The 57671-nt window shown below is 42.8% G+C and carries 51 protein-coding genes (2 of these 51 cut by a window edge); 24 read left to right on the forward strand and 27 right to left on the reverse strand.

What is annotated here, in order from left to right:
• The 3 genes in view from EQO05_RS07760 to dapB are tightly spaced (at most 41 nt apart) and all read left to right on the forward strand, a layout consistent with a single transcriptional unit that may run on beyond the window.
• Positions 1 to 100, forward strand: the 3' portion of a protein-coding gene (locus tag EQO05_RS07760; RefSeq protein ID WP_128505448.1) for a 30S ribosomal protein S17e. Its footprint begins 95 nt before the window's first position; the window shows 100 of its 195 coding nt (coding positions 96-195); its start codon lies off the left edge, out of view; it ends in the stop codon at positions 98 to 100.
• Positions 101 to 141: 41 nt separating this feature from the next.
• The gene (gene dapA / locus EQO05_RS07765; RefSeq protein WP_128505320.1) at positions 142 to 1017 is read left to right on the forward strand and encodes a 4-hydroxy-tetrahydrodipicolinate synthase; all 876 of its coding nucleotides are present in this window, start codon (positions 142 to 144) and stop codon (positions 1015 to 1017) included.
• A complete protein-coding gene (dapB, locus tag EQO05_RS07770) occupies positions 1014 to 1805 on the forward strand; it encodes a 4-hydroxy-tetrahydrodipicolinate reductase (protein WP_128505322.1) in 792 nt (263 codons plus the stop codon). The genes dapA and dapB overlap by 4 nt, the downstream gene beginning before the upstream one ends.
• A 198-nt stretch (positions 1806 to 2003) precedes the next feature.
• On the opposite strand, the gene EQO05_RS07775 is transcribed toward dapB, so the two are convergent.
• Positions 2004 to 2423, reverse strand: a complete 420-nt coding sequence (locus tag EQO05_RS07775; RefSeq protein WP_128505324.1) for a hypothetical protein — start codon at positions 2421 to 2423, stop codon at positions 2004 to 2006.
• 245 nt (positions 2424 to 2668) lie between these two features.
• On the opposite strand from EQO05_RS07775, the gene EQO05_RS07780 reads away from it, so the two are divergent.
• The 5 genes from EQO05_RS07780 to EQO05_RS07800 all read left to right on the forward strand — a co-directional run bounded on the left by EQO05_RS07780 (position 2669) and on the right by EQO05_RS07800 (position 5972).
• On the forward strand, positions 2669 to 3118 hold the full coding sequence (locus tag EQO05_RS07780) for a hypothetical protein (RefSeq protein ID WP_128505326.1): 450 nt from the start codon (positions 2669 to 2671) through the stop codon (positions 3116 to 3118).
• 21 nt (positions 3119 to 3139) lie between these two features.
• Entirely contained in the window at positions 3140 to 3859 is a 720-nt protein-coding gene (locus EQO05_RS07785; protein WP_240664475.1) for a DUF1673 domain-containing protein, read from the forward strand.
• 5 nt (positions 3860 to 3864) lie between these two features.
• Positions 3865 to 4464: a DUF1673 family protein gene (locus EQO05_RS07790; protein ID WP_240664477.1), complete on the forward strand. Its 600-nt coding sequence runs from the start codon at positions 3865 to 3867 to the stop codon at positions 4462 to 4464.
• Positions 4461 to 5054, forward strand: a complete 594-nt coding sequence (locus EQO05_RS07795; RefSeq protein WP_128505328.1) for a DUF1673 domain-containing protein — start codon at positions 4461 to 4463, stop codon at positions 5052 to 5054. Before EQO05_RS07790 ends, EQO05_RS07795 begins: the two co-directional genes overlap by 4 nt.
• 168 nt (positions 5055 to 5222) lie before the next feature.
• Complete coding sequence (locus tag EQO05_RS07800; RefSeq protein WP_128505330.1) at positions 5223 to 5972, forward strand: DUF1673 family protein; 750 nt, start codon at positions 5223 to 5225, stop codon at positions 5970 to 5972.
• A gap of 73 nt (positions 5973 to 6045) precedes the next feature.
• On the opposite strand, the gene EQO05_RS07805 is transcribed toward EQO05_RS07800, so the two are convergent.
• From EQO05_RS07805 to EQO05_RS07820, 4 genes are all read right to left on the reverse strand, one after another.
• On the reverse strand, positions 6046 to 6519 hold the full coding sequence (locus EQO05_RS07805) for a DUF5788 family protein (RefSeq protein ID WP_128505331.1): 474 nt from the start codon (positions 6517 to 6519) through the stop codon (positions 6046 to 6048).
• A 298-nt stretch (positions 6520 to 6817) separates the two neighbouring features.
• On the reverse strand, positions 6818 to 7288 hold the full coding sequence (gene pyrI / locus EQO05_RS07810) for an aspartate carbamoyltransferase regulatory subunit (RefSeq protein WP_128505333.1): 471 nt from the start codon (positions 7286 to 7288) through the stop codon (positions 6818 to 6820).
• On the reverse strand, positions 7285 to 8211 hold the full coding sequence (gene pyrB, locus EQO05_RS07815; protein ID WP_128505335.1) for an aspartate carbamoyltransferase: 927 nt from the start codon (positions 8209 to 8211) through the stop codon (positions 7285 to 7287). Before pyrB ends, pyrI begins: the two co-directional genes overlap by 4 nt.
• A gap of 101 nt (positions 8212 to 8312) precedes the next feature.
• Entirely contained in the window at positions 8313 to 8789 is a 477-nt protein-coding gene (locus EQO05_RS07820) for a DUF5788 family protein (protein ID WP_128505337.1), read from the reverse strand.
• A gap of 412 nt (positions 8790 to 9201) precedes the next feature.
• On the opposite strand from EQO05_RS07820, the gene hxlA reads away from it, so the two are divergent.
• Complete coding sequence (hxlA, locus tag EQO05_RS07825) at positions 9202 to 10443, forward strand: 3-hexulose-6-phosphate synthase (protein ID WP_240664491.1); 1242 nt, start codon at positions 9202 to 9204, stop codon at positions 10441 to 10443.
• 125 nt (positions 10444 to 10568) lie between these two features.
• Here hxlA and recQ read toward each other — a convergent pair whose 3' ends face one another.
• Entirely contained in the window at positions 10569 to 13181 is a 2613-nt protein-coding gene (gene recQ, locus EQO05_RS07830; RefSeq protein WP_164888505.1) for a DNA helicase RecQ, read from the reverse strand.
• 746 nt (positions 13182 to 13927) lie between these two features.
• The gene (locus tag EQO05_RS15505) at positions 13928 to 14074 is read right to left on the reverse strand and encodes a hypothetical protein (RefSeq protein WP_164888503.1); all 147 of its coding nucleotides are present in this window, start codon (positions 14072 to 14074) and stop codon (positions 13928 to 13930) included.
• 511 nt (positions 14075 to 14585) lie between these two features.
• Here EQO05_RS15505 and guaA point away from each other — a divergent pair.
• The gene (gene guaA, locus EQO05_RS07835; RefSeq protein WP_128505341.1) at positions 14586 to 15503 is read left to right on the forward strand and encodes a glutamine-hydrolyzing GMP synthase; all 918 of its coding nucleotides are present in this window, start codon (positions 14586 to 14588) and stop codon (positions 15501 to 15503) included.
• A 122-nt stretch (positions 15504 to 15625) separates the two neighbouring features.
• Positions 15626 to 16666 (forward strand): archaeosine biosynthesis radical SAM protein RaSEA, encoded by a 1041-nt coding sequence (locus EQO05_RS07840; protein WP_128505342.1) that lies wholly within the window; start codon positions 15626 to 15628, stop codon positions 16664 to 16666.
• Between the two features lie 341 nt (positions 16667 to 17007).
• Here the strand turns inward: EQO05_RS07840 and argB are convergent, their stop codons facing one another.
• The gene (argB, locus tag EQO05_RS07845) at positions 17008 to 17907 is read right to left on the reverse strand and encodes an acetylglutamate kinase (RefSeq protein ID WP_128505344.1); all 900 of its coding nucleotides are present in this window, start codon (positions 17905 to 17907) and stop codon (positions 17008 to 17010) included.
• Positions 17908 to 18142: 235 nt separating this feature from the next.
• Complete coding sequence (locus tag EQO05_RS07850) at positions 18143 to 18427, reverse strand: non-histone chromosomal MC1 family protein (protein WP_128505345.1); 285 nt, start codon at positions 18425 to 18427, stop codon at positions 18143 to 18145.
• 404 nt (positions 18428 to 18831) lie between these two features.
• Here EQO05_RS07850 and mptA point away from each other — a divergent pair, with 404 nt between their 5' ends.
• Both mptA and EQO05_RS07860 read left to right on the forward strand, forming a co-directional pair.
• Complete coding sequence (mptA, locus tag EQO05_RS07855) at positions 18832 to 19791, forward strand: GTP cyclohydrolase MptA (RefSeq protein WP_128505347.1); 960 nt, start codon at positions 18832 to 18834, stop codon at positions 19789 to 19791.
• A 284-nt stretch (positions 19792 to 20075) separates the two neighbouring features.
• Positions 20076 to 20402 (forward strand): DUF2098 domain-containing protein, encoded by a 327-nt coding sequence (locus tag EQO05_RS07860; RefSeq protein WP_128505349.1) that lies wholly within the window; start codon positions 20076 to 20078, stop codon positions 20400 to 20402.
• Positions 20403 to 20534: 132 nt separating this feature from the next.
• On the opposite strand, the gene EQO05_RS07865 is transcribed toward EQO05_RS07860, so the two are convergent.
• Positions 20535 to 21968, reverse strand: coding sequence for a methanogenesis marker 14 protein (locus tag EQO05_RS07865; protein WP_128505351.1), 1434 nt, complete (start codon positions 21966 to 21968; stop codon positions 20535 to 20537).
• Between the two features lie 747 nt (positions 21969 to 22715).
• Here EQO05_RS07865 and EQO05_RS07870 point away from each other — a divergent pair.
• The 4 genes from EQO05_RS07870 (at position 22716) to gatB (ending at position 27417) form a co-directional block, all read left to right on the forward strand.
• A complete protein-coding gene (locus tag EQO05_RS07870; protein WP_128505353.1) occupies positions 22716 to 23879 on the forward strand; it encodes a Coenzyme F420 hydrogenase/dehydrogenase, beta subunit C-terminal domain in 1164 nt (387 codons plus the stop codon).
• Positions 23880 to 24207: 328 nt separating this feature from the next.
• Positions 24208 to 24489: an Asp-tRNA(Asn)/Glu-tRNA(Gln) amidotransferase subunit GatC gene (gatC, locus tag EQO05_RS07875; protein WP_128505355.1), complete on the forward strand. Its 282-nt coding sequence runs from the start codon at positions 24208 to 24210 to the stop codon at positions 24487 to 24489.
• Positions 24490 to 24501: 12 nt separating this feature from the next.
• Complete coding sequence (gene gatA, locus EQO05_RS07880; RefSeq protein WP_128505357.1) at positions 24502 to 25929, forward strand: Asp-tRNA(Asn)/Glu-tRNA(Gln) amidotransferase subunit GatA; 1428 nt, start codon at positions 24502 to 24504, stop codon at positions 25927 to 25929.
• On the forward strand, positions 25930 to 27417 hold the full coding sequence (gene gatB / locus EQO05_RS07885; RefSeq protein WP_128505359.1) for an Asp-tRNA(Asn)/Glu-tRNA(Gln) amidotransferase subunit GatB: 1488 nt from the start codon (positions 25930 to 25932) through the stop codon (positions 27415 to 27417). It begins immediately after the preceding gene.
• 217 nt (positions 27418 to 27634) lie between these two features.
• Here the strand turns inward: gatB and EQO05_RS07890 are convergent, their stop codons facing one another.
• Positions 27635 to 28453: a nitrilase-related carbon-nitrogen hydrolase gene (locus EQO05_RS07890; protein ID WP_205793741.1), complete on the reverse strand. Its 819-nt coding sequence runs from the start codon at positions 28451 to 28453 to the stop codon at positions 27635 to 27637.
• 92 nt (positions 28454 to 28545) lie between these two features.
• On the opposite strand from EQO05_RS07890, the gene EQO05_RS15510 reads away from it, so the two are divergent.
• Complete coding sequence (locus tag EQO05_RS15510; protein ID WP_164888504.1) at positions 28546 to 28710, forward strand: hypothetical protein; 165 nt, start codon at positions 28546 to 28548, stop codon at positions 28708 to 28710.
• Between the two features lie 195 nt (positions 28711 to 28905).
• Here EQO05_RS15510 and EQO05_RS16105 read toward each other — a convergent pair whose 3' ends face one another.
• Both EQO05_RS16105 and EQO05_RS07895 read right to left on the reverse strand, forming a co-directional pair.
• On the reverse strand, positions 28906 to 29040 hold the full coding sequence (locus tag EQO05_RS16105; protein WP_255420842.1) for a hypothetical protein: 135 nt from the start codon (positions 29038 to 29040) through the stop codon (positions 28906 to 28908).
• Between the two features lie 494 nt (positions 29041 to 29534).
• Entirely contained in the window at positions 29535 to 30620 is a 1086-nt protein-coding gene (locus tag EQO05_RS07895; RefSeq protein WP_128505362.1) for a hypothetical protein, read from the reverse strand.
• Between the two features lie 54 nt (positions 30621 to 30674).
• Here EQO05_RS07895 and EQO05_RS07900 point away from each other — a divergent pair, with 54 nt between their 5' ends.
• The 5 genes from EQO05_RS07900 to EQO05_RS07920 all read left to right on the forward strand — a co-directional run bounded on the left by EQO05_RS07900 (position 30675) and on the right by EQO05_RS07920 (position 36083).
• On the forward strand, positions 30675 to 31232 hold the full coding sequence (locus tag EQO05_RS07900; protein ID WP_240664479.1) for a dihydrofolate reductase family protein: 558 nt from the start codon (positions 30675 to 30677) through the stop codon (positions 31230 to 31232).
• A 450-nt stretch (positions 31233 to 31682) separates the two neighbouring features.
• Positions 31683 to 32546, forward strand: coding sequence for a zinc metalloprotease HtpX (gene htpX, locus EQO05_RS07905; protein ID WP_128505364.1), 864 nt, complete (start codon positions 31683 to 31685; stop codon positions 32544 to 32546).
• A gap of 250 nt (positions 32547 to 32796) precedes the next feature.
• Positions 32797 to 33450 carry a thymidylate synthase gene (locus EQO05_RS07910; RefSeq protein WP_128505366.1) on the forward strand — a complete coding sequence of 218 codons (654 nt, stop codon included), beginning with the start codon at positions 32797 to 32799 and terminating at the stop codon, positions 33448 to 33450.
• A 130-nt stretch (positions 33451 to 33580) separates the two neighbouring features.
• Entirely contained in the window at positions 33581 to 34873 is a 1293-nt protein-coding gene (gene aroA, locus EQO05_RS07915) for a 3-phosphoshikimate 1-carboxyvinyltransferase (protein WP_128505367.1), read from the forward strand.
• A 229-nt stretch (positions 34874 to 35102) separates the two neighbouring features.
• Entirely contained in the window at positions 35103 to 36083 is a 981-nt protein-coding gene (locus tag EQO05_RS07920; RefSeq protein WP_128505369.1) for a 50S ribosomal protein L11 methyltransferase, read from the forward strand.
• 482 nt (positions 36084 to 36565) lie between these two features.
• Here EQO05_RS07920 and mcrA read toward each other — a convergent pair whose 3' ends face one another.
• The 5 genes from mcrA to mcrB are packed head-to-tail and all read right to left on the reverse strand — an operon-like array spanning position 36566 to position 41508.
• Positions 36566 to 38278 carry a coenzyme-B sulfoethylthiotransferase subunit alpha gene (gene mcrA, locus EQO05_RS07925; protein ID WP_128505371.1) on the reverse strand — a complete coding sequence of 571 codons (1713 nt, stop codon included), beginning with the start codon at positions 38276 to 38278 and terminating at the stop codon, positions 36566 to 36568.
• A gap of 10 nt (positions 38279 to 38288) precedes the next feature.
• On the reverse strand, positions 38289 to 39035 hold the full coding sequence (mcrG, locus tag EQO05_RS07930; protein ID WP_128505373.1) for a coenzyme-B sulfoethylthiotransferase subunit gamma: 747 nt from the start codon (positions 39033 to 39035) through the stop codon (positions 38289 to 38291).
• 1 nt (position 39036) lies between these two features.
• Complete coding sequence (gene mcrC, locus EQO05_RS07935; protein ID WP_128505374.1) at positions 39037 to 39657, reverse strand: methyl-coenzyme M reductase I operon protein C; 621 nt, start codon at positions 39655 to 39657, stop codon at positions 39037 to 39039.
• Positions 39658 to 39663: 6 nt separating this feature from the next.
• On the reverse strand, positions 39664 to 40179 hold the full coding sequence (gene mcrD / locus EQO05_RS07940; RefSeq protein WP_128505376.1) for a methyl-coenzyme M reductase operon protein D: 516 nt from the start codon (positions 40177 to 40179) through the stop codon (positions 39664 to 39666).
• 24 nt (positions 40180 to 40203) lie between these two features.
• Entirely contained in the window at positions 40204 to 41508 is a 1305-nt protein-coding gene (mcrB, locus tag EQO05_RS07945; protein ID WP_128505378.1) for a coenzyme-B sulfoethylthiotransferase subunit beta, read from the reverse strand.
• A 418-nt stretch (positions 41509 to 41926) separates the two neighbouring features.
• Between mcrB and mmp10 the strand changes: the two genes are divergently transcribed.
• The gene (gene mmp10 / locus EQO05_RS07950; protein WP_128505380.1) at positions 41927 to 43186 is read left to right on the forward strand and encodes a methyl coenzyme M reductase-arginine methyltransferase Mmp10; all 1260 of its coding nucleotides are present in this window, start codon (positions 41927 to 41929) and stop codon (positions 43184 to 43186) included.
• A 343-nt stretch (positions 43187 to 43529) separates the two neighbouring features.
• Here mmp10 and EQO05_RS07955 read toward each other — a convergent pair whose 3' ends face one another.
• From EQO05_RS07955 to hsp20 (EQO05_RS07995), 9 genes are all read right to left on the reverse strand, one after another.
• Entirely contained in the window at positions 43530 to 46970 is a 3441-nt protein-coding gene (locus EQO05_RS07955) for a DNA polymerase II large subunit (RefSeq protein WP_128505382.1), read from the reverse strand.
• Between the two features lie 33 nt (positions 46971 to 47003).
• Positions 47004 to 47237, reverse strand: a complete 234-nt coding sequence (locus EQO05_RS07960; RefSeq protein WP_128505384.1) for a hypothetical protein — start codon at positions 47235 to 47237, stop codon at positions 47004 to 47006.
• Positions 47238 to 47287: 50 nt separating this feature from the next.
• The gene (locus tag EQO05_RS07965; protein WP_128505386.1) at positions 47288 to 48379 is read right to left on the reverse strand and encodes an L-threonylcarbamoyladenylate synthase; all 1092 of its coding nucleotides are present in this window, start codon (positions 48377 to 48379) and stop codon (positions 47288 to 47290) included.
• Positions 48380 to 48426: 47 nt separating this feature from the next.
• The gene (gene rbcL / locus EQO05_RS07970) at positions 48427 to 49713 is read right to left on the reverse strand and encodes a type III ribulose-bisphosphate carboxylase (RefSeq protein ID WP_128505388.1); all 1287 of its coding nucleotides are present in this window, start codon (positions 49711 to 49713) and stop codon (positions 48427 to 48429) included.
• A gap of 780 nt (positions 49714 to 50493) precedes the next feature.
• Positions 50494 to 51606: a DUF1646 family protein gene (locus tag EQO05_RS07975; RefSeq protein ID WP_128505390.1), complete on the reverse strand. Its 1113-nt coding sequence runs from the start codon at positions 51604 to 51606 to the stop codon at positions 50494 to 50496.
• A gap of 679 nt (positions 51607 to 52285) precedes the next feature.
• The gene (locus EQO05_RS07980; protein WP_128505392.1) at positions 52286 to 53398 is read right to left on the reverse strand and encodes a DUF1646 family protein; all 1113 of its coding nucleotides are present in this window, start codon (positions 53396 to 53398) and stop codon (positions 52286 to 52288) included.
• A 1033-nt stretch (positions 53399 to 54431) separates the two neighbouring features.
• On the reverse strand, positions 54432 to 55544 hold the full coding sequence (locus EQO05_RS07985; protein ID WP_128505393.1) for a DUF1646 family protein: 1113 nt from the start codon (positions 55542 to 55544) through the stop codon (positions 54432 to 54434).
• Positions 55545 to 56885: 1341 nt separating this feature from the next.
• Positions 56886 to 57383, reverse strand: a complete 498-nt coding sequence (gene hsp20, locus EQO05_RS07990) for an archaeal heat shock protein Hsp20 (protein WP_128505395.1) — start codon at positions 57381 to 57383, stop codon at positions 56886 to 56888.
• A gap of 54 nt (positions 57384 to 57437) precedes the next feature.
• Positions 57438 to 57671 carry the end of an archaeal heat shock protein Hsp20 gene (gene hsp20 / locus EQO05_RS07995; protein WP_128505397.1) on the reverse strand. The gene runs 294 nt beyond the window's last position, so the window shows 234 of its 528 coding nt (coding positions 295-528); its start codon lies beyond the right edge, outside the window — the gene reads right to left on this strand; the stop codon is at positions 57438 to 57440.

Here is a 57671-nt window from a genome sequence, read left to right on the forward strand (position 1 = left end):
GACGCTTGTAACAAAATACACAACCATTGAAAGCAAAGTAATAAGAAACAGAGTTGCAGGGTATGTTACAAGAAAAGTTGCACGCATGAAAGTATACTGAGTAGAGGATTTACTTCCGGGACACAGGTGGGGATATCTGACATGTTTGAAGGAGCAATGCCTGCCCTGATAACTCCTTTCACGAAGGATGACAGGATTGACAGGGAAGGCCTACGAAGGAATATTGAATTTGTTGAAGAGGGAGGAGTTGCAGGAATTGTGCCCTGTGGCACTACCGGAGAATCCGCAACTCTTTCCGCATCTGAGCATCAAGAAGTAATAGATATTGCGGTAGAGTACTCAAAAGTTCCTGTGATTGCAGGAACAGGCTCAAACAATACAGGAGAAGCTCTCCTGTTTACAGAACACGCTGCAGATGCGGGTGTTGATGGTGTGCTTCTTATTTCTCCCTATTATAACAAGCCAAATCCTGCAGGCCTGCTTGCACACTTCAAGAAAATTGCAGAATCAGTAGATATTCCCATGATTCTTTATAATGTCCCCTCTCGTACAGGGCAGGACATGCCAGTAGAGGTCATTGTTGAACTTGCAAAAGTTGAAAATATCGTGGGAATTAAGGAAGCCAGCGGAAACGTTGGCAAAGTTTCCCAGATTCTGGAAAGTACTGTAGATGAGGATTTTGTGGTTCTTTCAGGTGAGGATAGTTTGACTCTTCCGATTCTTTCTGTAGGAGGTCAAGGAGTCATTTCTGTTGCTGCAAATATAGTACCTGATAGGATGTCAAGAATGGTAAATGCAGCTCTTTCCGGAGACTACGAAACAGCGCGAAAGATCCATTTTGAGATTGCCCCTCTGATTCGTGCCCTTTTTCTGGAAACGAACCCGATCCCAGTTAAAAAAGCTGCAGAACTTGCAGGCCTTGCAAGCGGGCACCTGAGACTTCCACTCGCACCCCTTAGCGAGACAAACGCCAATAAGATCGTAGATGAACTCAGGAAACTGGAGGTTATGGAATGATTAATGCAGCAGTACTCGGAGCCTGTGGTAGGATGGGCTCTTTAATCATAGAAAATATTACCACCTCTCCGGATATGCAGCTTGTTGCTGCTTTTGATATCAATAATTTTGGAAAGGATGTGGGAGAATTTGCCCATACCGGGAACCTGGGAGTTCAGATCTCGGACGTTAAGGATCTTGAAGCTGTCCTGGAAAAAAGCAAGGCTGATGTTCTTATTGACTTCACGGCTGCCGGCGCAACCGTAGTTAACGCTCCAATCGCAGCCAGAACCGGAGTAAATCTAATAATAGGTACTACAGGACTAACTCCAGAGCAGCGATCAGTAATTGATGACGCTATCCAGAAAGGCCAGGTAAGTGCCGTTATCTCGCCAAATTACTCAGTAGGCGTTAACGTCTTTTTCAAGATAATCAGAGAAGCTGCAAAATACCTTGCAGACTATGACATCGAAATTATAGAAGCTCACCATAACCAGAAAAAAGATGCCCCAAGCGGAACAGCACTTAGGGCAGCTGATGTTATAAGTGAGGCTCTGGGTGGAAAGGAGTACGTCTACGGCAGAGAAGGTATTGCCCCACGCGGAAAAGAAATCGGAATCCATGGAGTCCGTGCCGGAGATATCACAGGTGACCACACTGTCCTTTTCGCAGGCAATTCCGAGAGGATTGAGGTAAGGCACATGGCTCACTCCCGCCAGATCTTTGCCAAAGGTGCAGTGCGTGCAGCCGAATGGGTCTGCAAGCAAAACCCTGGAATTTATTCCATGGATGATGTGCTCGGTTTATAAAACAACATTTAAACAGGCACTTTGAGAAGCTTTAGAATACAGGTATGGGTGCTGAATTTCCGGATCAGACCCATCTGCATTTCCAATCTAAGACAAAATTATTTACTTTCTTTTTTCTAGTCATGTTTAACTTGACCCAGATCAGACTTATCTTTAGAACATTAATAATGAAGATAGGATCGCTCAATTAAGGTAGGATCACTCACGGCTGAAGATTAGTCCTGAACTCAAGTTTTCAATCCTGTCCCCAATAACGACATTTCCCTGTATTCCCAGCTTTTTTCCCCTGTACCAATTTCCATGAATACGGAGCCTATCCCCTGCTGAGATGAGGCAGAGACCGTGATAAAGCACAACTACGATTTTTCCTTCGTATTCAATCGAGAAGATACTTTCATATTTGCTTCCGATGCCTCCAAAGACGATAATAAAAGGTATACCAAGAAAAAAGGATGGACGTTCATAGATTCTGGAATCAACACATGCTTTGACTTCATCTCCAAACTCCTCAGTATCTTTTTTCATTTTTCCCTCTTCATTTTTGGTTTTTGAATCCTCAGAAAGATATATAACATCAATAACGTCAGGATTAGTTTCAAAATCACCTTCTTTTCGCATAAAAAGCCTCACTGGTCCTGCAGTTTAAGTTTATGTTTCTTAAATTAATTTAAGACTTAACTCTTAAAAAATATTAATTTATTGGGCAATTTTTAATGCTTCTATATATTTTTTACGGACAGGTCATTAAATTATTCCTGGGAAACATTTATAATTTTTTAAAAAGAAGATCTTTTTAAAACAAATAGTTCTAAAAAACTTTCGGAGCAGAAACCTATAAATAGTCAACATTTAGATGTTTACTTATGTTCCTTCCGGCAGGCGAAAAACAGTTTGAATTCTGGGTTCTGCGCCGAAATGGGCTTCCGAATATCAATATTGCAAAGCGTTTCGGAGTCTCCAGGCAGGCAGTCTCGCGAGCCCTTCTTAGTATGGACAAGCGCATTGAAGAAGTCCTGTTTGAAATGGCCAGAGCAAACAGGATCGAAGTCGAAAAATTGGACCCAAAGAAAGGGATACTCTTCGGAAAATCGATACCCTTCAAAGCCAACGCAATAATTTTTGTCTCGGTAAAACATGGAATGCAGGTCTGGTATGAACACGAAGGAGAATGCAGGTCTTGCGAGAGGTACAGAGAATGTATCGAACTTCTCTGGGACTTTGCAGATGAAATGCAGCTCAAACTCCATAGCACGAATGATCCCACAAAAGTAGCTGATGAGCTCTTTAAGAAATTAAAAGAATCGATCGAATAGGCCTGACTAAAGGCAGGTACAATGGGGGAAATGGTAGCAGTGAACATAGTCATAAAGAGTATAAGGAAACTGATGGGATGGTGCCCGAATGTAAAAGCGCTTGAAACCCAACATTCCATCTGCTCTGAATATTTGGAAGCGAATAGTCAATCAAGGGGGAAAGATGCCGAAAATTCACCGATTTCATCTCCCAGCTGGTGGAACAAACGACATAATAGGGTATTAATAATGTCCTCCGGGCTTACCCTCTTTTCCATATATTTGATTATATTTCAGGGAGTCCGTCCCATGGATAAAGGTTTCATGTTTGGGTTAATTATCGGAACTATTTTTAATCTGCTCTTTTGTATCTGGAGCTGGCATTATCTGGATAACATAAAGAACTCAAGCAGAAAAATAAAAATAATAACTGTATCATCAAAATGGAGAGTTATAAATCAAATACTATCCTTGGCATTACTGTATCTCTTATTTTCACAATTTAATTGGGGATTCATTTTGTTTTTAATCTCTGCTTTTTCTTTGATAGTTTTGTTGTACTACTTTAAGTTTGATTTATCGCCTCTAATGTTACTTCTTTACTTCGGTTCGCGCAACATGGCACTTATATCTGGACTTTGTTTGACAGCTTATCTGTATTATTTTACAGATATATACTGGGAAAAGAAGAATAAAAAAACCGTGCTTATTTACGGGCGTAACATGCCAGAGATCCACATTGTAAATATGGGGATGGAGTAACGACTATGATCATGAAATACATCAAAAAGCTAATGGGATGGTGCCCGAACACCAAAACATATGAAGCTGAAGCCAGAAGACATTTTAGCCTTGGAAATTTTGATTCCGATATTCCAGACAGAGCAAGGGGAGAAAACGGAGATTTAAAGAACTCTGGATGGCTCCAGAGAGAAAGCAATCAAATTCTTCTATTTGCTATTTTTTTAACATTTGTTCATCTCCTTATATACAATCACATGGGCCTTCTCCCATCCCTTTTCTCATCATTACCTCCCCTATTTTATTTTGTATTTTACTGGAATAAGCGGATTCAACGGTTCAACGACATTGCAAGAAAACCTATTGTCCGTTATGTCTCTAAAGTATCATATCTTTGGGTTTTGATAATCATGATTTTTATTGCTCTGCTTCTGTTGCTCAGTTATATGATAAGGCAATCCTGGCACTCAGTCTTATTCGGACTTTCAATTCTTTTGTTCTTTACATGGGGTTTCTATATTCAGTTAATTTACTGGGAAAGGAGAAATCACATGAAAATTTATGTAAAACATGAAAATAGCCTCGAGAAGATGTATGCTGTTGGGGAAAAAGAGGGAGAACTATGAGCCTTAAAGTCGAAACCATAAAAAGACTGATGAGCTGGTGCCCAAATGCAAAAGCACATGAGGCAAGACAACCTATTAACTTTGAAAGTTTTGAATCTGGTATTTCGAGTAGATCAAGTGGAGATGACGAAAAACAGAAAAATCCTGGATGGTTTCGGAAAACAAGTATCCGAACTTTTTTAATTACCACATTTTTTACACTCACATATCTCCCAATAATTAAGCAATTAGGTGTAAACCTGATTTTTCTACTTGCCGGATCTTTAGTTTCTTTGTTTTTCATTATATTTGACTGGAATGCTCAAATGCAAAGATATGATATTCTGATAAAACAACCAGTAATCGATTATTCAGGTAAGAAAAACCTGTATTATATACTCGCATATACGTTCATGATTGTGATTTTCTACTTTAAAGGTCAAGAACTCGCTATGCAAGCAATATTTTCACTATTGGGAGGTTCTCTGGTTGCTATGTGGCTTAGTTATTTCCAGCTAATATATTGGGAGAAAAAGAACCACAAAACTATTTATTATGGCAAAAAGCATGGGACCTGGAAATCTTCGTATCTCATTATGGAGAAAAAATAAATGCCTACTAAAGCTGCTACTTTTGAACAAATCAAAAGTTCATGTGTTGGTGCCCAGCCTGTAAGAAAATGGTACGATATAAGTTGGACTCTTACTACTCATAATTAGACGAAATCTCGGCTGCCGAGATAAAATCACTCATTGTAAGGCATTGTGAGGGTGCATGAAATGGTTTTTGAGGAACACTTCAAAAAGCTGTTGGGCTGGTGCCCAATGAAAGGTTATCTTAAGAAAGATGGGCAGGAAGGCTGCTTCCCTGAATTTAAATTAGAAAATAGGAATATTCAGTTAGTACCATCATCCCTGGGTCTGCACGAAAGTGGAATTCTTAAGGTGAGGGCTAGTCTCTTTGACGGGAGATGGATATTATGGATATTAATAATCACTTTTTTCACAATAATAGTCTCATTATTTTTCTGGACATATAGTCCTGAAGGCTCTTATTTAGTCATTTTTTCAGGCCTTATTATGTTCCTTATGCCTCTCATGATATTTCTTAACCATCCAAATACTGCTTCAGTAATGCCCGGAAAAATCATGATTAAGAAACCTATGCGTAAGTTAGTTGTGATCAAAAAAGAGGAGATTAAACAAATCTCAGTAAAAAGGATAGGGAATCGTTTCGGTTGCTGGCTGATACGCCTAGTTTGCGTAATCTGGATACCATTTTACTTTAAAAAAGAGATAATGACAACTTTGTACGATCTGAAAATGTCATTTCCAGACTACATCGAACTCAGTCAATTTCTGAGACAGCTTGCATTACTAACAATGTTCTTTATAATGTTTTACAACAACGAACTCATGGCGCCTTATCAGCAGGCTCTTGAAGTAACCACAAACTCAAACCTGAGAATCTGGTTGTATACCGAAGAACCTGAAAAACTTACCACGATCCTCAGAAACGAGAGTGAATAAGAAAAGAGATAGAAAGGGAAAAGAAATTGTAATTCTCTGGAGACTTAATTATCTGGAAAATACAATTAAACTCTTATTTCAAACTTTTAATAAGCTCCTGCCAGCGTTTTTCTTCAATAAGCTTCTGGGCATTTAGCATCCTTTTAAACTCATCAACACTCTTCTCGCCGCCCTTTCCTTCAAGCCTGTCCTTTAATTCCATTGCAGCTCTTAAAAGCCCGGTAGCTTCTTCGTATAAAGCCTCAGCCTCAGTCGTTGTAAGTTCTTCGGTTTCCAGCAGTTCCTCATCTGCTTCTGCCTTTGCTTTGAGTTTCGGAATAAGAGCCCTTACTTTGGCAACTTCATTCGGATCAGCGAATCCTCTTTCTTCAAGTTCCCGGACCAGCTCTCCTAATTTATACCCCTCTCCGTCTATCTCTATGTTCTCAGGGATCTTCTTCCCTGCCCAGGCAAAATCGCTTCTGAGACTCCAGAGCAGTTTATTCCGTTCCTGAGTACTGATGTATTCTGTGTCTGCTTCTTTTGTATTTTTCTCGTCCGGCAGCATGAATTCTTTCCCCGATTCAGGCGTACTTAATTATTTCTCTGCCCCAATTCATATCTCTTTCTATACATGCCTGAAGAAACTGCCTGAGCACACATTTAAAGAACCTGGCGCATTGACTGTACTATAACTGGCAATACTAATATTCGAAAAGCTTTATGCAATAACCATGATGCAATAACATATAAAAAGATGCAAAAGGTTGCCGCTTGTTGTATGAGATAACGAATACAATCAGAGGAGCAAGCAGGTGGATAAAAATCTACAGCCTGAATATGATGTAAAAGGCAAGCAGTGATATTCACAGCAAATTTTCGGCTATATTTTCCGAGATCAAATGTTCACAGTACAGGCAGTGCAGAGTCACCCCTTCTTCTTCGGACTGGATCACGGAAAATTTGGATTTTATGGGTTCATTGCTATTGGAAATACAGTTTGAATTGGTGCAGCGCACAACGCCTTCAACGTAGGAAGGAAGTACAACATTATTCTTCTGGACTACTTCAAAATCCCTTATAATATTGATGGTTGCCTTCGGAGAGATCAGAGCAATTCTGTTAAGCTCTTCAACACTGAGTTCTTTCCCCTCGATTTTCACAACATCTTTTTTGCCTCTGGCACCAGGCGCATTCATAACAAAACTGATAGTAGCTCGGAAGTCGCTGGAAATTCCAAGTATGCGCAGAACATTCAAGGCCTGCCCTGACTTTATATGGTCAATTACTGTTCCTTTTTCAATTGCCTCGACTTTGAGGTTTCGTTTTTCCTTCATTCAATCACCCCAATGGCAAGAGCAAGAAGTGCCATCCGCGTTGGAATCCCATAAAAAGCCTGCTCGAAATAGCTAGCATATTGTGTTGAATCTACTTCAGGGGAAATTTCGTTGACTCTCGGTAGAGGATGAAGAATTTTGAGGTTTGGATCAGCACTTCTCAGCAGGTCACCCGTAACCTTCAACCTGTTTTTAACCTTTTCATACTCCTCAGGATCAGGGAAACGTTCCCTTTGAACCCTTGTCATATAGAGAACCTCAACGTCTCCAATTGTTTTCTCAAGAGAGTCAGTCTCTTTTATACTGAGACCTCTCTTTTGAAGATCCCTGACAATCTCCAGAGGCATCCTCAGTTCAGGAGGCGAAACGAAAGTCATTTCAGCACCGTAAAGGGATAGAGCATAGCAGAGGGAATGGACTGTTCTTCCATACTTCAGGTCTCCTGCCAGAGCAATCTTCAGTCCCTCGAGATGGCTCTCCCTGCGAATAGTGTAAAGGTCAAGGAACGTCTGTGTAGGATGGTTGACAGATCCGTCTCCACCGTTGATTATAGGGACACCTGCAAATTCGGCAGCCATTCGTGCCGATCCGTCAAGAGGATGGCGCAATACTATAAGGTCTGCATAGTTGCTAATGACACGGATAGTATCGGCAAGATTTTCTCCTTTCATTACTGAACTTGCCTCCACGGAACCCAGGTTAAGAATCTTCCCTCCAAGTCTCTGCACAGCAGCCTCAAAAGACAGCCTTGTCCTAGTACTTGGTTCAAAAAAAAGAAGTGCTATAATTTTTCCATCCAGCAGCTTGGATCTCTCTTCGCCTCTGGCTACAGGCTCAAGCTTTTCCGCGGTATCCAGAACATAATCGATTTCTTCCCGCGAGAAATCTTTCATTGAGATGACGTGTCTGTTCTTAAATGACATCCTGTTTTCATAAAATGATTACCAGAGATATAACCTTTGCTACAGAAACTTCTAAGAGTACTGAAATGATAAATCTTACCTTCCCTCTCGGCTCTATCATTTTATTTTGACACCTTTTTGAGAAACTCAAGCCAGAGCTTTGCATCTTTAATTCTCTGATTAATAAACTTTTCCTGAAAACGTCGTGTATTCTCTTTAAGAGCTCCACTCTCGATTTCCTTAAGATCTGTTATTGCACGCAATAAACCCGCAGTTTCGTGATAGAGATTTCTTGCTTCTTCCGAAGTAAGGGGCTTTTCTTCCAGTTCCTTTTCATCCTTCTTTTCCTTTGCTGAGAGAATTTCGATACATTTATCTATCCTTAATTTTTCAGCGGGACTGAGTTCATCTTTTTGAATCAGTTCCCACACGTAGTTATGCAGAGGGTAGGTCTCTCCCTCAAACTCCACATAATCCGGAATGTGCTGGCCCACCCAGAAGAGGCGACAATGTAGAGCCGAAAGTAGCTCTTTGCGTTCCTTATCATTTATACGTTTTTCTGGGATTGTTTTCTCGTCTGTTTTGTGATTTTCATCCACTATTTATCCCCCAGATATTGTATATGCATCAAATTTCATATAATGACTATCTTTACTAATTCTTTTCTTTAAATCTCAGATATAGATAACAGCAATAACATAAAAACAGTCACAAATAAAAAGAAATATAGGTAATGAAAAACTCACACATAAAAATAAAATGATCAGAATCAAATTAGAAGAATAAAATCAAGAGAATGACATCAAGAGAATAGAATTAAGAAATCAAACTAAAGAAATCAAATAGATATAAAAACTGTAAATTTAACAGAGTAAACCTGGAGTAAAACCCAGAAATAAAAGCATAGATGATAGCTGATATAGAAATGCTTAAAAATCCTAATTTCTTCAATTTCCCTTTTGAGGTGATACCATAACTCCCATAATTCAGGTTGCACTTGATCTTCTGGAACTGGACCGCTCGGTAGAGATTGCAAAAGAAGCAATAGCAGGAGGTGCGGACTGGATCGAAATCGGAACCCCCCTGATCAAAAGTGAAGGAATGGATGCAATCCGTACCATGAGAAAAGCTTACCCAGATAGGACAATTCTGGCAGATATGAAAACCGTGGATACGGGAGCAATGGAGGTCGAGATGGCAGCAAAAGCTGGCGCCGATGTCGTAATTGTCCTTGGAACCGCAGATGATTCTACATTACTTGATGCGCTCCGTTCTGCCCACAAATACGGAGTCAGGCTGATGGCAGACCTTATTTCGGCTCCTGATCCTGTAAAAAGAGCGGTCGAACTTGAAGCTCTGGGCGTTGATTATGTGAACGTACACATAGGAATAGACCAGCAGATGATAGGGAAAGATCCTATATTGCTTTTGAGAGAAATTTCGCAGAGAATCAGTATGCAGCTTGCAGTCGCCGGAGGGCTTGATGCAAGCAGTGCAGTCCAGGCTGTCAAAGCAGGAGCCAGAATTGTAATTGTCGGAGGAAACATAACCCGTTCTGACAACGTAACTGAAGCCGCCAGAAAAATCCGGCAGAGCGTAGACTCCCCGGATGCTGTGGAAATCCGCAATGTCGGAACTGTAGACCAGGAGATCAGGGCAATCTTAAAGGAAGTATCCACCTCAAACATTTCCGATGCCATGCACAGAAAGGGAGCAATGAAAGGCATTCGCCCTCTGGTAAGAGGGAAAATGGTAGGGACCGCAGTTACCGTGCAGGCTTTTCCAGGAGACTGGGCAAAAACCGTGGAAGCAATTGATATTGCAAAAGAAGGGGACGTAATTGTTATTTATAATGAAAGTAAGGATATCGCCTGCTGGGGAGGACTTGCAACCCTGAGTGCTTTAAACAAAGGAATTGCGGGAGTAGTTATTGAGGGTGCTGCAAGGGATATTGACGAAATCGAAAAGATGGGACTTCCGATTTATACTAGCAATGCTGTTCCTAATGCCGGCGATCCCAAAGGTTTCGGAGAAATAAATGCTGAAATAACCTGTGGTGGGCAGACTGTCAAGCCAGGCGACTATATAATAGGCGATGAAAGCGGAGTTGTAGTTATCCCCTCGGAAAGAGCTTACGAGCTGGCAAGAAGAGCAAAAGAAGTCAACAAAACTGAGAAAAGGCTCTTCGATGAAATTAAGAGAGGTGGGACCCTATCTGAGATAATGGAACTCAAGAAGTGGGAAAAACATTGAATGGCCTCATTTCTCGGATTCGGGCTAAGAAAGAAGATAAAAAGAGAATGAGATAAAAAGAGTGAAGTAAAAAACCAGAAAAACATAAAATCGAAGAAAAATAGTGGAATTCGCAGGAAGGGGTTTTACTTACCGCCTTCAGACCGGGAAAAGCAGACTCTGGACAGAAGTAAAGCCCTGATAAATTTTATTTCTTCTTCCTGGCAGTTCTCGTCTAACGTGGCCCGAAGCAAAGAGTCAAGTTCAATTTCAAGGGTTTTGAGTGCATTATTCACCTGTTGCTGCCTATCCGGGGGCAGGACTCCTCCAATACCCCTGACATTTCCGGAAAGCGCGAGCTGTTCAAGTTGCCTGAAGACAGCCCTTGTCTTCATGCCCTGGATTTCAGCAATCTCGTCAACCCCTAATCCCTTCTTAAAAAGATAAAGAGTTCTTTCCAGCGAATTTTTTTCATCGGGATCGGATTCAACAGATGCTGTTTTGATCGCATCTACAGTTCCTGATTCAGGCGGAATTCCTGATGAATTTATTTCTCCGGAGCCACCTGCCGAAGAATCTCTTCCTGACCAGTCCTGGATACTCGTGTCCAGATACCTTGCCCTTTTCGCCGGAAAATTGAAAGCTTCCAAACTCTTCATATTGTCAGAATCCAGGTCCAGTATGCTAACGCCTGGAATTTCAATTTCATCTCCGCAGTTCTCATCGCTCTGAGTGATTTCTTCTGAGGCAATTACCACTTTTTCAGGACTTCTACAGGCAATTTCCGAATTTTCTGGTTTTCCGGCAGGTATCAAGTTGTAGTCCCTGCAATAGTTTTCAATTTCTTTGAGAAAAATATCCCCATATTTTCTCAGTTTATGCTCTCCAACTCCTGTAATGGAATGAAACTCTTCAGAGCTGCGTGGAAATTTTGTAGCCATTTCCTTAAGGGTGGTATCAGAAAAAATGATGTAAGGAGGAAGATTTTTCTTTAGAGCTATTTCCTTTCTCAGAGCTTTTAACCTCTCAAAAAGAATGGGATCAGGTTCCTTTCCGCATTTTACGGTTTTTCTGGTTTCTGTATTTTTTAGAATGTCAGCCGCAACTGAGAATTTTTCTGAAAATGCTCCTTCTGAAGCTCCTTCTACAGGTAAACACAGATCATCTGCTCTTCTATCATTTATACCGGCAATTATTGAAGGCTTCAAGTTTCCTTCAGCTTCAGGTGCAAATCCTTCAGGGCAGACAAGCTCTACCAGTTCCGTTCCCGCCAATATCTTTCTGCTCATGGCGTTCAACTTCAAAACAGGATACTGTGCTCCACTCACGTTCAGAAGTCCGGTATTTATCATTTCGGAAGCTAAGGATCTCCATTGTTCCTTGGTAAATTCCCGGCCAGTGCCATGACTTTTTAACTTTTCGTGGCGGTTTTGACGGATTTTTTTATTTTTTGAGCCGGTGAGCACATCAATAACATAGTTAGTGCCAAAGCGCTGGTTCAGTTCCTGGACGCAGGATACCAATTTCTTTGCAGCTTCAGTCCCGTCGAAAGTACCTTTCGGAGTAAGGCAGCAGTCACAGTTACCGCAGGGCTCCGAAAGTTCCTCACCAAAGTATTCCATCAAGGTCTGGCGCCTGCATTTATTTCCCTCACAATAAGCTACCATTTGCCTTAACTGCACAAGAGAAACGTCTTTCTCCTTTTCATTTGTCTTCTGTGAAATGAAATACTCAATTTTGAAACGGTCTCCCCTGCTGAAAAATAGAATGCATTCGCAGGGGCTGCCATCCCTTCCCCCTCTGCCGGTCTCCTGATAGTAGCTCTCAAGATTCCTGGGAAGGTCATAGTGTATTACGAAGCGTACATTGGATTTATCAATCCCCATCCCAAAAGCAATAGTAGCTACTATGATATCCACGTCATCTTTGATGAACATTTCCTGGTTTCGGGCTCTGTCAGCATCCGAAAGGCCCGCATGGTATGGAAGAGCCCTGAAACCCGCAAGATTCAGTTTTTTTGTCAGGGCTTCAACACTGTTTCTGCTCTGGCAGTAGATAATTCCAGCTTCACCTCTATGCCTGCGCAGGTGGTCTGTGATTTCGGAAAAAGTCTCCTTCTTTGGCCTGACCTCATAATAAAGGTTTTTTCGGTCAAAACTGGCTACATACGGACCTTTTTCCGGGGCAATATTAAGGTTGAGTTGCGTTACGATATCTTCCCGAACTCTTTCTGTGGCTGTTGCCGTAAGCGCGATAACTGGAATATCAGGGAAGCCGGTCTTCGGATCCCTCAAAATTTTCAATTTCCTGTATTCAGGGCGGAAGTCGTGTCCCCACTCGGAGATGCAGTGAGCTTCGTCAATTGCAAAGAGGCTAACCTTCCCTTTCTTTAAAAAGGCAAAAGTTCCTGGCATCATTAGCCTTTCGGGAGCAATGTAAAGAATTTTCAATCTGTTTTCGAGAAAAGCTGTTTTCACATCCCGGATTTCTCTGGCACTCTGGGTACTGTTCATGCAGGCTGCAGCAATCCCATTTGCTTCAAGCCCATCAACCTGGTCTTTCATCAGGGAAATCAACGGAGAAACAACAATCGTAACCCCTTTCATAAGAAGAGCAGGTAGCTGATAGCATATCGACTTGCCCCCGCCAGTAGGCATGAGTACGAAAGCATCTTTCCTTTCCAGAACATCCCTGATAATCTCTTCCTGTAGAGGGCGAAAAGAAGTATATCCGAAATACTGATGCAGGGCTGAATACATTCTTGCAGACAGAGAAGGCACGGGCTCAAGCTCGCGTTTACTCGCCCTCAAGAAATCATATTCAGTGCTCGTTTTCGAATCCCCCTGACTGTAGAATTAATTCGTGCCAGAATATAAAGCCCGTAATCTCCGGGAAATCAGGTATAGCTATACGTTTATGCACAACCACACCCTTAATAAGTGATATTTTTATAATAGTCCCTTTCAATATTTATAATAGGCTATTCTCATGTCAGTGACAGGTCATTTCAGGCTTATAATAGATTTTTCTCAGATTATAATAATCAGGTACAATAATCAGATATAAGTATAAAATGCGCCTGATCCGGAATCCTGACGCTGTGATGTTTTAAGCTCATCATATTTAAGTTACAGGTGTGCGGGGTGAAAGTATTCAGCTATACTGATTATAAACTCCTGATAGATACTCTGAACTATAAGAATATTAGAGTTAAAACGGTAGAGTTCAGTAAAGAGAAAGCGATCGTTGTTTCAGAAAAATCCGAAGAGAATTGAAAGGATTAAAAATGGAAATAAATAATAAATTTATTTATTTCTAGCGTCAACATTATTAATGTTTGGTATGAGGTAAGGATAGGAAGGTAAGAAGTGCGGCTACACCCAGGCACTTCTTACCTTCCTCTTTAGTTATGATATTTACCAGCCAGTTATGTTTTCAGTTTCTCCAGGTTGTCCATTAACCATTCTTTGTACGCTTTTCCATATTCCAGAAGTTTTCGCCCGCCTTAATCTACAACTCCCTTGTCCTTTACCATCCACTCCAGAGTATCAGCTATCCTTTTCTGTGACTCTGCCAGGCTCTCCAGGGATTTCGCAATATTTTCAAGCTTATCAATGACCTCATAGTTCTCACTGCCCATTCCTATAATCAACCCCTCTCCATCATTTATAATAGGAATATTTTTGGAAAAGCTTTGTATAAAAGTCTAATTTTTAATTTTCTGGAAAGGGTCAGGAGATGAGCTTTGATTAGGTTGAAATTACTTGCTTTCCCGTATTAGACAGGGTCTTTCTAAAGTTTGCAGGAGATAGATCTTCTAATATTTAAGAGGTCTTACCAGCTGTAGTTCCTTAGCAGTGAGATATGAAACTGAAATCGAGATAAAAATAAGTTAAGCACCAGGAATTAAAGAAAAATACATTCCGTGTTTACAGCTTACACATAAAAAAATTTCTACTTAAATGCTCATTTCCGCACATATAAAGTTAAAATATTTTTATCAATTGACGATTTCTTTTATGATACTTTTAAATACCAAAACTCCCATGCACAAACTCATATATCACAATAAAATAATCAAATTCAGATAATTCTAATACCGTTTACTGATTACGATCATTTTTTCGAAGAATTTTATTTAGCATCATTTAAGGAGCATTTCAATGGTAAAACCCGAGAAGTTCATTCCAAAAGCAGTTGAGAAAATTAGCAAGGAAATAAAGGACGGGAGAGCAATAATTGCACTTTCGGGCGGTGTGGACAGTTCTGTCTGTGCGGAGCTGGCTTACAGGGCGATCGGGGACAGGCTTCAGCCGATTTATATAGACACCGGGCTCATGAGGAAAGGAGAAACCGAGAGGATAAAGCATATCTTCTCCCATATGAACCTTGATATTGTCTATGCAAAGGATAGGTTCCTTGCAGCCCTGAAGGGTATAACCGACCCTGAAGAAAAGAGGAAGGCTATAGGCGAGACCTTTATCCGCGTGTTTGAGGAAGAGGCAAGAAAACTTGAAGCCGATTACCTTATCCAGGGCACGATTTACCCTGACAGGATCGAGTCCGAAGGTGGAATCAAATCTCACCACAACGTTGGGGGGCTGCCCAGCGTAATGGATTTCAAAAAAATTGTTGAACCTATTGAAGACCTATATAAAGATGAGGTCAGGGAAGTCGCCTGGGCGCTCCAGCTGCCTGACGAAATCTGCGAAAGAATGCCTTTCCCAGGGCCTGGTCTGGCTGTGCGGATTCTCGGGGAAGTTACAGAGGAGAAGCTTGAGGTTGTTCGGGAAGCCAACTTTATAGTTGAAGAGGAGCTTCTTGACAGGTTCTGCCCCTGGCAAACTTTTGCCGCTGTCCTTGGCAAGGGAACAGGCGTAAAAGGAGATATCAGGGCTTACGGCTGGATCGTAGCTGTAAGAGCTGTAGGGTCCAGAGACGGGATGACTGCCGAAGCGCTCGAACTCCCCTGGGATATACTTAAGAAACTGGAAGCAAGAATCACCTCAGAGATTCCAAAAGTAGCAAGGGTGGTTTATGACATTACACCAAAGCCGCCTGCAACAATCGAGTTCGAGTAATTTTGAATAAAATAAAGTAATAAATACAGAATATAATGTAAAATATAGACTTCGAAGCTGTTTTTCAGCTTTCTAACCTTTTTTACAGTTATAAACAAGCCATAAAGCGAGTTTTTACACCCATGACCCTGAACAAAGCAGTAATGGAAATCCGGCAGCGGATTAAAGTAAAGCCCTCTCCTACGGACGAACCTGCGGCAAGCTGGACAGGAATTGACCTTGTAAACGGAACTCAGGTAAACACCCTAACTGTGATTTTCAAAAGCGCAGGTTGCCGCTGGGGAAAAGCCGGAGGGTGTACTATGTGCGGGTATGTCTACGACTGCGCAAGTGAACCCCCAACGCTGGAAGATTATAAAGCCCAGCTTGCAAGAGCAATGAAAAAAGCAGAAAAATTCCCTGAGTTTATGGTCAAAATATTCACCTCAGGCAGTTTTCTTGACGAGCTGGAAGTGCCTCGCGAAGCGAGGGACGTGATCCTCAAGACTCTTGCAGACAATCCCAGGGTAGTAAAAGTACTTGTGGAAACCCGTCCCAACTTCGTGACCGAGGAGAATGTGCAGGAGTGTCTCGAAATTCTGAAAAACAAGCCCTTTGAACTGGCTTTCGGGCTGGAAACAAGCTCGGACAGGATCCGCAGAGACTCTATTAATAAAGGTTTTACCTTCGAGGACTTCATCCGTGCTGCAGAGACTTCAAGAAAGAATGGGGCAACCGTAAAAGCGTACCTCATGCTAAAGCCTCTCTTCCTCTCGGAGCGCCAGGCACTGGAGGACATCGTCCGTTCCATAGACGATGCATCCCCTTACGCTGACACGATTTCCATCAACCTCTGCAACGTCCAGAAAGGCACCCTTGTCGAAGCCCTCTGGGAAAAGGGGCAGTACCGCCCTCCGTGGTTATGGAGCATTATAGAGATCCTGAAAAGAGCAAAAGCCGCCCATCCTGACCTGCCCCTGATGTCGGATCCGGTAGGCGCAGGCTCAAAACGCGGCCCTCACAACTGTAAACTTTGCAGCTCAGACGCAGCAGATTCTCTCAGGATGTTTTCACTTACTCAAAATCTAGAAGATCTTAATAAAACCGACTGTGAATGTAAAGAGCTCTGGAAAAAAGTCCTGGAGCTTGAAGACTTTACCTACGGCACACCCATTTTAGATTAAAAGACATAAAAATAGTAAAAGCAGGCGCCCGGGAGATAAATACCGGCGCCGATAAATTATTCTTTTTGAGCCGCGACCGTTGACCCGAAACCGTTGTGCCGCGACCGTTGCGCCGGTCGATCACGCTCCGGTTACACCAGTATAGATAAATCATGAGTTTTTGATCAAACTTTTTCAAAAAAAGTTTGCGTTGCGCCGGTTTATCACGCCGTTACGTGGGGATTTTCGCTCAAGCCTTTTTTTAAAAGGCTTGCGATCAAGGATTTTTTGAATGGGCTTGTGACAAGGTTTGCGGGATTGGATGAATTACATCGCTGTCTCGGGCTGTAATCTATCATTATTTATTCTTTTGGCTTTTCCAGCTTGCATACCATTGTTCCAACTCCGCAATCGGTAAAGAGCTCAAGAAGCATGGAATGAGAAACGCTTCCATTTATTATATGGGCTCTTTCGACCCCGTTTCTCACTGCGACTGCTGCACCTTTTAGTTTTGGGATCATGCCCCCCCGTATAACGCCTTCAGCGATAAGAGGCTCGATTTCTTCCAGAGTTACGCGGGAGATGCGGCTAGCCGGATCCTTTAGATTCCTAAGCAGGCCTGATACATCAGTCATCAGAATGAGCTTTTTGGCATGCAGAGCTGCCGCAATGTCGCCTGCCACTATATCGGCATTAATATTCAGGGCATTGCCTTTCGCATCCACAGCAATAGGAGAAATAACCGGAATGTAACCATTCTCAAGCATTATATGAAGGATATCAGGATTGATAACTTCGCTCTCTCCAACCCAGCCAATATCAACTTCAGTTTCAATACCATCTACTACTACTTTTTGTACACCCTGTTTATGCCCAAGGATCATTCTACCATCGTGGCCGGTAAGCCCAATGCCTTTGCCCCCGCAGACCCCGATAAGGGATACAATTTTGGTATTGATATTTCCGACAAGCACCATTCTGGCAATTTCCATAGTCTCGTCATCTGTAATTCTTAACCCCTGGCAGAACTCAGCCTTTTTACCCATCCGCTCCATTTTTTCCGTGATCTCAGGCCCGCCGCCATGTACAATAACGGGTTTGATTCCCACATAACGCAGGAGCACAACATCTTTTATGATATCTTCCATGATCTGGGCGCTAACCATTGCATTCCCGCCCACTTTGATAACCATGATTGAGTCAAAGAACTCCTGCATATAAGGCAGGGCTTCAATGAGCACGTTCTCTCTCTTCAGTTCCATGATCTAGGAATCAGAAAATCTATTTTTAAACTTATCGTTAAAGATGCTGGCAAGAACTCGATTAACATGGAAAAACAAAGATGATATGATCAATTTCGAGAAAGTACTGGAAATAAGCAGCCCGGATAGTGATAAAATTAAAGACCAGTCCAGGCCAATTCCTTATTTGGATATTAAAGAAAAAGAAAGAACCCCGATTTTCAGGGCATGTGAGAGAAATTAGGTTTATTCAGGTTTATTCGATCTTTTCTATCTTTTCTTTCTTGACAAAGGGCTTGCTGATTTTCTCAGGCATCCAGTCAGGCCTGTTTTTAGGGGCTTCGACAAGTTCCTTCCATGCCTTGAAAACGTGCACCTTCTTTGTCCCGCGTTCTCTGAGGCGGATGATATCCGGTTTGGATTTAGTCCCGGCGCCCCGGTTTGCAGCTTTCAGGGCAGCCTGCCGAGGCTGTTTTCCAGTGAAAACTCCGTGCTCATTGCCTTCTTCGTCTCGTAAAACAAAATTTCTTGTGTTGGACATAAAGGTCACCTCGCAAATGTATTGCTAGACACTGATTAAGTTTTAAAGTATATAAAATCTTTCTTCAGGATGTTGCCTGTAGTTATTGGTTTATGCAAAATTCTCCCTGATTTGAGAGGGATATATAAACTAAATTTTTCAATATTGTTGGCAAAATGGGAAATATTTAAATAATTATATCTTGTTAGAAATGCAGTCCAAAATAAGTTTCAGGAAATGGATTTTGGACAGTTTTGAAACTTAAATTTTATTGTACTTTTGGAAAAAGAACCTGGAAAGCACAAACTTTACATGCTATAACTCCTTATGGTCATTATATTTTTCCAAATGGAATAAAAATTACGTACTTATCAGAATTCATTTTACAAAATCAAACACTCATCTTTTCATGGATCTGGTTAATTATGGAACATTGTATCTTCAACCTCCCGGACGTCCAGGCCAGCAAACCAAGCATAGCTATTAACCTTACCCGTGTAGGGGTAACAAATGTGAAAAAACTCGTTGAAATCAAGCGAAAAGACAAACGTCCTATCGTACTGATTTCAACTTTTGACGTTTTTGTTGACCTGCCCTCTGATCGAAAGGGAGCAAATCTTTCGCGCAACTTTGAAGCTGTAGACGAGGTGCTGGAAAAAGTACTCAGTACGCCCGTATATGAGATTGAGCAGTTGTGCAGTGACATCGCACATAACCTGCTTGGCAGGCATGAATACGCCAACCAGGCAGAAGTTCGGATGAAAAGCGAATATATGATCAGACGTGCTTCTCCCTCAACCGGGATCAAATGTCAGGAAGTTGTAAACATCTTTGCTGAAGCATCTGCAGTAAGGGGAGAAGGCAATGAGGACTATTTTGATGTGAAGAAGCTGATCGGTGCCGAAGTCGTAGGAATGACCGCCTGCCCCTGCGCTCAGGAGATTATGCGGGATAAAGCTGCAAATGAACTTTCCGAGCTTGGAGTTGACAGAGACACAATTATAAAATTCCTTGAAAGAGTTCCCATGGCTACCCATAACCAGCGCGGAAGAGGTATTATCTCAATCAAGGTAGCACATGATTTCGATGTTTCGCTCGAAAGTATCATCGATATTATCGAACGTTCTATGAGTTCCAGCGTGTACGAGGTCTTGAAACGCTCAGATGAAAAGGTCGTTGTAGAAACTGCACATATGAACCCTAAATTCGTGGAAGACTGCGTAAGGTCTATGGCTGACAATATAGTAAGAGAGTTTCCGGACCTTCCTGATAATGCAGTAATCACCATCAAACAAACCAATGAAGAAAGCATTCACAGGCATAATGCTTTCGCCGAAAGAGTTGCCCTCATGGGAGATCTCAGGATGGAGATTAATCAGGGGTAAAGAGACAGAAGAATAATAAAATAAATAATTCTATTTTTTGAACCTGCAGGTCTCCGAAAAAGTGTATTTCACAGAGACCTTAAGGGTTCAGACCATGCGTTTTTAGTTTTTGATAAAACTTTTTTGGAAAAAAGTTTTTTTCTAAAAAGTTTTGCGAAGACCTCCAAAGGCTCAATCCACACAAACTTTATTAGAGAGCCTGGATAACCTATAAGCAGTTAAATAATAAGAAGGGACTTGCAGGGCCTGAAGTGCCAGTGTCCTGAAAGCCCTGAGGTGAAAACATGGCTGAAGCTGAGGTAATTACAGCTGTAGGGCGGAATAAGAAACCTATCAAAGCGGGAGACACTGTCAAATACGTAAACAGTGATACGATCAGCCGCGTTACTGAGATCAAAAAGGACGAGCAGGGGAAGGTATGGGTTCTGCTCGAAAGTACAGAGCTCTGGTACAGAGAGGAAACTCTGGAGCCAACTGAACTTAAAGCTAAAGAAAAGAAAGAAGAAAGGGAACTCACTGCTGAAGAACTGGAAGAAAGGTTCAGAAAGCAGAGAGAAACAATGCAGGCTTTCGACCTCGGAAAAGCAGGGGGAGGAGGAGCAGGAGGATAATTCCTCTTCCTGCATTTTGAGTACTTTTGTCTTTAATATTTTTGTTTTTACATCTCAATATTCTCTTCTCAATATTCTCTTATACTGCCTTGCTTTAGAGTTATTTCCCGATGCTTCGTATATACTTCAGTATTATCTTTTCTGTAACTTTACCCTCTGTGCAAGTATACATTTCCCACCATGCCTGCCGCCAAGAGGACTTTGAGGCGAACCCAGGGAATTCATGCATCGAGCCATTACGGCTGCACCTCTGGCAAGTCCGTCATCTACAAAGACTACCCTCTCGTCTATTTTTGGTGCGAGTTTGAGTTCATCCAGACATTTCAGGATCAGTTTGGGTTTATTCCCTGTAATACCTGCCCTGCCTGTAATCCCTATAGTTGTGTCCTCGAAAATAAGCCCCTCATCTTTTGCGATCTTGATCAACCTGCAAACCACACCTGCCATGACCTCATCAATGACAGCATATACAACCGGAAGCCCATTAGTTTTACAGATTTCCATGCCTATAGCACTGAGCTTGCCCATATCGGAACCATTTTCTCCTACATCGCAACCTATAAGTATTACACCTATCTGCTCGGCTGCATCCGGCCTGACAGGCACGCTTCCATATCTCGTTCTGTTCTTAGGGACCTTTTCAATAATGATAAGTTCATGAATACGCTTTGCAAATGCCTCAATCGCTTTAGCCTTCATCTTCAAAGTAAGAAAAGAAGGCGATTTTTCTTTCTCAAAAACTTCAAGTGCTGTTCCTACTTTTGAATCCACGACCTTCGAACCACGGACAATAGCATCAGGAATTGCCCCGGCATATCCGCAGAAGTTTCCTATTGTTTTTGCGTACGGCTGGTCGGAACTTGTAATCCTGCCATCAAGGGTTGTCCCGAAGTCAATAGATATACAGGGATTTCTGAAATCGACATCCGTAAGCTGGGCTGCTTCCTTAATCCCTGCTGTGGCGAGTTCTCCCTCCATTTCATTTGCAACGATTTCAACGCCAGTTGAACCAATGGGTGGTGTTACGCTTGCGACAGCTCCATCAAAAATCACCTGTTCCAGTTTGCTGTACTTCTGGAACCTTTTAGGTATATTTGAGATAGACATGGGAGGCGTCATATTCTTGGGTGGGACTCCTGCCATCAGGCAACCGTCGGCCAGGGCTTTGATAAATTCACCTACATCATCCGGGGAATCAAAACCTGCAACCACGCCAGTGGAACGAACCACAAAGTCCAGATCGGTTTTTATATCAAGGTTCGCTCTTTCCATTGATTCGGTCAGAGTGCTACTAACCAGTTCTGCAACAGCTTCGCGACTGAGTTCAATACCTGTAAGTGTCTTACCGAATACGGTTTCCCCGGGCTTGGGGGGGCGGACATCTCTGGTCATCCGCACGACCTTATTTATGATATGGGTCCTTCCAGTGTCCATATTCGTAGCTGTAAGAATAGATTTGGTTGTGGTATTTCCGACTTCTAAAGAAGCTACAATAAAGAAGGGTTTTGATTTAAGATCGATCAAACGAACCTGAGGGGATTCCGTAATTCTAGGTTTCAGAGCCATTTTTAATTCCTTCCTGAGGATCTGTGAACAAATTTAATTAACAGGGATTATTTTGCAGGCTTAATCTGAAGGCAGTTAAGGTTTATTTGAAGATTATTCGAACTGAGCTGAGATCAGTTCGAATGGATCGGATTTTAAAGTTCAGGAACCAGCGCTTGAGGTCAGCACATTTCTGAAATACTGCTTCTCCAGAACCTTAAAAGATATCTAAAAAGAACATAATTACCCAAAAGATAAAGAAAGATTAACTAAAGCCTATAATAACCTTTGCTAAAATATTCTGAAGGAGAATTCAACAGTGTATGGACCTTTATTCAGTTCCGGTTTTTCATTACTTTTAATTTTACTTTATTTTCGTTTATTCAGTATTTTCATTATCTCTGTTTATCTGTCACTATTTCTGTATACCTTCCGTTTTCAGGTTAGTTTTTCCTTCTACGACTGCCTTTATACCTTTTTAGCACTGCCTTTCCATCTATTTCAGACATATCCTGACGAGATCTCTTTCGTTTGAAATAATGATTTCAAGATCGTTCTCTGATAGATGCCCATAAGAATAAATACAACACCTAATTATAAAGAACATAAATTATAAATGATAAAACTATAAAAAGATGCATATAATATACGCATAGTAAATATAATATTCATAATCACTTAAGGCTGGCACTTAATCAATTCCTGAATAACGAGCAAGCCTGATGGCACTTTCTGAGATTCTCACAAAACCTGCTTTGGAGGTTCTTAATGCCACTCGATCCTATTTGCAAGAAAATCATATCTGACAATACGGAGTATATCTCGGACTATGGAGGGAAGAATTATTATTTCTGTAGTCCAGAATGCAAACAAAAGTTTGACGCACTGGAAAAAAGCGTAATTCGTCTAAAGCGGGGTCTTAGTGAAAAAGAGAAAATTTCCTTTGGGAAACTGAGAAAAGATATCATAAAACCAGGCATATGTACCCTCTGCGGAGCCTGCGCAGCAAGCTGTGAGTACATAACTATCGAGGGCGGCGTACCAAAGCTGGTAGGTCCCTGCAAAGCCTGTGGAGTCTGCTACTACCAGTGCCCAAGAACCATAACAACGGAAGAAGGGCTTATAGGATGTTTCCGGTACGCATACGCAGCAAGGTCTGCAATTCCCGAAATAAGGGGGCAGGACGGAGGAGTCGTAACCTCGCTTCTCCTGTACGCCCTGGATGAGGGATTGATAGATTGCGCTGTGGTTACTACCCGCTCAAAAGAAGAACCCTGGAAACCGGTGCCTATTGTCGCGAAAACCAGGGAAGATATTCTTGAGGGTAGCGGCAGCATTTACTCGCATTCCATGACGCTTGAAGCCCTTATGAGTGCAATCAAACAGGGAATGAACAGCATTGCCTTTGTAGGGACAAGCTGTAATATCGATGCTGTTACCAAGATGCAAAAAAGTTCTTACGGTTTCCTGCATCTTTTTATGAGGGCAAAAGTCCTCAAACTCGGGCTCTTCTGCATGGATACTTTTTCCTATGAGGGGATTAAAGCCGTCCTTGAAAGCTATGGAATCTTACTGGAAAACGTAGACGCGATGAAAATCCGAAGAGGAAAATTCGAGGTCACTCTGAAAGATGGAAAGGAACAGGTCTTCGATCTCAGTGAATTTGACGAATATCGGAGCTCTTCCTGCCGTTTCTGCACAGACCTTACCGCCGAAAACTCGGATATTTCCTTCGGAGGAGTCGGCAGCCCAAGAGGCTGGACCACAGTCCTTGCCCGCTCAGCCATAGGATACGAAATCTTCAACGAAGCCGTAGACAACGGCTACATTGAAGCCCGACCCCTCACTGACGAAGAACTCGAAAGAGTACTCAATCTTGCAAAAATGAAAAAAGTCCAGATGTACGACCTTAACAGAAGACAGAAAGCATAAAACGAAGAACCAAAGACAGTATATGCTAACATTACTCTCCAACCAAAAAATCCAGATTTCCTATTTTTGGAAGATCCGGCAGTGAGCAAGTTTTACTCGCTGCCAGCCACGAACTCAGATAAACGTTTAGATAAAGCATTAGTTTTCGATAAAACCTTTTCTCAAAAGGTTTTCGCTCAAGCCTTTTACAAAAAGGCTTGTGGACGGAACTCGGGGGCGGCAACGGACGCAAGGGGGGATGAATATATATTTATCCCATTAACCTGTTTCTATTATGCAGCAACCAACGGCATTCTAATCAGGATTATTCTATTTTTGAGGAACTTTCATGATCACAAAAGAAGATGTAGAACACATCGGCTGGCTTGCTCGCATTGATATTAGCGAACAGGAAACCGTCGAATACATGGAAAAACTTAACTCAGTCCTGGGATACTTCGGACAGCTTGATGAATTGCAGACCGAAGATGTAGCCCCCACTTACCATGTGGCTGAGATATATAACGTATTCAGGGATGATATGGTTAAAGATTGCCTCCCTCAGGAAGTTGTTCTTGCAAATACCGAACATAAACAGGACGGGACTTTCAGAGTTCCGAAGATCGGCTGAGGAGGATTTTTGATGGCAAAATGGATGAGTGTTGCACAGGTTAAAGAGAGAATTAAAGAAAGTTCAGCCGAAGAAGTAACAGCCCACTACCTCGAAAATATAGGAAAGAGCAAAATTAATGGTTATATAACAGTTTCTGAAAAGGCTCTTGATCAGGCTAAAAAGATTGACTCTGAAGGACATAATGGCATTCTTGCAGGAGTGCCAATTGCGATAAAAGACAATATTTCCGTAGTCGGACTGCCAAACAGCTGCGGTTCAAGGATCCTTGAAGGCTACGTTCCTCCTTTCAATGCCCACGTTATTGAAAAGCTCCTCGCTGCAGGCGCAGTAATTCTCGGAAAAACCAATATGGATGAGTTTGCAATGGGCTCTTCTACGGAAACCAGCTATTACGGGCCGACTGCAAACCCCTGGGACCTTGAAAGAGTACCTGGCGGGTCTTCCGGAGGCAGTGCAGCAGTCGTTGCAGCAGGAGAAGCTCCCCTTGCCCTTGGTTCGGATACTGGCGGATCAGTACGCTGCCCTGCGGCTTTCTGCGGGGTTGTTGGGCTTAAACCTACGTACGGAGCCGTTTCCAGATATGGAGTAGTAGCTTACGCAAACTCTCTTGAACAAATAGGGCCTCTTGCAAACAATGTAACGGATATTGCAATCCTTATGGATGTCATAGCTGGCTACGACCGTCGAGACTCAACTTCTATTGACAGTAAAACCGAATATCAGAAAGCCCTTGTAGAAGATATAAAAGGTCTTAAGATCGGAATCCCGAAAGAGTTTTTCGGGGAAGGTATACATCCGGATGTTGAAAAAGCCGTATGGAATGCTATTCACAAATACGAGGATTTCGGGGCTTCCCTGGAAGAAGTCTCTATGCCCAATATAAAGTACGCACTTGCCTCGTATTATATCATTGCAATGAGTGAAGCTTCCTCAAACCTGGCCCGTTTCGATGGAACACGGTACGGATTTAGAGAGAGCGGCGAAAACTGGCATGCAATGGTTTCGAAAACAAGGGCTGAGGGTTTCGGGACAGAAGTAAAGAGAAGAATTCTGCTTGGGACCTATGCGCTTTCGGCAGGATACCATGATAAATACTATTTGAAAGCCCTGAAGGTCAGGACCCTTGTGAAGCAGGACTTTGACAGGGCGCTCTCAAAAGTTGATGTACTCATGGCTCCAACCATGCCGAACCCTGCTTTTAAAATAGGAGAAAAAATCGAAGATCCGCTCACACTTTACCTTTCGGACGTGAATACCTGCCCGATCAACCTTGCAGGCGTGCCCTCAATTTCCGTGCCGTGCGGTTTCACTGAAGGCCTTCCTATAGGGCTTCAAATAATGGGCAAGCCCTTTGACGAGTCTGCTGTGCTGCGTGCAGCGTACACTTTCGAGCAGAATACCGATTATCACACAAAGAGGCCACAGGAGGTGGCATAAATGGTCTATGAGAACCCTGAAGGGATAAGGATCGGGCTTGAAATCCACATCCAGCTGAACAAACTTAAGACCAAGATGTTCTGCGGCTGTTCCACGGACTACCACAATGCAGCGCCCAATACTCACACCTGTCCGGTCTGTCTGGGCCTTCCGGGAGCGCTTCCTGTATTGAACAAGAAAGCAGTGGAAGCTGCAATTAAAGTGGGACTTGCCCTTGAAGGAGAGATTGCAGAAGAGACGCAATTCCACAGGAAGAACTATTTCTACCCTGACCTTCCCAAAGGTTTCCAGATTACCCAGTATGATTTCCCAATCGTCAGCAAAGGAAAAGTCGTAATTGAAGGCGAAGACGGGGAGCATACGGTCGGAATTACAAGAGCTCACATGGAAGAAGATCCTGGCAAGCTTGTGCATATAGGAAGCATAGGGAAATCAAAGGGTGTCCTTATCGATTACAACAGGTCAGGTATGCCTTTGATTGAGACTGTTACAGAACCTGATATGCGCAGCCCCAAAGAAGCAAGAAGGTTCCTTGATAAATTCAGGAATATCCTTGAATATCTGGACGTTTTTGACGGCAACCTGGAAGGCGCAATGCGTGTGGATGCAAACGTTTCGGTCCACTGGGGCACCCGCGTTGAGGTCAAGAACATTTCCTCTCACAAAGGAGTTGAAAGAGCCCTTCTCTATGAGATTATGCGCCAGAAGAATGTGATCCGACGTGGAGGGAAGGTCTCACAGGAAACTCGCCATTTCGATGAGGGCAGGGGCGTAACGCTTTCAATGAGGACAAAAGAAGAAGCTGAGGACTATCGCTACTTCCGCGAACCTGATCTCATGCCTATGCGTGTTACTGACTGGATTTCTGCAATTAAGGAAACCTTACCTGAACTTCCGGATGCCAAACGTGCTCGTTTCATGGAGCAATACGGAATTACGGATATGCACGCACGGTCTCTTACGTCAAAGATTATGCTTGCTGATTTCTATGAAGGTGTCAGTGCAAAAGGTGCGGATCCGAAGTTTGCAGCCACCTGGACGGCTGACGTTTTCCTTGGGGAGTTAAATTACCGTGACCTCGCAATTTCTTCTTACGATGGAGAGAGAATAGGTTTCATCCATGCAAAAGATCCGAGAATAAAGAACTCCTTTAAGGTTTCAGATATGGTAGAATTGATTAACCTTTTTGCCGAAGGTAAAATCAGTGATAGGGCTGCAGTAGAAGTAATTCGAACCATGCTGGATACCACAGAGGAAAAAACCCCGTCCCGGATTATCGAAGAAAAGGGCCTTTTTAAAGCAGAAGACGACCTGGTGACTAAAGCCGTTGCAGAAGCAATTGCCGAAAATGAAGCTGCTGTACAGGATTATCTTGGAGGCACGGAGAAATCCCTGAACTTCCTTGTCGGACAGGTCATGAAAAAGACAAAGGGTACGGCAGACGCAAAAACCGCACGTGAACTGATTGTGAAAGAACTGAAAGGGTAACCCGGCAGGGTTTACCTTTTTACTTACTTCGAAATAAACTACGCTTTTGACTATTTATTTAAATTTTTATCTAAATTTTTATTTATCTAATTTTTACTATCAAAAGTTTTTAGTTCCTTTTTCTTAATTCTTATTTAGTTCCTTTGTTTCAATTTGTTATCTAATAAAGGTTTTTTTCTAAATATAGTTTTAAGTAATAGTTTTAAATAATTTTAAATTAATAAAGATCAGGTCTGCGATCTTCCAGAATCGAGCCAGCTTTCCTGATTTCCGTTGCCTTCTCATGATCGATTTCCCCTAGAAGGACACACTCTTCTTTTCCCGCTTCTGCAAGAATCTGGCCCCAACCGTCGGCGATAAAGGAGTTTCCGGTATAAGTTGAGTACCTGTCTTTGCCAACCCTGTTACAGGCAACATGTGGGAGCTGATTTTCAATTGCCCGTGAAAGAGACATAGTGTGCCAGGGATGTATATAAAAATCCGGGATCTCGGCAGCCGAAACCAGCAGGTCGGCTCCTTCAAGTGCCAATTTTCGAGCGACTTCAGGATACCGGAGTTCATTACAGACTATGAGCCCTATAGAAAGCCCGGACTTTTCCAGCCTGATAGGAGCGAGCCTGTCTCCATGCGCAAAGTACTCTTTCTCAGGACCGTAAAGGTGAGTTTTCCTGTGTATGCCCGCAAGTCTCCCGGATTCGATACAGAAACCAAGGTTATACTGAGGAGGAATTATACACTCAGAAGGAACGTTACTTTCATCGCTGGCTTCTGAACTTCCTCTCTTTTCTATCATTGAACCTGCTAGAATGCAATCGTGCGCTTTCGAGAAATCGCATAAGGCTTCCAGAGTAGGACCTGAAACCGTTTCAGCCACTTCTTCTATCCGGTCATAGCAAAACCCTGTTGAGAAAACTTCAGGATAAACTAGTAATTCAGCCCCTTTAGAAACTGCTTCCTCTGCCAGTAATAGTGCTCGCTCAAGATTTTCTTTTTTTGAGCAAAGGGAAATGTTCATCTGGATGCAGGCGGCTTTCACGGCAGTCACTCTCTCGTTGTATTATGTATAGGTCACTTTACTTCATAAAGTTACTCCACTTACTCAACTTTATAGTTTAAATTGGAATCGCGATGGAGACTGAGAATAACCTTGAAATAAAGAATAGCAAACCCCTCTTCACAGGCAAGACACTCACAGGGCGTGAAAACTTCAAACTTAATGGGATGATCTTATACACAAAGTATTCCGCTGAAAAAGAGATTGCAGGAAGTTTGAACAAAAAGGACACAAAATGACAGACCAATGTCCCAGAAGATTATTCAATCTGCTTTTAAGGTTTCATTAGTTGGGCTTCCGCGACTGTTTTAAACGAATAGATTATGGAAGAATTAAGATTAATTAATAACTTATCCAGCCTTTTAAGTCTTTATTTTCCGAGAAACTTTTTTGCCTGTCCAGGTATGTATTCTATTCCGGTTTATTGCTGAAGCTCAGATTTTTGTTGCCCGGACAACCCCGAGGCTTTCCATGATTTCCATTTCAGCGGGAGTGATAAACTTGCCGTTGCTTAACAAAAATCCATGCAAAATAGGTTTGGGAGAGGTCTCCTGGGTTCCGTCTTTCATATTCTGAGTCTCCTTTTCTATTATGTAATCCCGGAATAATTAGGATTACGGTATCCTTTTACCTAGCGCATATATAAATAATTTTCTAATAGTATATGATTGCTCTAAAGTTTAAGACACCTGGGTAACGATGTGGTTGCAGACATAATGTAGATTAAGCGAGAAACTTATAATCAGATTGGAAACACATAAAGGAGGTGAATTCTGGTGGGCACAAAATTCAAGGTTTTGCTGTGTACTGTGTTACTATATGCCTTAATGGCCGTTCCAACACCTGCTGTTAATTGGGGCACTTAATTATGGGAAAACAAATTAATCACAAAAATGAGGAGTTGTCTTACATTCTAAACTTTTGGCTCTATATAAGAAACCCTCAGTTTAAGCAAAAATAAGGTTACAATTTTATACATACTGACATTCGCAGTTTTTATTTTTGCTTTTTTATTTGGTTGCAGAACTTCTTGGTTTAAGAGTTTCTCCAAACTTCCTCTTTATTACTGAAAATCCGATAATAACTTTTTTTCAAACTTTCTCCTTATTTCAGCCGGAACCCTGTTAAAAGGACATCCGAAGTAGATGCAGTGGGAACACTCGTACTTCCATATCGTCAGCAAGAAAATTAAAATGGAAACTGAGTAAGTACCCATCAAAAACGGCTCTTTCAAAAGCCAGGAAATCGGGAAAAAGATTACGATCAAAAACCCCAGGGTAGTAATAGCAAGATCAAATTTTCCTGGGGGGTAAGGTCTGGGCTTGAAATGCTTCGGCCAGCCCCAGCTCATCATGCATCTCTGCTTTATCCCGCCAGTTGCATAATAAGGGCAATGTGTACAGAAAAAACGCTGTTCCAGAATGTCAAAGTGAAAGAAGACTAAAAAAACATAGACGAGCAGCCAGCCTGTAGAGTAAATGCCAATTGCAAGACCCGCCGAAAATAAGAGAATCAGGGTTACGAAGTTCCAGTACAGAAAATCCTTAAATTCATGCTTCATTTTAAGAGAAATGCATCCGCCTGAGCCTGACATCCTGAGTTTCTCTCCTGGGAGCTTAACGTTCCCGGAAAGGGCGCCCTTTTTCTCATGCGCTTGTTTTACACCTGCAGGTATTCGATTCACAGGACACTCGAAGTTAATGCACCTTACACACTCATACCGCTGCGCGGTCAAAAAGAACAGAGCCCAGGCAATGATATATGCTCCCAGCAATAGCGGGTCTCTGACCAGCCAGTAAACCGGAAAAAGAAAAACAGGCAAAGCTCCAAGAACAACCATAGCTTTCTCAAAAGGGTTGTGAGGACCGGATCGAGCTTTAAAAAGTTTTGGTATTCCCGGAAGCATCATACATTTTACGCAGCCCTTGCTCCGGATGTAGTGGAGGCAGTGGGTGCAGGCAAAACGGAATTCAATAGTAAGAAAGAAAAATAGGGCTATTCCTGTATAAACGGCTACCCACATGAACGAATCTCTGGCAATTGCTATCGAACCGATTAGAAAAGGGATAAGATTAAGGAAATTCCAGTAAAGGCGGTCTTTTAAAGAATGTTCGATTTTAAGGGGAATGGGCATGCTCGGGGGAGACATATAAGAAGCAAAATCACATAAACTCAGATAAAAGTTACTAAAGGGGAAGGGACATTGAAAGAAAATATGCCTAAAATAAAGCTCTATATCGCCTGCAGCCTCGACGGCTACATAGCCAGGGAAGACGGCAGCATAGACTGGTTGACAAAATATGATAACAATCCCGAAACCGACTACGGCTATTCCGAATTCTATTCCTCGATAGGAACAGTCCTGATGGGCAGAAAAACCTATGAACAGGTTCTGGGCTTTGGAAACTGGCCTTATGGGGAGAAAAAGTCATATGTTTTTACACGACAAAGCGAGCCCCTGCGCCGGGAAAAAAACGTAGAATTTGTTTCCGGTAACGTCGGGGAATTTGTTCGCCGGCTGAAGGGAAGTACTGATAAGGATATCTGGCTCGTTGGGGGGTCACAGCTTGTAAAGGCATTCCTTGAAGAAAATCTGGTCGAAGATCTGATTGTTACTATTGTTCCCATTATTCTTGGAAGTGGGATTCCATTGTTTGATCGGATTGGGAAAGAGATTAGATTAAAGACCGGAAGGGTGGAAAAGTATGGGAACGGGCTGGTAGGTATTGAGTATGTGGTTCGGGAATGGACACAAAAATAACCGGAATTTAACTTTGCTGAAAATTGGTTAAAGTAACTCTTCAATAAATACATATATTTTTGAGTCCAATATTAGTATGATTCCAAACTAATTATATCAAAATCACATCGAATATAAATATATGTAAAATTAAATATTAGTTATTATTAGGAATTTGGATTGTCCCAGGTTCTTAGAGAGAAGAATAAAACAAGCCAGACAACGGAGGGAATTTCCCTTTTTGGGAAAAAGGCTTTCCACTTTATAAAATTTAGAATTAATTTTAGATAAATAAGAAAGTCAAATAATACAATTGTGTCAACCTGCGTAACCAGAAGAAAAAATATATATCCGTAGTCAGAATAAATAGTACTAATTCTACGTGCTCTAACTTATGGAAATAAGTTTCAAACTAGAAGTCAAAGACCGAAAACCCAGACACTAGCCTGGGAGGACGTCGTGTGAGAAGTCATGAAGAACATGCTTAAAACTACAGTTTTGCTTGCCGCCCTGACAGGTCTCCTTGTTCTGATAGGAAACTACTTTGGGGGTACGGGCGGAATGATTATCGCGTTCCTGTTTGCAGTAATCCTGAATTTCGGAAGCTACTGGTACAGTGACAAGATAGTACTCAAGATGTACAGGGCAAAGGAAGTTTCCCCTGCGGAAGCTCCGAACCTGCACAGGATTGTTGATGGGCTCGTTATGAGAGCAGGAATACCAAAGCCTAAAGTATATCTCGTAGAGTCCGGAATGCCTAATGCCTTTGCGACTGGGAGAAACCCACAGCATGCGGCTGTGGCTGCTACAACCGGAATTCTTGAGCTGCTCTCCTATGAAGAAATGGAAGGCGTGCTGGCACACGAGCTTGCACATGTGAAGAACAGGGATACCCTGATAAGTGCTATAGCTGCGACCATTGCAGGTGTTATCACAATGCTTGCTCACTGGGCACAGTGGGCTGCGATTTTCGGCGGCTTCGGCGGCAGAGATGATGACAGCGGCGGTGGAATCATAGGCCTTATTGCAATGGCAATTGTAGCGCCTATCGCTGCAACTCTCATCCAGCTTGCAATCTCAAGGTCAAGGGAGTATGCAGCCGATGCAGAAGGAGCTGCTATTTGCAGAAAACCCTGGGCTCTTGCCAATGCTCTTGAAAAACTCGAATACGGAAACTCTCACTACAGACCGAGAGTCTCAGATGTGCAGGCAAATGAAAGCAGTGCACACATGTTCATTGTCAACCCCTTGAAGGGAGGAACTATCCAGTCTCTCTTCAGCACTCATCCTGTAACCGATGAGAGGGTAAGACGCCTGAGAGCAATGAGGATCTGAGAATACTTTTCAGATCTTCATTTTTTAATCCAATTTAATTTATCAGTATTTTTTATCCAGTTTTTATTTGATAGCTTCTTTATATATTTCTCTATCCCTCTTTTTTCCGGAATTTTTTTAAATTAAGTATGACATATGCTATCACTGATCAGAGGTAGCTTTCAAGGTTATGCTCTAGATAAAGCACATATAAAAGAAAGTGGTAAATAAAGAAAAAAGGTAGATTCCTGATTTTATCGGGGAATTTTCAATGGAAGACAGGTTTGAAATTGGCAGGATTGTCAGGGCAAAAAGTATCTCTGATGCGTGGTACCGCGGGCTTAATATTATCTGGAATCACGGACAGGTTATTACGGACGAGAGAGGAAGCCAGATCAGAGAATTCATGGATTTGATGGTGGTAATTGAAGATCCGTACATTGACAGGATCCCGCACGGTACTGCCTGGAATGAGGAAAGACTTGAAGAGTACGCAAAGCAACTGATCTCAGGAGAAAACGTACAGGACTTTGAGTATACATACGGACAGCGCCTTCGGAACTGGGATGGAAAAGTGGATCAGATCGAGTACGCAATCGAAAAATTACAGGAAACCCCGACATCCAGGCGAGCAATAGCCGTTACCTGGATCCCATCGGTGGATACTAAAGTTAGTGAAGTTCCCTGCATGATGCTCGACGATTTTAAGATAAGAGATGGAAAGATTCACCTCACCACTCTTTTCAGAAGCCATGATTTTGGCGGAGCCTATCCGGCAAACCTTTACGGACTTTCCAGGCTTCTCGAGTACGTAGCCGACAGGGTTGGGACCAAACCAGGAACAATCACTACTATCAGCATCTCAGCACATATTTATGACCATGATTGGGATCTGATAGAAAATATTGTAAAAGGGGTAAACTGAATTTTTAATCTCACCCAAAATTTCGAAGTGTTTAAGTTTGGTAGTATTCAAAAAATCTCTTCAGAAAGCTAAAAGTAAACACCTGAAACTTAAAAAATCTAAAATTAATAATAGAAGAGCTCTGGTACACATGCGTGTTTCTGTCGACAAATCTTCAGTTAAAGGGGAGGTTTTTGCCCCGCCTTCAAAGAGTTACACTCACAGGGCAATAACCCTTGCAGCTCTCTCAAGAGAATCAATTGTCAGACACCCCTTGATTTCAGCCGATACTCTTGCTACAGTCCGGGCTTCCGCGATGTTCGGGGCTTCGATTGAAAAGAAAGAGGACAGGTTTATTATCCACGGGATTAATGGAAAACCAAATATCCCCGACGATGTAATTGATGCTGCAAATTCAGGGACGACCCTACGCTTTATGGCTGCAGTAGCAGCTCTTACTGATGGAATTACGGTACTTACCGGAGATGCCTCGCTTCGTACCCGACCAAACGGTCCTCTTCTTGAGGTTCTCAATAAATTGGGAGTAAAAGCCTGCTCCACGCGAGGAAACGAGAAGGCTCCACTTATAGTTAAAGGCGGACTTGAGGGACAGGAAGTGAGCATTGACGGCTCTATCAGTTCCCAGTTTATCTCAGCTCTTCTCATAACCTGCCCGCTTGCAGAAAGCAGCACTATTCTTTCCATAAAAGGAAAACTTAAATCAAGACCTTATATCGATGTAACCCTTGAGATGCTTGAACTGGCAGGCGTTAAGATTCATACCGAAGACAGTAATGGTACCAGATTCATAATTCCCGGAAAACAGAAGTATGATCTCAAAGATTACACTGTTCCTGGCGACTTTTCTTCTGCATCCTACCTGCTCGCAGCAGCCGCTCTGACCGACGGGTCTGAAGTTACAGTCAAGAACCTTTTTCCCTCAGAGCAGGGGGATAAGGTGATCATTGAAACCCTCAGACAGATGGGAGCCGATATTACCTGGGATAAAGAAGCAGGTAATGTAACAGTCAGGGGAGGAAGACAGTTAAAAGCCATAACCTTTGATGCCGGAGCAATCCCTGACCTTGTTCCGACCGTTGCGGTCCTGGCTGCAACTGCCGAAGGTACGAGCAGGATTGAAAATGCCGAGCATGTCCGATACAAAGAAACAGACCGCTTGCATGCCCTTGCAACTGAACTCCCAAAGCTTGGAGTAAACCTTGAGGAGGACAGGGATAGCCTGACGATCACTGGCGGAAAACTGCAAGGAGCATCAGTACATGGCTGGCATGACCACAGGATTGTTATGTCCCTTACACTGGCAGGGTTGATGGCAGGGAATACGACAATTGGCACCACTGAATCGGTATCAATATCTTATCCTGATTTTTTTAAAGATATGCGCAGCCTTGGAGCAAAAATTAAGGATATTTCTGCAGAATGAGTTGAAAATACAATCAAGCTTTCCAATTGCAGATTGGATGCAGATTGAGTGCAGATTTTGCCTGACTTTGGAACCGGTCCTGGAAAATCCTCAGATTTCCAGTATTTTTTCTTTGAGCACCCTCTAAACGGTCAGAGAAATCATTTACCTTCTAAATTAACCTGAACCGGAATCCAGTAAACAGTAAGAAATGATATAGTACTTATACGAAATATCCACATTAAAACTTATGGAAATAAAATGCAGATGTGGGGATAAGTGCATAAAACCTGTTTTGGAAACACTAAAGGATATTGAGTCATTTTACAGACCGTGCAACGATTGCAAAGCAGAAAATATAAGGAAATTCTCTCCTCTAGCCGAACAGATTAATTTAGACAAAATAGATAATCATTTTGGAAGTTGTAAATGCGGTAAGAGATGTCTTGATATTGTAATGTCTCACGTACTAAAGGTAATGATCGATGAAGGAATAAAAGAGAAAAAAGCTAATTTAAGGAATTCATGTGTCCCTCTTGTGACTCCTGGCTATCCAACTAATTCTGTTCCCTATTTGCCTGCGGATTCTTTAGTAATATTATCGAATGAAATGGATAAAAGCTGTGCTGAAAGAATTGTAAAGGAAGTGGAGGAAGTTAAAGGGGTTTTAAAGGGAGACATAAGAAAGACTGTGGGTATAAAAGATTCTGATTCTGATCCTTATGTATATGAACTTCTTGCTGGATGCGATTTGAGGTGTGATATTGTACAGACTCCTTATGGCACTTTAGGAGTATACAAGTATCAGCATGAAATCCATATAGAGTTTCCGAGGATAGAATACCCCAAAATCGAGATACTTAGCAAAGTTTTGAAAGATTATGATAAACCTGCTGTTCTTGATTGTACATGTGGACCCGGGACTTTGGGAATCACGTGCCTTAAAGCTGGTGCGCGAAAAGTTGTTTTTAATGATATCTGGAATCCTGCAATAGAAACTACTTTGATGAATTTAGAAGCAAATGGATTCCCAGTCAAACATCCAGTCAGCGAAGAAGAATTAAGAGCGTCTGGAAACGAATTTGAAGTTTACAGTATGGATGTAAGAGAATTAGCAGATCGTTTGGATGAAAAGTTTGATATTTGTATTGTAGACACGTTTCCGGATGTAAATGCGACAGAATTTGTGGAAGCCGCAGGCAAACTAGGCAAAAAGGTTGTCGTAATTTGAAGTAAGATTATACTAACTATAATGTAGAAGAGTATTGACAACTTTATCAATATAAAAGTTAAAACTGTAAATACAAACATTTTGTATTTGAACTATGTATAAAGAAAAACGATAAATCTATTTTTTCCTGATAGAAAAAAACAGAGACTATTGGGATTTGCAGAACCTTTATACGCTACTAAAATACATCGACGAATTTAGCCATTTTTCTACCTATTATATCCTCTCACATTCTTGTTCAATTCTTCTCATCGTACCATTCATCCCTTGCATACGATTGAGTACAAGAAGAAAAAGAAAATTGAGAATTATATTCCTGACTCATTTTGCATGTGCACGGATAAAACTTAGAACAGCGGGACTTTTCGGGTGGGGTCCAGTACTTTCTGGAAGAATCTTACGAAAGAAAAGAGCGTAGAAAAAAAGAGAAAAAAAGCAGGCCCGAAGGCCTACTCTGTTTTAAAGTGTTTAATTTATTGAGTTTACTTTGCTGGAATGACGAGGGATCTCTCACCAGCAGGCACGAACTCTCTGATTGCACCGCGGCCGAACTCTCTCCTGGGTTCAGCGAAGTTGAAGGGCAGGAGGTCGTCAGCGAAGCAGATCTTGACGAGTGGGTTGACGGTGAATGCGTCTCCACGTCCGGAGTGAGCTGCCTGAGCGATACCTGCGTATCCGCCCTGGTGACCGACGTTCATTGCATAGTTGGGGTAGTTTGGACCACGGAGTTCGTCTGGGAGACCTTCGTCGCCCTGGTAGGACAGAACGTTTGTGGCACCGCACTGGTCCTGCAGGTCGAAACCGAAGAAGCCGAGTCTGCCCCATGCTTCCTTGTGCAGATACATGGAGAGGTACCAGCCTGAGAGACCGGCATTGGCGTTTGAGGTTGCGAGTGCAGTTGCGACACCGGCTGCGGCTGCGAGCACGGTTGCTCTCTGGGAACCACCAAAGTGGTCTTCAAGGGCAGTCGGGAATTTCTCGTAGGTCTCGATACCGTAGATTGTGGACTCGGTTGCGATGTCCTTTACGACTTCGAGGGTTGCCTTTACTTTGTTGTCCTTGCCGACATTTGCAGCACCGTTGTACTTGTCGTTGATGTAGTCAACATCGTAGTACACGTTGTTGTCGAGGATATCATCGGTGTATGCAGCTGTTGCATACTGTGTGAACCCGACACCACCGGACATATAGGATCCGAGCCAGATCTGGTCGTAAAGCATACAGCCTGCGCCGACAACTTCGAGAGCAATCTTTGCTGGGTCTTCGGAGGTGCGGCTTGTCTGGACGATGTCTGAGAGATGACCGAAGGAAAGTCCACCTGGCTCGTTTGGACCACGTGCACGCCTTGCTGGGAGCATTTCACCCATGGAGACCAGAGCTGCGTGCTTTGCAGCGAAGGAAAGGTCAGCAACGGCTGCTTCACCGGCGCACATTGAGTATGCGGAGATGAAGGACATACCGATCTGCATGGCTGCCCACCTGGAGGTCTGGGCACCGTCAGTTGTTCTGGAGACAATTGTTGGGATGTGGATTGCCTGCCAGGTAGTCTTGCCGATGGAGGCCCTGATCTGGGCTGCCTGTTCTTCAGAGAATTCCTTGTTGATGTCAATAAGGAACTGCTTGTCGATTTCGTCTGCAAGTGCGTCGTCACCTGTGAAGATCTTCACGTAGCAGTCGTCAACAAGAGCAGGGTGGGTTTCAACCATCATTTCCTGAACTACTGCTGCACCGGGCATTGCATGGTTAAGGACCTCAAGATAGTGGTTGATGGTTTCAGGGGTAACTTCCTTACCCAGCCTCTTCTCAAGGGTCTCGTGAGCCATGTCAAGACCGACAATACAGGTTCTCCTGATGTCGTCCCACATCTGCTGCATTGCAGCGTTGTTGACGTAGTGCAGGTCATCAGGTTCTGCGACGATGTCAGTGCCGGAGATAGTGTAAGGAGTGATTGCACGCTGACCGAGAGGAGCACCGGAGTGCATCATTGGGTTGTAGAATGCAACGCCTCTCTTCTCTGCGATTTCCTTACCAGCTTTGATCATTTCGGTCTTTCTTGCGTCCTGCTCAGGACCCAGTCTCAGGAATTTTGTGGTGTTGCTGGTAATATCGCCGCCACTCTGCTTGTTTGAACCAAATTCCTGGGCGAACTTGACTTCCATATCTTTTTTGAATTTAGAGAAAATATCTGCTGCCATTGTGGTCACCTCATTTCGGCTGGAATCCGTAAATTGTTCTCAGATCAAATATCCTCTGTACCCATTCAACGACTTCTGCATCGTCCCTGAAGGCTACATTGTCCACACGATAAATTGTGGTTCTCTTTGCGGCTTCCTCACTGGACATTGGCTTGCCGAGGTCTACTTTCCTGTCGAGTGGGATTGCAACCTGGTCCTTGTCCATAATGATAGTACCGCCTTCGAGTCTTCTCCTGTCGAGCATGTCGAACATTACACCGTCTTCCTGGAGACGGACAGAGTGACCGTGGACAGTTGCGCCACGCATCCCTGCGAGTGCGTGGTCTGTGATTTCGGTTTCCATCTGGACCTTTGCACACTGTTCCATGTCTCTTTCACGGGCTTCAACGATCTGACGGCCGGAAAGGGTACCTGGGTCTACACCTCTGAAATTGATTGCTGCAAAGTATGATCTGAAGTACGGGGTTGCAGGCGCGTTGTACATCGAGTCAGTGAACTGGACGTACCTGACCCTGTCACCGGCCTTTGCGCCTGGTGTAGCTTCAACATTCTCGCGGGTCGAGCATGCAGGCTCTCCCATCTCTGCAAGTGGCGGGTGGGTGCTTGGATAATCGCTCCCTGGGGCACGGTGCCCGAGAACTGCAGTTAAGTCTTCGTCTGAAATTTCCCTGAGTTTCTCAAGTTTTCCAGACATGTGATTTCTTCTGTTAGCGGCAACTGATGTTGCGCCTGGATAAAATTGTCTCTCGTAAGCCATCTCATGCAACTCCTTTATGATCTTCTAACTGGTCTAATGTAGTCTTGACGTATTTAACGATTAAATTTAGCTTGTCCCTGGGACAGGAATCACCGCGTGTAACTCCGCTCACCATATCCATAACAATTCCTTTTGTACGAATATTTTCATCCCTTGGCATCACTAATCTCGTCTTTATCCCTGCCTCTGCAAAATCCTCAAAATCTACCGGGATCTGGCTGACTACAATCGCCGGGATATTTGCCTGACTCAGGATTTCCCTGGCCTTTCTAATCACATGGTCCTTGATATTTCCGAGGTGAATAACAGCCAGTTTGTGCATTTCAATCTGTGCAACTTCTACCGGACTCAGTACAAAAGATCCGGTTCTCGTACCGGATTCAGGAATTCCGGAGCCTGAGTAGAGTACCAGCACACTGACCTGAATGTTTTCTTTCCTCATTCCGTATGTGATCTCACATACCGGTTTTGTGATATGCCTCTGTCCGGGACTCATGGCAATAGCTACGACCTCAGCACGGCCGGCTTCCGAGAGAGTGCCTCGCTGGGCAAGCCCTCCTCCTTTGCCAAGTCCGCCACCGCATCGGCAGTCAACTACCTGTGTTTCCCGATCGAACATCATATTTTTTCACTCATCTTCATCTTTTTTCTTTTCTTGCTTTTCTGGTTTCTCAATAAAGATGAGCTGGTCTATCCTGGCTTTAGGATCTACCATTCCAAATAACCGGGGATCTGCTTCAGGACCAAGTTTGGCATAGTCAGTTACAGTAGGCTTCTTTTTGAGGAAATGCCCTTCCCTGAATTCAAATGGGAACGAGAGCAATTTTTCGCATACTTCCCTGATCTGTTCTTTAGCTTCGGCGCTTGAAAGTTCAACCCTGATCCTGCCCACACAAATCTTCAATTCAATAATCTGATCTCCAATCTGAATAGGCTTTCTCAGTGGATGTTCCACTTTTTCCCCGGTGCCGGGGCCAGCACCCACCTTATCAGGCAGCCTGTTGCCCTGCACCATGACGCGGATTACCCCGTCCACCTTGTAAATCTCAGCCATGAGTTTCTGAGCTGTTTCAGGGGACAGGATTCTGCTGGGAAAAATTTCGATTTGAATAGAATCTTCAGTATTTGAAGCAGAGTCTGACATCGTTAGACCTTTTGAGTTATATGTTTAGAGTGCTCCTGCAACTGCTTTAATCGGCTCGCGGAATTCTGGTATTGCACCAAACACGTCGCCTATCAGGCCAGATGTTGATTCGATTGTGAACATCTGGGTACCTGCATCAAGAGCTACTGCTGCGCATACGCAGGGGATTGCGAATCCTCTGGAGTGTCTGGTAACTACGTGGTTACCGTTGAAGACACCAGGCCCACCGCCACCATAGATGGAGTGGCTGAAGAATGAGAATCCTACTGCGGTACCTTCTACTTTACCGTAGTCGCATCCTGGGAGACCGGTTTCCTTCTCAAGGATATCGTTGAAGTAGAGAAGAGTTGAGGAAACGTTCTGAGCTGCACGTCCTGCACCACAGTTCACAAGGGTGGCTGCAAGGGTACCGACTGCTGCACAGGCATTCCACATGGGAACGTCGTTTGCCTTATAGAAGTTGTATCCAGAAGGAGCTGTCTTGTCAACGGAGATAATACCGCCTTCAACTGCCCTGCGGACAACGGACTCGATAACGGTTCCAATGGTGCCGTCCTTACCGTTTTCCTTCACGATGTCATATAAAAGATTGTTGGCGTTAAGTCCCTGGTATGCAAGACCGAGGAGCTGATGTCTCTCGAACATACCGACTGCTCCACCCATCTCGAAGATACCAGCCTGTTCGTAGATAGAAGAGAGAGCTGATGCGTTCATTGCATTCCTGCTAGCGATTGCTGCAACGTGGTTGGCCATAATGTTCCTGAGGGAGAAGCCAAGACCTTCATTGTTCTGGGGGATGCTGAGAATGCCCTGAACTGCGCCTCCCATGAGATCCATTGTCTGTGGGTAGCTTCCCCAGACAGCTGCCTTTACTATGGGAGCGTCATACATGTCGGTTCCGAACATGTCAATAAGAGTCTGGGTAACTGCTGTTGCACCAACTGTGGTAGCGCCCATGTAGTCAGCGCCGGCAATCATTCTGGACTGTGGGGCCTGAATGAGAAGGCTCTTTCCGCCCTTAACGAGCTTTACTGCGGTATCGTCGCCTTCGTCGACCTGGACATACTTTTTAACACTTTCTGCAATTGCTTCAGCATTGCCAACTACATCATAGTTGAGTCCGCGGCCCAAGATCTGACGGCCCTTTCCGCCCATCTTGCCGCTGGCAAGTGCACCCTGAATACCTGCGAGGTTGACTGCGACGGACCTCTTGGTGTCCATGATGATCTTTTTAATTGCTGCGTTTCTTGTTGGAGCAAGGGACATTATATCGACATTGCTCTCGAGCAGTTTTCCTCTGTCGTCGTAGATGTCTACTGTGTCAGACACTTTAATTTCCTCCTTAATTTATTAAAATCATTTTGGGACTGGTCACCTACTAGAGTGCTTTTGCACTCAATAATCAAGTACCGCTTCGTTTTTAAGTGTCCACTTTCCCAATGAAATCTCATTCGTTTAGAAGGTACTTAAATCTTTTGTGTTCTCCGCTAGATGAATTCATGTATTTTTTTAAAATGGATTTTATTAATCTAAAATCTATTTTTGTATAATTATATAAAAAAACGATATCAATCGGTAGACCGATTTTTAACGTTACTTAAAGCCGTCAAAAATAAACAAAATTACATAGAAATATTTTTTTTTAAGACAATAGGAAACTGACGTAAATATTTTTAGTATGATATTCTGTCGCCTGAGAGTCATACCAAAAAGATTTAGTAATATCTTGGTAATACGAAAGTTTAATATGGAAGTAGTTGTCGATGTAGGTGGAAATCCAGGGGTAGACTGTAGAGGCTTTTGTAAATATTGCTATTTTAAAAAGGTAAAAGACGTTCAGCCTCTGGGCTGCAAGTACTGTCTACCGTTTAAAAAAGGATGTGACTACTGCACACGCAGTGTGAAGGAATCATATTCAGGTTTCAAGCCCCTTCAAGTTGTACTGGAGGAAACTGCAAGAAAACTTTATTTCGCAAACGGCGAGATAAAAAAATTCACTATCAGCGGGGGAGGCGATTTAAGCTGCTACCCGGAGCTGAAAAATCTAGTCGCTTTCCTATCTCAATTCGGAACTTCTATACATCTCGGATATACAAGCGGAAAGGGCTTTAGCAAGCCTGATGATGCTCTTTTCTACATAGATCACGGAGTCACAGAAGTGAGTTTTACGGTCTTTGCAACCGATCCGGCTTTAAGAGCTGAGTATATGAAAGACCCGGAGCCCGAAGCCTCCCTACAGGTTCTTCGGGATTTCTGTACTCATTGCAATGTTTATGGGGCTATCGTGCTCATTCCAGGGGTAAATGACGGAGAAGTGCTTGAGAAAACCCTCAGTGACCTGGAAACTATGGGTGCAAAGGGAGCTATCCTGATGAGATTTGCAAACTTTCCGGAAAACGGCCTTATCCTCAATAACGCCCCTATCATTCCGGGTATAACTCCACATACTGTCCAAGAATTCACAGAACTGGTGCGGAATTCCGCATCAAAGCACCTCTCTATGAGGATTACAGGAACCCCGCTTGAAGATCCTCTGATTGGTTCTCCTTTCGCAATCCGGAACATTCCCGGCGCCCTTGAAAGACTTCCGAGAATCATAAAAAAAGCGACTATCATAACAGGCCAGGTAGCAGCCCCAAGACTAAGGGAAATTCTTGAAGCTCTTGGAGATTCCGTGAATGTCGTCGCTCTGGAAAAAGATATTGGATGCCTCATTACTATTGAAGACCTCAGGAAAATGGATCTGTCCGAAGTGAGCGAGACTGTTTTTATCCCTGGAAGATCCTTTGCTCACGATATGGAAGTTAAAGAAGCTCTCAAGAGGGACGGGATTGACAGGCTTTTCCGCAGGGGTCCTGAGCGCCTTTCCGTAGACGGGGAGATGTCAATCGGGATGAGCAGAGAAGAAGTTATTGAGCTGGAGATTGAAAACTTTACTGAACTTATAGAGCAGATTAATTCTCTTGGGCTACCTGTGGAGAAATCAGAGTATAATTCTTATAATTAAAACCATCCTGACCTGAGGAAAAATACCATAACCACATAAAAAAAAGTGCTCAGTAGGAGATACAGATAATCAAACAGATAATATAAAAATAGCCCTGTAATTATATAATTACTCGAAACAGGTATAGAACATTGTTAGATCTGATAAGGTTTATTTTTCCCTACAGGAAACAATCAAAGCCTGAAGATCGCCTCTCCCAAGAAAAAAATAGCACTGTCAGCAGTAAAATTAGAGAACTAATTAATAAATACTTCTGCCTTTTTAGCCTCTAAAACTGCCCTGCCACCTTTCAATCCATAAATGTAATATTTTTTTAATTGTTGATCTTTTCTTTTACCCGTTCTCAACGCACTGACCCGGACATGAAATCCGAAAGTCCCAGTTGTTTAACCCTGTGGTTTTCAAATAGAGAGCATATATCTTTATCAAGAAGTTCAATTCTCTGTCGGGTATAACTGGAAACCCCATATCTTTCGCCGATCTCTTTTGAAATCTCAAGATATTTACGGACAGCTCCTTCGTGTACAGTCAGCACTACATTCCCTCCGCACTTAGGACAGGCTCCGGTTAACGGAGGACGCCGGAATTTCTCTCCGCACTTTATACAGCGCATCCGCTGCCTGGAAAAGGAGCGTAAATTCCCTAGAAGATCCGGAAGGAAATGAGATTTGAGGACTCTTTCAGCCACATCCGGAGCGTCAACTGCCCTTATCTTATTCGCCAGGGAAAGTTGAGCTTCCATTTTCTCGATCATGCTCCCCAGAGTCTTATACGAAGAGTTGAGCGGGCCTGCAGCAATATCCGTAGTATCATGCGTAAACATAAAATGCTCATACTGCTCCGGCGTTCCAAGTCGGCTACTGACCAGGTCCATAATACCCTCAAGCTCCGTGGGATTTTTGATCTCCTGAGTAGCCCTGTAGAACGCCAGGGGGTACCTTGCAGGCACGTCTATATTATGCGCTTCCTTATCTACCTCTTTGGGGTCGATCCTGGTAGTAAGCACAAGAGGAGCATCCATTTTTCCACCCCTCTTATCCGGAAGATAAGACCTCGAGAAATTTAGAATTCCATCCATGAGAAGCATTATGCAGTCTTCGTCGCCATCGCAATTCCTTCGTTTTGAAGCATGAAAAAAAGGGTGAGCATAGCCTACCGATGCTTTCGTGAACCCTATCAAGCGCCCCAGCACGCCTGCTGAGGTATGCGGAGCAAGTCCTATAAGCAGCACACCTACCAGGTCCTGAATTGTTTCAGCATTATAGTAGGGCTCAACCCTGTAATATTTAACAAGCAGATCGTCTACGTATTGTGCCGTACGCAGCATATATTCACCCCCATCATAAGAGATCACAAGATCCTGAACCTTCAGGCAGACAATCTGATCATCCCTTTCCAGGGGGTTTCCATAAATATCCTCAAGATAACCGAGGTCCCGGAGTTTGACCGCAGTTATCCCTATCTCATCAGCCCTGATATGTGTAAGCGGAATATCTGACATGTCATAGCGGACAGTCCCATCTTTAAAAATATAGACATTATGTTTCGCCCGTAAAATTCCCTTTTCCAGAGGTTCGGGAGTCATCTGCCCATTCATGAGCCGTTTTACGCCCTTGATGAGGTCAATTTTTTCTCTCTCCCCTACGTTTTCAAAAGCCTGCTTGTAGATGGAACGAAAATCCAGTTTGACATTTGCAACGGAATTCGGTTTTCTTCCGCACTTTGGGCAGGTTTCAGCACCCCGGACCTCAATTTTACAGCGAGGGCAGAAAAGTTTGGGATGGGTATACTCTCCGCAGTCACAGCGCCAGAAATAAGTCTCTTTCCCGCAGCCAGGACATTCCCTGAGTCCGAGCTCCACTTCAATTTCGCCTATTTTCCCATTCATGGAAGCCGTGTAGTCTGAAGCAGATACAAGATTCCGTGTAATTCCTCCGGCATTGCTTATCGGAAAAAGAACCTGAGCTGCAGGAGACATTTTTCGCAGGTCGGACTTTTCGGGTCTTCCCATCCTTGCCCCTATTCTCGAAGGCGCCCTCGGGAAAACCTTAAGTCCACTTAAAAGAGCGGCAGCTTCAACCATGTCTTCGGTATCAGGCATCCGGGATTTTTCTTTAAGATAGCAGTCAAACCCAAGACAGAAAACAAAAGGAAGAGCTCCTTCAATCAGGATGGTTTCAGTTTCTACCTTATGGAGCACAAGGAGTTTTTCAAGTACAAATTTAATACCATTTTCCAGGCAGGTTTTAAGAGGTAACCTGAGAATCCCGCGTTCAATCGAAAAATCCCCTTTTTCAGCCACGAATTCTCTTAAAGCTTCAAATTCAGTTCGGTTTATGTCGTGCCAGAGATACGTAAATTTCGGGTGTAAAGGAATACCATATTCCTCCGCAAGCCTGAGAGCCAGCGCCACAGGCGGGTTTTTTAGTTCATCTTCGGGTATTGCCTCATGACAGGCTGCTTCATAGTCATAGCGCCACCACTCAAAAACATAAGGAGAAGGCATAAGAGGATGGTTATTTTCCAGAAAATCTCCAAAATTAATCAGGATTTCCCCGATATCTACTATTACTTCGACCTGCGAGCGAAGTTCGTAGGCATCTTTTATATTATCTATACGGACAAGGTCTCCGGAAAGAAGACGCACAGTAGGTCCTTCTATCGAGTCTACGGCAGACATTGCTGCGGCTTTTCCAGGCCTTTCGACCTTGAGTTGAGTCCCGTTGGAAATAAAATCGTCAAGCAAAACCATAGAAGAGGGATTTATTCCTGCAGATGCAAACGAGGTATTTCTGGAGCGCCCATAGCGGAGCCTGAACCCGCCTGGCCTTGAGGGATGGGAAAAGACCGGCCTGCCTGCAATAAGATCTCTTATATATTTGTCCTTAGGCTTAATCTTGTTTTTCTGCTCATTTTCTTCGTCGCCTTCGCCTTTCGCACCCCCTATGAGGGTTTCCAGCCAGTCCCACCCATCCATATTTAACTTATTAACATGTTTCTTTACTTTAGGTGCTTTAAGGGCAAGCCCTTCGGCAAGTACGAGACACATTCCTCCTCTGACGCGGTTTGTCCCTATTCTTTCCAGGTCCCTGTGCCCTTCGACCTCGGCATCTTCAGTTGGGTCGCCATCAATACAGACAGGACAATTCTTAACTATCAGGCGGATTTCATCTTCCGAGGGCGTGTATTGCAGGCTTGCAACTCTTTTGTAAAGCAGGATCTCTTCCACATAACGCTCTACTTCCTCAGGTCTTGGCTTGTAGCGGTCAATTCCTATCCCGCGCCTTACATAGTCTCCAACGAGTACGGAAAGAGCCTGGGCTGTCCCGCCTGCACTTCGGATTGGACCGGAATAAAAAATCCGGATATACTGCGAACCATCGTCATTCTTTCCAAGTTCGACCTTATCAATTCCTTCAATCGGAGCTGCAACCACGCCTTCCGTGAGGGTTGCCATAGAGACCCGGATCGCAGCTTCAACTGCGTCTTTTTTTGTTGTGAAGTTTCCCACTTCCCCTTCGGCTACCTGGCGTCCGATTTCAAGAGCAGCTTCTTCTCTGGACATCCTTAGCTCAAGTTCGCGGATCTTTGCAGCGACTCCTTCTACTCCAATAAGGTTTTCAACCCTATCCGCAAGGTCCTTGGCAAGGGGAATCTCTACAATGGGTTTTGGGTCTCCTCCACGAGCTCGAGCTTTATTTGCAATCTCTATGGCATCTTTGAGTCTTGCTTCAAGCTCGTCGAAGTATTCATGCATTTCCTTACTTGCAATCGTTTCGCCCATTTAAAAGCTCCTCTAAAAAATAAAAATCAGTGTTTATCTCTGCTTGCGAAGAGACCCGGATGCGATAATGCCTGATATTGCGGTTACAAAAAGAACAAACATACCGGTCCAGAGGAGATAGCTTCCTGCCTTTTCCATACCTAAAATTGTTAAAAGCAGTCCTGCAGCCAGCACTACAAGGTTAATTTTGTTTACTCTCTTATTTTTGTCTGCAACTTTTTTATAAGCCCGCATTTTCTCCAGATTTTCCTTTTTTTCTGCTTTCAAAATCATCCCTCTCAAATATTTAATTGAATCTCAAATCTGCACAATTGAGCTTAAACAACAAAGCTTGTTGAAGAAGCTTCCCTGAGCCGGTTAATGAGTGCTTCCCCAAGCCCGGAACGGTTGAAAGACCCATCAGCCACAATTACGTCCAGCCCTTTCCTATCAAGCTTTCTGAGCCCTTCAAAGAGTTTCCCTGCAGCCACTCCCGGATCTTCTCTGGACCCCAGCAAAAAGCACTCATCCGGGCTCAACTTTCTCAAAGCGAAGAAAGCTGCAGTTTCCTCACTGAGAAGAAAACCGACTTTCTGCCCTTCACTCCTATATTTTCCAAGTAATTTGACAAATTCATCCGAAACCAGTTTACCTTCTCCTTCAACCAGCACGACCTCTGTATCAGGGGTATAATGCCCGTATTTCTGACCTGCCTTTTTTTCCGAAAGGTCAGTTTCATCCTTTGCTTGGCTACCTTTGTATCCTGACCTGACCTTTCCTATGATACTCTCAAGCGCTTCAGTGCTGACGGCACCTGGCCTGAGCACAACTGGCGGCTCGACAGTCATATCGATCACAGTAGATTCAAGCCCTATGTCAGCCTTCCCTCCGTCAAGAATTGCATCAATCCTGCCTGTAAGGTCCGATATGACATGGGCTGCAAGGCTAGGGCTGGGCTTTCCTGACAGGTTGGCACTGGGAGCAGCAAGAGGAATGCCTGCCCTTTTTATGAGTTCCAGAGGAATTCTATGATCAGGCATACGGACTCCTATCGATTGCAGGTTACCTGAGGTGATGTCGGGAACAATATTGTTTTTTTCCAAAATAATCGTAAGAGGGCCGGGCCAGAAAGCATCCATTAACCTGAAAGCAGTCTCCGGAACATTTTTTGCTACCCTCTTAACATCTTCCCTTGAATGGACGAGCAGGCTAAGGGGATTTCCCGGAGGACGCTCTTTTGCCTCGAAGATCTTCAGGACTGCCCCGGGATTCAGGCCGTTAGCTCCAAGCCCGTAAACCGTCTCAGTAGGGAAGGCTACAGTTCCACCGCTCTTGATTATTTCTGCCGCCCTATCAAGGACGGAATCAAAGTTCTCTTTGGAAACCCGGAAAACCAGGGTCTTTACTCTATTTCCGTTTTCTGCCTGCACAGAGGGTAGGCTCCTTTCAGATTGTTATTCCTGCTGTTTTTTCCGGCTTATTTTTTCAGCCATTTATCGAGGGCAACTTCAAGCTCTCTGTGGTCTTTTGCATATTCTTGCAGGCTAACTCCCTCAAGGGTAGCCTCAAGTGCCTGCCTGCAGGCAGTAGCTCCGGCTGCCGTGCCCATAGGGTGGGCATGAATTCCGCCGCCGAATTGCATAATAACATCCCTTCCGAAGATAGAGTACAGGTCAGGAATCATAGTAGGGGCAAGCCCTCCGGAAGCAACCGGGAACATGGGCTTTAACCCTCCCCAGTCCTGGGCGAGGATATGCTGGCTTTCATCTGCAGGCACCCTGTCGAGTACGCACTCATCCCTGAGATTCAGAACCTCGTGCTTTTCTCCGTGCATCTTCCCGACAACCGTGCCTATGTGAAGCTGGTCAAGCCCGATCAACCTGCAAAGCTTGGCAACTACAAGCATGCTTATCCCGTGGCGCGGATTCCGGGTATAGGCTGAGTGCATGCAGCGGTGGGCGTGAAGTGCCAGGTCAATATCTTCAGCTTCTTCCCTGAGGGTCTGAAGCGCAGTCCAGCCTACGGGCACAACATCAATCATTGCATAGCGCGCGCCCATGTCTTTAAGGATATTCATGCGGCGGATCATCTCCTTACAGGTTGGGGCAGTAATGTTGCAGAGATACATTTTGCGCTCTCCGGTTTCAGCTTCTGCCTTTTCTGCAAGTTTGAGGGTGAGTTCGGTTCTCTTTTCAAAGCTGTTAAACTTCTGATCCGTCAGGTTCTCATCATCTTTCACAAGGTCGCAGCCTCCTGCAAAGGAGTTGTAAGCAACCTCGGCGTGTTTTTCAGAGGTCAACCCCACTTTCGGCTTGACAATGGTTCCTATGAGAGGCCTGTTCTGCACACCTGTAAGTTTCCTGATCCCTAGCAACCCGAATTTGGGTCCTCTGAACTCACGGAGCATCGACTTCGGGAAAGCAATATCCTGCAGCCTTAGATTATCAACGACCTTCATGCTAAGGATATTTCCTGCGACTGCACTGAGAACCTGCGGGACCGACCCCAGTTCAAAGAGTTCTTCGGAATAAGCCACCCTTACAGTCTGCGCCTCCTCGTCCGCGAAAAAAACATGAGGCTTCAACCTGGATGCAAGTTCGGGACTTAGAGTGGCAATTTCGGTCCAGGAGTCTATAGAGCTTTCTCCTGCCAGATGGGTTGCAGCTTCCTCAAAATTGACTCCTGTCGACGGCTCGATATGAAATTCACAGATAAGATCAGTGTCCTTCGGGCTATAGCCCGTGTCTATATAGTCCCTTTGCATTGTCTTCCTCCTCACTAAAGTAAGTTAATCTCCAGATAGAATAAGTAAGGTAGAATTGATAATCCTGATTGAAGGAAGTAACTGAACATAAATAAAAACTTGTTTAATTGAATAGAGCGAACCCGGGTAGAAGAACGGAAAGTCATGGCGAAAGGGCATATAAGGAATCCTTTGAAATCCAGGCGAAAAAGCAGGAGATATAAGCTTCAGAGAAAGCAGGAATCCTAAAGCCTTTATAGCTCATTTAAAAATAGATCTCAAACGCCTTAAATTAAAATGCTCTCATACACCATGCAAGTAACTGGATAATTTTGCGATAAATATAAAATGGAAGAACTGGAACCGCAATGAACTAAATTGACTGTAGAAACAGGCAGAAAAGCGACAATTGGATTTAACTAAATTCAAGGTAGAATTTTCCGACTGGAAAAATCTGGTCACCCCTAAAATAAGGCAACAATCATATCCGCAATGGAATAATTACATGCATCATGGAAATTACATCCATCATGGAAATTACATCCATCATGGAAATTACATCCATCATGGAATAATCATATGCATGTTGTAATGTTGCATTATTCGAAGAGGTGACGATCTTCAACGTTTTTGCTCTCCGTTTTTATGGAGTTTAGTGGATCTCTTGAGTTTATTTTTCGTATCTGGCTAATTTCATAAATTCTCGGTATATCCTGAGACTTTTTCGCATGCATTCAAAATTGCTATTTGGCTGGATTGCTGTACGGGTTAGATGCACTGGTTAAACGAGCACATTTTGAATCAGATATTGAGTACAAACAATACAACGAAATAGATAGCCATCGAGACAAGTCCGAGAGGTAATCCAAGCCTTGCCCATTCCTTGCTGGTTATACCGAGTTTGCTCGCAGAGATAATGTTCGGGATATTTCCAGGGATCAGCATTCCGCCTGATATTAGAAGCCCCATGAGGATGCTTTTAATCTGGAACTCGCTAAGAGCAGGTCCGATCTCTGCAGCTGCCAGGGTTGCGTTGTCAAGGACAGCCGAAACCATATTAATCCAGTAGAGAGCCACAGATGGAATCTGGATGAAGTATTCAAGAATAATGGGCTTGAAACCTTCTCCGAGCAACACGAGTGCTGCGATAAACACGTAGACTTTAACAGCTCTCATTATGACGTCTTTTACGGTCTCGTTATAGTCTGCTGATTCCATTTCATGCGCTTTTGGATCGGCTTTTCCAAGGAAAAACACTCCAATAATACCAAATGCAAGGATACCTGGGAAAATGTAGATGCCAAGCATGTTGAATAAGAAATCAAACCCTGCATAGTAAGGTGCACCGGATAGTTTTGAAACTGCTATTGTTGAAAGCGGTTCTCCGAGGGGGGTAAGTGCCGCACCGAGCCCGATTGAGAAACATGCAACGATTGTAAGGTCTATTTTGGACCTCCGTGAGAGAGGCATTGCATTGACTACCTCAACAAGAATAATTGCTGCAAGGATGGCCGACATCACACTGGATGATAAGCCAAGGACAACAATTAGAAGAAAGCCTAAAACTTTAACAGAAAGTATGTCGGTTAATTTTCTGATTACTTTGTGAATCGGAGCATGCCATTTGTAGATAAGCAAGCCTACAACCAGCACGATCTGGAATATGCCGATTGGAATGCCGGCTATATCTCCAACATGTAATGGCGCGGTCAATGCTTCTTCGATTATCTCCGCACTCCAGCCTGTTTCTATGCCCGGAATCCGGGCAAAGCCTGACAGGGTCATTGCAAGCACTCCACAAATAAGCAGGAATACTTCCAGATTTTCTTCAATAGTGTGTATCTTAAAAGGCCCAAATAATACGGCCAAGAAGATTACAAGAAATCCAATTAAAACTCCTAGATCAAGAGCCATTACTTTTTCCTCCTCTGGTAAATTCTGGTTTATGGACTGCCGGGGGAGATTTATTTACTGTTAAACATTACAAAGTCTCGAATGTCTGGGCATTCAGATGACCTGTTTTATCATTTATTATCTTATAATATATGATTATATAATATATTTATTCCGTCTATATTCAATTTAGCGGCCTGGCATTTGAAAAAAAAGTAAAGCTTGGTTTCGATTGCTAGCTTCTCAAAAATACATATTCCCGCGTTAATAAACCATGATCATGAACTGAATTTTTAGGAACAAGAATTTATTAAGCTGTCATATATCATCAATAATCATTCTCGTTGATAAGCTACACTACTGACAAATGAATTGAAAGGCGCACAAGAATCCAATTAAAAAAGTGGTATAGTCTTCAAATTCAAGGGAGAACTTCGAATTAAAAGATATGAGAACTCTGGAATATTTAAGGAATCAAAAAGGTCTCTTTAATATATTTTTCCGAGCTGGCTAAATTCTCAAAGTACCAGTAGATTCTTAAACGTTTTTCCTATCGAATTTGAAGAAAATATTGTAAGATAAATTAATTTTATATTGTTTTGAAAGGTGTGATTTTGTTTCAAAACCCAGTGATTATTAATTTTATTATTACTGGATTTTGAAACATAATCTACCTCAGGCAAATGGTCAAATTTTGAGCTTATATTCCAAGCACAAAAATAATGACGAAATAGATAGCCATCGAGATCAGACCAAGAGGCACTCCGAGTCTTGCCCATTCCTTGCTGGTAATACCAAGTTTACCTGCGGAAATGATGTTCGGGATATTTCCTGGGATCAGCATTCCACCTGCAATCAAAAGTCCCATAAGGATACTCTTAATCTGGAGTTCGCTAAGGGCAGGTCCTATCTCAGCAGCTGCCAGAGTAGCATTATCAAGAATGGCCGAAACCATATTAACCCAATAAAGAATACCTGAAGGAATCTGGATAAAGTATTCAAGTATAATAGGCTTGAAACCTTCTCCGAGCAACACGAGCGCTGCGATAAATACGTAAACCTTAACAGCTCTCATTATGACATCCTTCACGGTCTCGTTATAATCGGCGGCTGCCATTCCCTGGTCTTTTGGACTGACTTTTCCGAGGAAAAACATTCCAATGATACCATATGCAAGGATACCTGGGAAGATGTATTTGCCAAGCATATCAAGTAAGAAAGTGAATCCTGCATGATAAGGTTCACCCGCTAGTTTTGAGATGGCGATTGTTGAAAGAGGTTCTCCGAGGGGGGTAAGTGCCGCACCGAGTCCGATTGAGAAACATGCAACGATTGTAAGGTCTATCTTGGACTTTCGCGAGAGAGGCATTGCATTAACAACTTCAACAAGAATAATTGACGCAAGAATAGCCGACATCACACTGGAAGATAAACCAAGAACGACAATAAGAAGAAAACCTAAAACTTTAACAGAAAGCATGTCAGTTAATTTTCTGATTACTTTGTGAATCGGAGCATGCCATTTGTAGATAATCAAACCTACAACCAGCACGATCTGGAATATGCCGATTGGAATACCAGCTATGTCTCCGACATGCAGCGGCGCAGTCAATGATTCCATAATTATCTCTGAATTCCAGCCCATCTCTTCGCCTGGAATTTCGGTAAAACCTGAAAGAGTCATTGCTGCTATTCCGCACACAAGCAGAAATGGTTCCAGATTTTCCTCAATAACGTGTATCTTAAAGGGCCCTAGTAATACGGCCAGGAATATTACAAGATATCCGATTAAAACTCCTACTTCAAGAGCCATTACTTTTTTCCTCCTTTAATATTATGCTAGACTATAAAAGCCTGAAAAACTTACTGTTAAACAGTGTTAGAGCCTAGAATGTTTTAGTCTTATAAAGATTACTCTATTTATTCTTTGATAATATATTATCCTTAATATTCAATTAAATCTTTATATTTTTTACAAACAACATTATTTACTTTTTGTTGGGAACTTTGCCCAGACGCATTTTTTGTTATTGGCAGAAATTACTTTCGGTTCAAAATCCTATAAAATCGTGCAGCTTTACACTATTTCATGTCTCCAGCCAGTTTGTTAAATAGTTTTATCTGTAATCGTTGACATTGAGTACAAAAATTTTAGTTTAAGCTTAATCCAGACAGGAAGAGACAATATAGTGTTTTTGATGCCTACTTAGAGGGAGGATTTAAATCACTCCATACTTCGTGATAGATTTTAATCGTGTATCTCTGGAGAAGTTGTCTCAGGCTTCGGGAGAGATAAATTATTTCTTTGTTCTTTTTGCATTTAGGAAACTCCTGCCTGATTGCGAACTGCAGGCTTCACAGAACAAAGAAAAAGACCCGCTAAATTTAAGAGAAAAAGCGATTAAAGCTTGGTAATGTTTTAAAAAAAATCCGAAAGATGATCTGGCAATATTAAGACGCAAAATGAAAATTGTAAATAAAATATCAATTCCTATCATAATATAGAAAAATCACAATTGGAGAGCAGTATTAATAAAATTAATCTAATAAATAGTATCTTCTTCAAATTCAGGGGAGAACTCTCCAGCTAAAAGTATGGGAATTTTGCCACTGAAAATAAGTTAAGTAGCCTTATGAGTACGTTTTTTAATTTGGCTAAGTGCTCAAATTTTAGCAAATCGGTGAAATTTGTTTCCTCCCGGATTTGAAGAAAATACGATAAAATTGCAATAGTTTTTATTAATTACTGATATGTGTTAAGATTAGGTTCCAGAATCCGAGAACATTCAGCTTTGAATTTCCGACTCTGGAACCGAATTCATAGTAGGCCAAGGCGAATTTTAAGTTTAGATCTTAAGCACAAAGATAATGACGAAGTAAATACCCATTGAGACGAGACCCATAGGTATTCCAAGTCTTGCCCATTCTTTGCTGGTTATACCCAGTTTGCCTGCAGAGATGATGTTCGGGATATTTCCAGGGATCAGCATTCCGCCTGCAATTAAAAGCCCCATAAGAATACTCTTTATCTGTAATTCACTCATAGCTGGTCCGATTTCAGCGGCTGCCAGGGTAGCGTTATCCAGAATAGCTGAGACCATGTTAACCCAGTAAAGTACAGTGGAAGGTATTTGAGTGAAGTATTCGAATATGATAGGCTTGAAACCATCTCCGAGAAATGTCAGAGCCATGATAAACAGATAGACTTTAACAGCCCTCATTACGACATCTTTCACAGTTTCGTTATACTCTTCAGCTTTCATTCCAGAGTCTTTCATATCAACTTTTCCAAGGAAAAACATTCCAATAATACCATATGCAAGGATTCCTGGAATGATATATTTGCCAAGCATATCAAATAAGAACGTAAAACTGGCATGGTAAGGCTCACCTGCTAGTTTTGAGATAGCTATTGTCGAAAGAGGTTCTCCAAGAGGGGTAAGCGCAGCGCCAAGTCCGATCGAGAAACAGGCAATAACTGTCAGGTCGATCTTGGACTTTCGTGAGAGAGGCAGTGCATTAACCATCTCAACAAGAATGATTGCCGCAAGAATGGCGGACATTACACTGGAAAATAGACCAAGGACGGCGATCAGGATGAAAGCCATAATTTTAAGAGAAAGCGCATTGGCCATTTTCCGGATTGCTTTGTGGATCGGCTCATGCCATTTATAGATAATTAAGCCGACAATGAGCACTATCTGGAATATACCTATTGGAATACCGCCAATATTTAAAGAATTCAGCGGAGAAGTCAATGCTTCTTCGATTATTTCCATTCTCCAGCCTGTTTCTGCACCTGGAATTTCGACAAAACCCGAGATGGTCATTGCCGCAATTCCGCAGACAAACAGGAAAACTTCCAGATTTTCCTCAATAACGTGAACCTTAAAAGGGCCGAGAAGTACGGCAATAAATATTATAAGAAATCCAATTAAAACTCCTGGTTCAAGAGCCATTAATTCTTTCCTCCTTTACTATTTAGTCTATAGTAGTCTATAGTGTTCACACTAGAGTAAGCCTGTAGACTAGATCGTATACATTTGAGCCCTGTAAACAGCGTGAAGCCCTGTTTTTAAGGGATAAAATAGTTGATCAGCGCATGAAGTATGTAACAAGTATACTGTTTAGTAGTGAAATACAATTATTAATTGTGAACACTGCAGATTACAAAAGGCTTGAGAATTTAATACTATTAAACACCGAAAAGTCCCGGATTCTTTACTTTATAAGGGCCTCTCTATTACTCTTCCATAGATCAATTCAATGCCAATGCGTATGAGAAAGGTTTTTGATTTGCTCCCGATGGAACCTTAATTAAGATGTGTTTTATGGCGCTTGAAGAGGATAATTTTGATCAAAATTTCATGAGATAAATCTTACCTCATAAAAGATCATAATTTGTTTAATGAATTTGATCTTTCTTACCGCATAAGATTGAGTTTTTCTATCAGGAGGACCTCCTATATTTTTTAAATATATGCATGGCTATCCAGCATCTCTGCACAAGACTGATTCCGGGCTTAAAGGCTGCGGAATTAAGTTTTCCTTTAGCCAGAGTTAATATCTTGAGCTTTCGTCCTCGATTACACATGCTTTTCTTATTTCGGGACTACAAATTCCCTGTTAAATAATCATACTTATATATTTTGTGTTTTTTTTCTTCTCAAATGTACAATAATTTATACAAAAATCTCCGGTTATAAAGATTATAACAAATGACCTAAAATTTTTCAGTCGTTTTTTATAATCACTCAAATCCTTTTTATACTAATTTATGAAACAGGACTATTTTGTAAAATATACCGTATTTAGTTCTATATTGTTCCCAATAGTCTAGATTGATTATTATTTACAGCGCCAATTTGCAATTGGAAAGGAAATAAAATAGGACATGAAGTTGGTAAATTGAAAAGGCATGCGTGAAAGTATACTAATAGGGCAAAATAGGACAAGCTAATTTCTAAAGTCTAACTCGTGGATAAAACAAAAAATGACCAGATAAGGTTAAAAATGAAATGCAAAACATAAAAATTAGTTAAAAAATGTATAGGAGAGCACAAATAGAGATACAGATAGTATGAGTTGAAGGTTTGACTTCATTTTAGATTTCATTTTAGATTAACAGCGTGATTTTTTAAATAGGGGATTCTGCATACTATCTGTTTTTTAATTGCTGCTCTGTGTAATTCTACTATAACTTCACTTCGGACTGAATTTCTCAACTACAATTTTCAAGCAGATTTCTTAGGTGTCCTTCTGTATGTAATTGCTTACTCGTCTCATAATATCCGTTGATATCAATTAATTTCGATTTCAACAGGTCTTTCTTCGTTACAGCGCCTGAAGGTGACCTCAAGCACTCCGTTTTTATAGCTGGCTTTTGCACTCTTAGGATCTACACGGGTCGGAAGCTCTATATCCTGCGAATATTCGGAAGCTCCAAGGATCTTGATTTCGAGATTTTGAGCAGTCGCATGCAGCAGGAGATCTTCTTTATCAATATCCGGGAGCTCTGCAAGTACATGTACCAGTTCTTCACTTTCAAAGATATCAATTAAAGGGTCTCTTATTTCGGAGGGGAAGAGATTCTCTTCATCTTCAGAGTGTTCCGGAATGTTTCCGAACTCCCGGAGTTCGGGGTCTTCCCCCGGGCGATGAATGATAGAAAATCCGTAGACGAAGGGGACGGACTCTCCCATATCTTCCAGGAGGGCTTCGATCATTTCTTCCAGGTTGTCAAAAAGTTCAGATCCAAAATCTTCAAAGAAATCCTTTCTTTTTCTTGTGCCCACCATTATTACCTCTGCTTTTCCTCGTGCTGTTGCACTTACAGTGCAATTCCCGAAAAGTCACTCAATAGTTATTGAGGTTCGGGAATTGGATTCCAGCCTCTTAAAGGTAACTTCCAGCACACCATTTTTGTATGTGGCTTTCGCACTCTGGGGGTCCACCTTTACGGGCAGTTCCACACGTTCGGAATATTTTGGATTCCCATCTATTGTTTCGATGTCAAGTATTAAATCAGTTGCGTTCAGTCTGATATTCTCTTTCTCGATGCCTGGAATCTCGGCAATTACGTGCAC

It is taken from the genome of Methanosarcina sp. MSH10X1, from assembly GCF_004099695.1.
In the GTDB taxonomy this organism is placed as follows: domain Archaea; phylum Halobacteriota; class Methanosarcinia; order Methanosarcinales; family Methanosarcinaceae; genus Methanosarcina.

Excerpts from the sequence above, each read along its gene's own strand:
- dapA (WP_128505320.1), top strand. The coding sequence starts at position 142 with ATGTTTGAAGGAGCAATGCCTGCCCTGATAACTCCTTTCACGAAGGAT.
- dapB (WP_128505322.1), top strand. The coding sequence starts at position 1,014 with ATGATTAATGCAGCAGTACTCGGAGCCTGTGGTAGGATGGGCTCTTTA.
- EQO05_RS07775 (WP_128505324.1), bottom strand. The coding sequence starts at position 2,423 with ATGCGAAAAGAAGGTGATTTTGAAACTAATCCTGACGTTATTGATGTT.
- EQO05_RS07780 (WP_128505326.1), top strand. The coding sequence starts at position 2,669 with ATGTTCCTTCCGGCAGGCGAAAAACAGTTTGAATTCTGGGTTCTGCGC.
- EQO05_RS07785 (WP_240664475.1), top strand. The coding sequence starts at position 3,140 with ATGGGGGAAATGGTAGCAGTGAACATAGTCATAAAGAGTATAAGGAAA.
- EQO05_RS07790 (WP_240664477.1), top strand. The coding sequence starts at position 3,865 with ATGATCATGAAATACATCAAAAAGCTAATGGGATGGTGCCCGAACACC.
- EQO05_RS07795 (WP_128505328.1), top strand. The coding sequence starts at position 4,461 with ATGAGCCTTAAAGTCGAAACCATAAAAAGACTGATGAGCTGGTGCCCA.
- EQO05_RS07800 (WP_128505330.1), top strand. The coding sequence starts at position 5,223 with ATGGTTTTTGAGGAACACTTCAAAAAGCTGTTGGGCTGGTGCCCAATG.
- EQO05_RS07805 (WP_128505331.1), bottom strand. The coding sequence starts at position 6,519 with ATGCTGCCGGACGAGAAAAATACAAAAGAAGCAGACACAGAATACATC.
- pyrI (WP_128505333.1), bottom strand. The coding sequence starts at position 7,288 with ATGAAGGAAAAACGAAACCTCAAAGTCGAGGCAATTGAAAAAGGAACA.
- pyrB (WP_128505335.1), bottom strand. The coding sequence starts at position 8,211 with ATGTCATTTAAGAACAGACACGTCATCTCAATGAAAGATTTCTCGCGG.
- recQ (WP_164888505.1), bottom strand. The coding sequence starts at position 13,181 with ATGTATTCAGCCCTGCATCAGTATTTCGGATATACTTCTTTTCGCCCT.
- guaA (WP_128505341.1), top strand. The coding sequence starts at position 14,586 with ATGGTAAAACCCGAGAAGTTCATTCCAAAAGCAGTTGAGAAAATTAGC.
- EQO05_RS07840 (WP_128505342.1), top strand. The coding sequence starts at position 15,626 with ATGACCCTGAACAAAGCAGTAATGGAAATCCGGCAGCGGATTAAAGTA.
- argB (WP_128505344.1), bottom strand. The coding sequence starts at position 17,907 with ATGGAACTGAAGAGAGAGAACGTGCTCATTGAAGCCCTGCCTTATATG.
- EQO05_RS07850 (WP_128505345.1), bottom strand. The coding sequence starts at position 18,427 with ATGTCCAACACAAGAAATTTTGTTTTACGAGACGAAGAAGGCAATGAG.
- mptA (WP_128505347.1), top strand. The coding sequence starts at position 18,832 with ATGGAACATTGTATCTTCAACCTCCCGGACGTCCAGGCCAGCAAACCA.
- EQO05_RS07860 (WP_128505349.1), top strand. The coding sequence starts at position 20,076 with ATGGCTGAAGCTGAGGTAATTACAGCTGTAGGGCGGAATAAGAAACCT.
- EQO05_RS07865 (WP_128505351.1), bottom strand. The coding sequence starts at position 21,968 with ATGGCTCTGAAACCTAGAATTACGGAATCCCCTCAGGTTCGTTTGATC.
- EQO05_RS07870 (WP_128505353.1), top strand. The coding sequence starts at position 22,716 with ATGCCACTCGATCCTATTTGCAAGAAAATCATATCTGACAATACGGAG.
- gatC (WP_128505355.1), top strand. The coding sequence starts at position 24,208 with ATGATCACAAAAGAAGATGTAGAACACATCGGCTGGCTTGCTCGCATT.
- gatA (WP_128505357.1), top strand. The coding sequence starts at position 24,502 with ATGGCAAAATGGATGAGTGTTGCACAGGTTAAAGAGAGAATTAAAGAA.
- gatB (WP_128505359.1), top strand. The coding sequence starts at position 25,930 with ATGGTCTATGAGAACCCTGAAGGGATAAGGATCGGGCTTGAAATCCAC.
- EQO05_RS15510 (WP_164888504.1), top strand. The coding sequence starts at position 28,546 with ATGGAGACTGAGAATAACCTTGAAATAAAGAATAGCAAACCCCTCTTC.
- EQO05_RS16105 (WP_255420842.1), bottom strand. The coding sequence starts at position 29,040 with ATGAAAGACGGAACCCAGGAGACCTCTCCCAAACCTATTTTGCATGGA.
- EQO05_RS07895 (WP_128505362.1), bottom strand. The coding sequence starts at position 30,620 with ATGTCTCCCCCGAGCATGCCCATTCCCCTTAAAATCGAACATTCTTTA.
- htpX (WP_128505364.1), top strand. The coding sequence starts at position 31,683 with ATGAAGAACATGCTTAAAACTACAGTTTTGCTTGCCGCCCTGACAGGT.
- EQO05_RS07910 (WP_128505366.1), top strand. The coding sequence starts at position 32,797 with ATGGAAGACAGGTTTGAAATTGGCAGGATTGTCAGGGCAAAAAGTATC.
- aroA (WP_128505367.1), top strand. The coding sequence starts at position 33,581 with ATGCGTGTTTCTGTCGACAAATCTTCAGTTAAAGGGGAGGTTTTTGCC.
- EQO05_RS07920 (WP_128505369.1), top strand. The coding sequence starts at position 35,103 with ATGGAAATAAAATGCAGATGTGGGGATAAGTGCATAAAACCTGTTTTG.
- mcrA (WP_128505371.1), bottom strand. The coding sequence starts at position 38,278 with ATGGCAGCAGATATTTTCTCTAAATTCAAAAAAGATATGGAAGTCAAG.
- mcrG (WP_128505373.1), bottom strand. The coding sequence starts at position 39,035 with ATGGCTTACGAGAGACAATTTTATCCAGGCGCAACATCAGTTGCCGCT.
- mcrC (WP_128505374.1), bottom strand. The coding sequence starts at position 39,657 with ATGATGTTCGATCGGGAAACACAGGTAGTTGACTGCCGATGCGGTGGC.
- mcrD (WP_128505376.1), bottom strand. The coding sequence starts at position 40,179 with ATGTCAGACTCTGCTTCAAATACTGAAGATTCTATTCAAATCGAAATT.
- mmp10 (WP_128505380.1), top strand. The coding sequence starts at position 41,927 with ATGGAAGTAGTTGTCGATGTAGGTGGAAATCCAGGGGTAGACTGTAGA.
- EQO05_RS07955 (WP_128505382.1), bottom strand. The coding sequence starts at position 46,970 with ATGGGCGAAACGATTGCAAGTAAGGAAATGCATGAATACTTCGACGAG.
- rbcL (WP_128505388.1), bottom strand. The coding sequence starts at position 49,713 with ATGCAAAGGGACTATATAGACACGGGCTATAGCCCGAAGGACACTGAT.
- EQO05_RS07975 (WP_128505390.1), bottom strand. The coding sequence starts at position 51,606 with ATGGCTCTTGATCTAGGAGTTTTAATTGGATTTCTTGTAATCTTCTTG.
- EQO05_RS07980 (WP_128505392.1), bottom strand. The coding sequence starts at position 53,398 with ATGGCTCTTGAAGTAGGAGTTTTAATCGGATATCTTGTAATATTCCTG.
- EQO05_RS07985 (WP_128505393.1), bottom strand. The coding sequence starts at position 55,544 with ATGGCTCTTGAACCAGGAGTTTTAATTGGATTTCTTATAATATTTATT.
- hsp20 (WP_128505395.1), bottom strand. The coding sequence starts at position 57,383 with ATGGTGGGCACAAGAAAAAGAAAGGATTTCTTTGAAGATTTTGGATCT.